A 42,884-nucleotide genomic window follows, 5' to 3' on the forward strand; every position below is an offset into this window, starting at 1 on the left:
CTGCTCACCCGCCGAGATCAAATAGCCCAGCAAGGTTCAGTGACACGCCACTAGCCGCGGACTTTCATGACGGAATTCGTCGAGCTTGATCGCCTGTGCGAGAAAAGCGCTTGTGAGCCGGAAGGCTCACTCGGGACGGGAGTCCGCGGCCAGCGCGGTGACCAGATCGTCGAGCCCGCCGAAGACCCGGGCCAGGCCCCGATGGTCACCGTAGTCGCGGGACTCGACGATGACGCCGTCGCGCACCCGTGACACGAAGACGCATGGCAGCTCGAAAAGACGACCGGCCATCGAGCCGACGTAGCTGAACTCGAAGACGACCACCTCGGGGTCGGCCGTCTCGTGGACATGGCCCACGGGCTCGAACCGGTCGGGCCGCCGTGCCCGGGCCGGCGCCTCGGCGAAGTGCCGGCGCAGTTCGGCGCGGGTGCGCAGCGGCGTGTCGCCCAGCGGCGCGAACGGGTGCCGGACGTCGGTCCGCTCGGCGTACAGGCCGGCCAGATGGTCGAGCTCGATCTCCCGCTCGTGCTCGGTGAGCCCGCCGGCGATCAGGCGGCTGACTCCCGCGGCGACGGCCTGGACGACCTCTGTTGGTGTGTACGGCTGCGGCATGGGATCCTCCGAAGGTAACCGTAGTCTGGACTTCGGAAAACGTACCGTAGTCCAGACTACGATTAAAGCCCCGAGATGAGATCAACGATCACGAGGAGGCCGGATGCGGCAGGACGCGCGGGAGAACCGGGAACGGATCCTGGCCGCGGCGGAGGCGGTGTTCGGGGAACACGGCGCCGCCGGATCGACCGAGGAGGTGGCCCGGCGGGCCGCCGTCAGCATCGCCACGGTCTTCCGCCACTTCCCGACCAAGGAGGAGCTGGTCGAGGCGGCGCTGCTGCGGCATTTCGAGCTGCTCACCGGCCAGGCCCACGCGCTCATCGCCGACGCCGACCCGGCCGTGGCATGGCGCGACCTCATACGGACGATGATCAAGACTGGTGCCACCAAACTCACCCTCGTCTCCCTGGTGGCCGACCGCGACGAGTTCCCCGCCGGCGCCGTCGCCGCGTCGGACCGGTTGAAGTCCGTGGTCGGCGAGATCCTGCGCCGGGGGCAGGACGCCGGGGCCGTGCGGCCCTCGGTCACGGTCGAGGAGGTCTATCTGCTCATCCGTGGCCTGGCCCAGGCATCGGCGACGACGCGGACCCCGCCCGACACCCTGGACCGCGCCGTCGACGTCGTGCTCGCCGGCCTGGCGGGGCCCGGCCGGCCGGCACCCGCTCCCGCCTGACCCGCCGTACGCGGGACCGGGAAGAACCCCGCCGCGATCGGGCGGCCCGGGCCCGACCGGCTCCCGGGCGCCTCTCCGCCACACCCCGTGCCGCTCCTGGTCCTCTCCCGGCGGATGCCCCGGGGTGTTCCGGGGCTCCTCCCCGTGGTGACCCGGACCGTAGAGTCGGGGGTGCGCGCCGTACCCATCCTCTGCCCCCCGCGCCGCCCCGAAGGAGACCCGCGTGAGCCTGCCGGAAAAAGGCCGTGACATCGAGGACGTGCTCGCCGAGATCGGCCGGCTCAGGGAGGGCGACCTGCCGGTGCGCGGGGGCCGGGTGACCGCCTACGTCTACGACACCGGCCGGCCGGAGGTGCACGAGGCCGCGGCCCGCGCCTACTTCGAGATGCTGGAGGTCAACACCCTCGACCCGACGGCGTTCCCGAGCGTGGTGGAGATGGAGCGGCAGGTGGTCGGCGCGGTCGCCGGCCTGCTCGGCGGCGGTCACGGCGTCTTCACCAGCGGCGGCACCGAATCGATCATGCTGGCGGTCAAGGCGGCCCGCGACTCCCGGCCGGTCGCGGGCCGGCCCCGGATGGCGGTGCCGGTCACCGCGCACCCGGCGTTCCACAAGGCCGCGCACTACCTCGGGGTGGCGGTGGACGCCGTGCCGGTGGACCCGGTGACGTTCCGGGCGTCCCCGGCGGCGGTGGAGGCGGCGATCACCCCCGACACGGTGCTGGTGGTCGCCTCGGCGCCTTCCTACCCGCAGGGCGTGGTGGACCCGGTCGCCGAGATCGCCGCGACGGCCGCCGCGCGCGGCGTGCTCTGCCACGTGGACGCCTGCGTCGGCGGATGGCTGCTGCCGTGGCTGCGCGAGGCCGGGGCGCACGTCCCGCCGTTCGACATGTCGGTGCCGGGGGTCACCTCACTCTCCTGCGACCTGCACAAGTTCGGTTACGCCCCCAAGGGCGCCTCGGTGGTGCTGTTCGCCGACCCGGCGCTGCGGCGCGCGGCGTACTTCGCGTCGGCGTCCTGGCCCGGTTACACGATCATCAACGCGACCGTGCAGAGCTCGAAGTCAGCGGGTCCGCTGGGCGGGGCCTGGGCGACCATGCAGGCCCTCGGCCGCGACGGCTACCTGGAGCTGGGCCGGGCGACGCTGGCGGCGGCCCGCAGGCTGCGCGAGGGCGTCGCGGCGATCGACGGCCTGCGGGTGCTCGGCGACCCGGACTCGGCCCTGGTCGCCTTCGGCCCCGAGGACCCGGACGGCCCGGACGTGTTCGTGATGGCCGACGAGGCGAGGAGGCGCGGCTGGTTCCTGCAGCCGCAGCTGTCCTACGCGGGCATCCCGGCCAACCTGCACATCACGGTGACGGGGGTGACCCTGCGCGGGGTGGACGCGATGCTGGAGGTGATCGCCGAGTGCGCGGCGGCGGCGCGGCGGCGCGGGCCCGTCGAGCTGCCGGAGGGCCTGGTGGAGCTGGTCGCCGGGCTCGACCTGGACGCGCTGGACGACGCGGCCTTCGCCGAGCTCGCCGCCGCCGTCGGGGCGGACCTCCGCGGCGGGTCGGGGCAGCCGGAGATGGCCGTGGTCAACGCCGTGCTGGACGCCCTGCCCGCCGACCGGCGCGAGGCGGTGCTCGTGCGGTTCCTGTCGGTCCTCTACTCGTGACGGACTCCTGACGGGCCGGCCCGCCGTACGGCGCGGCCACGCGAGCCCCGGCGGCCGGGCGAACGTGCGGGCGGTGGCGGACGGCGGGGCGCGTGAACACGCGCCACGCGGGCCGGGCCTTGCGGGAGCGTCATGGAGTGGCGTGGCCGCCCCGGCCGAGGTCCTCGAGGAACCGTCGTTGACCGTCCAGGAAATGGAACCCGACCCGCTGCTGCCGCCTCAGCTCCTGCCCCGCCCCTGGCCCGGCGCCCGGGCCAGGGAGCTCGTCGCCCGGTGCTGGGCGGCCCTGCACGAACGCGCCCGGGGCGAGGCCCGCCCGGCCCTCTTCCGCCTCTACGCCGACATCACCCGGGAGACGGCGGACCGGGCCACGCGCTGAGGACGGTACGGACGGCGCGGACCCACCGACCGGCGCGAGGCGGTTCCCGTGCGGTTCCTGCCGGCCCTCTACTCGCCGGCCGCTCCGGTCTGAAGACCGGGACCACCGGCGGCGGTGGCGCCGAGGAGGGACAGGCAGTTCGTCCACAGAGCGTCGAGGCGTCGCGTGTCGTTGTAGAGCTTGGCGAAGAGCACCTGGCCTTCGAGCTGGGCGACGACGGACCTGGCGGCGTCAAGGGGGTCCGCGACGGTGGCCTCTCCGCGCTCCTGCGCCTCGGCGATGACCTTCTCGACCATGCCGACCTGCGCCTCGAAGATCTCCTGCAGTCGTCCGCGGAGGACTTCCGCCTGGTTGCTCATCTCCAGTGCGAGGTTCCCGAACAGGCAGCCCGAAACGGTGCCGCAGCTTCGCTGCCCGGCGCGCTGCCCGGCTTCGGTGGCCTCGAACAGACGCCGCAGCCGCTGGAGGGGCGGGTCGTCGCCGCACAGGATGCGGTCCCAGTCGCCGCGCTGGACGGCCCAGTGCTCGTCGATCACGGCCAGGGCGAGCTGCTCCTTGGAGTCGAAGAAGTAGTAGAAGCTGCCCTTCGGCACGCCCGCCGCCTTGCAGATCTCGGCCACGCCGAGCGCGGAGTAGCCGTGCAGCTCGATGAGTGTCTGCGCGGCGGCGAGAATCCTCTCCCTGGCGTCACTGGTTCGTCCCATACGTACATTCTACGGCCGCCCATCCATTTTTACTAGACCGGTCGACTACTGAACGGCCGCCACCACGCGGACGTGATGGCGGCCATTCGATCCCGGCGTCCCCTCCGGGGGCGTCGCCGCCGCGCCACCTTTGTTCGCGCGCGCCACGACGCGGGGCGCCCGACGGGCCCGGACCATCACCGGCCGGGGACGGCCCGGCCGGCGGGCCCGGTCATGACGGCGGCTCGGTTCCGGCCTGTTCGGCCACCATGTGGGCGGCGTACCAGTCCGGCCAGCCGGGATCCTCGGCGCCGGTGCGGGCCTCGTGTTCGCCGTGGGCGGCCGCGGCGCGGCGCAGCGCGGCCGCGAGGTCGGAAGCCGAGGCGAACGCGGCGACGGAGGGGTCCTGCCGTCCGGGCAGCCGGGTGGTGACCTCCTGTAGCACCCAGCCGTTGCCGTCGGGGTCGCTGAAGGACAGGAACGAGCCATAGCTGCCGCGCCGCGGGTCCGGGCCGGGCAGCCGGGCGTCGGTCCCGGCGTGGTGGAAGACGCCGCCGGCGTCGTGGAAGACCTCGCTCGGCCCGGCGCCGAGGCGTTCGAGCTCCTCGTGGGCGGCGGTGATGTCGTCGACGATCAGATGCAGCCCCTGGGCCGAGCCCGGCGCCTGGGAGGTGACCGAGGTGCCGAAGATGACCGAGGCGGGCGAGCCGGGCGGGGTGACCTGCACCACCCGGAAGTCCTCGCCGGTGGCGACATCGGCGTCCAGCCGCCATCCCAGCCCCGTGTAGAAGTCCTTGGCCCGGTCGACGTCCGCGACCGGTACCACGACCACTTCGAGTTTCATGTCCATGAGTGCGCCTCCTGCGCTTGTGACGAGATGCCGGCGCGACGGGACTCGCGCGACCGGCCGGCGGGCTCGGGAGCAAGGTCCCCGCCCGCCTTCTCCGTGCACCGCCCCCACGCCGGCGCCCGGCCCTTTCCCGGCCGATTTCCCAGCCGGGTTCTCGGCCGGGCTCCCAGCCGGGTTCTCAGTCGAGGCGGGAAACCTGGTAGTGGGCGATGAGCCAGTCCTGCGCGATCCGCCGCACCACGACGGCGAGGTGGACGTGAAGGGCAGGACGCTCCGCGAAGGCGAAGTCGACGGCCAGGTAGCCGAGAACGAGGTCGTCGGCGAGCGCCCTCGTCTCCAGGATGCGGTAGTCGGCTTTCAGGTCGGGCGGCTGGGAGTCGTAGTAGGCGGCCACGCCCTGCCGTCCGACGCTGTAGGGGCGCAGCCCCTGGAAGATCGCGTCCTCGGTGAACAGGGCCGCGACCCGCTGCGGTTCGTGGGCGTCGACCCCCGCCTTCCAGCGGTCGAGGACGTCGCGGAGAACGGTTTCCGGATGCTTGTCGTCGGTCATCGATCTTCCTCCGTCGATGAAACGGAACTCATGCGGTGGGACCCCGGTCAGCGGCCGGCGCTCATGCCGCCGTCGACGTGCAGGATCTCGCCGGTGACGAAGGGGGCGTTCTCCAGGAAGACGACCGCGTCCGCGACGTCCCTGATCTCGCCCATCCGGCCTACCGGGTGCAGCGCCGAGAGGAACTCGTGGGTCTCCTCCGGGTGCATGGGCGTCTTGATGGTGCCCGGCGAGACGGCGTTGACGCGGATGCCGCGCGTGGCGTACTCGATGGCGAGGGACTTGGTGGCCGACTGCAGTCCGCCCTTGGTCAGCGAGGCCAGCACGGAGGGGACCCGGGAGTCGGCGTTGTCGACGAGGCTGGTGGTGATGCTGACGACATGACCGCCGCCCTGGATGAGCATGCGCGCGATGGCGAGCTGGGTGATGTGGAAGAAGCCGTCGAGGTTCACCGCCCGTACGGCCGCGTAGTCGTCGAGGGTGTAGTCGGTGAACGGCTTGGCGACGAAGATGCCCGCGTTGTTGACCAGGGTGTCCAGACGGCCGAACCGCTCCACGGCCGCGGCCACCGCCCGTTCGGCGGTGGCGCGGTCGGCGACGTCGCCCTGGACGGCGATGACGCCCGGGTCGGCCGAGGGGGCGATGGTGCGGGAGACGGCGATGACGGCGTGGCCCAGCTTGCGGTAGGCCTCGACGAGACCCGCCCCGATGCCCTGGGAGGCGCCGGTGATGATCGCGACCTTCTGCCCATGATTGCTCATGACTGTCCTTCTTGACGCTTGAGGAGTGTCCGGCCGATCGCTAGCCGACCGGTCGTCTATTAACGTAGACGACCGGTCGACAATCGTCAAAGTGACATGGCACACGCTCACCGAGACGTCCCGGCGCCCTCTCGAACGCGCCCTCCGACGCGCCTCGGCGAGCGGGAAACGCTCCCCGTGAGCGGAAACCGGAGCGCCCCGCCGTACGGCGTGGGTCTCAGGCGCCGGTCCGTTCCCGCAGGGCGGTGACGGCGGACAGGGCGGCGCGGGCGGAGGCCGCGTCGTGGACCCGGAACACCCGCGCGCCCTGCCAGGCGGAGACGGCGAGGGTGGCGAGGGTTCCGGCGTGGCGCCGCTCGACCGGCAGGCCGCCGAGGGTCTCGCCGACGAAGTCCTTGTTGGAGACGGCGACCAGCACCGGCCAGCCGGTGGCGACCATCTCGTGCAGGCGGCGGCCGACCTCCAGGGAGTGCCAGGTGTTCTTGCCGAAGTCGTGGGCCGGGTCGATGAGGATCGACTCCCTGGCGACCCCGGCGGCGACCGCGCGCTCGGCGAGGCCGACGGTGTAGCCGATGACGTCGGCGACCACGTCGTCGTAGGCGACGCGGTGCGGGCGGGTACGGGGGACGGCGCGCCCGGCGTGGGCGCAGACCAGCCCGATGCCGTGTTCGGCGGCGACGCCGGCGAGATCGGGGTCCACCCCGCCCCAGGTGTCGTTGAGCAGGTCGGCGCCCGCGCGTGCGACGACCGCGCCGACCTCGGCGCGCCAGGTGTCGACGCTGATGATCAGATCGGGGTGGCGCTCGCGGACCGCGGCGACCAGGCCGGCCACCCGGCGGATCTCCTCGGCCGGGTCCACCTCGTCCCCGGGACCCGCCTTGACCCCGCCGATGTCCACGATGTCGGCGCCGCCGGCGACGGCGGCGTCCACCGCGTCCAGGGCCGCCGCGAAGCCGTACGTTCTGCCCCTGTCGAAGAACGAGTCGGGGGTGCGGTTGACCACCGCCATGATCGCGAATTCGCCGGGCCGGAACTCACGGCCGCGCAGGCGCAGGGTGTTCATCGGGGCCGAGCCTATCGCCCGGAGCCGGAGAGGCCGGCGCTCCCACCTGCGCCGCCTCTGGGGGATGTCGTACGGAAGACCTCTTCGTCAGGAGACCGGCCCACATCCGGTCACCGGGGTCTTCGTCAGGCGGCCGACCCACCTTCGGCCACCGACAGGAACTCCTGGGCGAGGGCGGGCAGCCGCCGTCGCGCGTGGATGAGGGCGATCACCCGGCGGACCGAGGGATCGAGGGAGCGGACCCGCAGCCCGGCCCGGAGGGCCTGGTCGGCCATCCCCCGGTACCACAGCAGCGAGGCCGCGCCTGAGCGGACCGTGTTCAGCCAGTTGCCGCGCTCGTCGAGCTGTACGGCGGGCACGGGGGCGACGCCGTACTTGGCGAAGAGCGCGTCGAACTCCCTGCGCCGGGCGCTGCCGGGCACCGGCAGGACCAGCCGCATGCCGTTGAGCCGGTTCATCGGCACCGGGTCGGGCAGCTCGACGCCGGGCGGGGAGATCAGCACGATCTCCTGGCGCTCCAGCGGGTGGCTGACCAGGTCGGCGGGGACGGGCAGGTCGGTCAGGCCGAGGTCGGCCCGCTGGTCCCGGACGGCGTTGACCACGCCGTCGCGCCCGTCGCAGCGGACGATGTGCACCCGTACCCCGGGATGCTCGGCGGTGTAGGCGGGCAGGAGGCGGCCGGCCAGCCCCGGCTCCAGGCTGGGGGTGGACGCGATGCGCAGTTCGGTGTCGGACGTTTGGCCATGGGCGGACAGCTCCTCGATCTCGCGGACGGCGTCGAGTGCCTCCCGGGCGAGCTTGACCACCCGGCGGCCCTGCGCCGTGACGACCACGCCCCGCCCCGAGCGGGCGAACAACGTCATTCCGAGTTCTCGTTCCAGATCCCTGATCGCCCGCGACAGGGCGGGCTGCGCGATGTACAGCGACTTGGCCGCGTCGGTCATGGTGCGATGCTCCGCTGTCGCGACCACGTAGCGGAGCTGCTGCAGATTCATGCCTTGAAGCTAGGACACGCGAACCCGCTCAGTCCGGTACATCACTGAGATCACCTTGGATGATTCCGGAATGTAATTGATTGCGGCTACATCCGTGACGGATGATAAATCAGTATGCTTACGCCCCAAATTCCAGAATTATCCCGATCTACGGGTCACAGGGGACAGATGGTTTACGGGGAGACAGCGTGACAGGCAACGGGCAATTCCCTCCGCCGCCGCCTCAGCCACAGGGACATCCGCACCCGCCGCCGCCGGCCTGGGCCTCCGCCCCTCCCCCGGGGCCGCCCCAGGCCCCGCCGCCGGGGTACCCGCCCCAGGGCCCTCCCCCGCAGGGACCGCCTCCGGGGCCTCCTCCGGGGCCTCCGCCGGGGCAGGGCGGGCCCGGGGGTTACGGCCATCCGTACGGGGGTCCGGATGCGCCCGTTTCCCCGCCGCAGCAGGGGCACCCGCCCCAGCCGTTCCCCCCGCGGCCGACCGCCCCGGGGCACTTCCCGCCGCCGCAGCACCCGGGGCCGGGCCGGCCGGGTACGACCCACCCTCCTCAGGGCCGGCCGCCGCAGGGACACCCGGCACATGGACACCCGGCGCAGGGAAATCCTCCGCGGACGCCTCCGGCGCCGGGGTACCCGCCCCGGCCGGTCCAGGGGCCTCCGCCGCAGTCGTTCCTCCCGACGGCTCCGCAGTCGTACCCTCCGGCCGCCCCGCAGTCGTTCCCCCAGCCGTTCCCGCAACCGGTTCCACCGCAGGGACCACCCCAGGGACAGCCGCAGGGGCCGCCGCCGTACGGCATGCCGCCCGCGCCGCCCGCCCCTCTCCAGGGCCCCTCGCCCTACCCCCAGTGGCAGCCGCCGCGTCGCCGTTCCAACGCCGGCGCGGTCATCGGCGGGCTCTTCGGGGCGATCGCGGTCGCGTTCGTCGGGCTCATCGTGGTCGGCGCGGTCATCCGCGGCGGCCACCGCTCCGACCCGATCTCGCCGGTCGCCCTCCCCACCTTCACCCCGTACGAGGCGCGGACGAGCGAGCCGGCCGACCCGACGCCCACGGAGACGGACTCACCCGAGCCCACCACGGGCAGCACGGGCGCCGCCGACACCTCCGGCGACTCCCAGACCTCCGAGAACACGACGGACACGACGGACGCCCAGCCCCGGAGGGTGCTGAACACCAGCCTCAAGAACAACACCCTCTACCGCGCCGGGGGCCTGCCCCGGGTCTCCTGTCCCGCCGGGTCGGCGAACCTCTATGACAACGCCCAGCTCAAGTCAGTGATCATGAAGACGTCCCGGTGTCTGGACAAGGGCTGGTCGCAGATCCTGCGGCAGCAGGGCATCGAATGGCGGAGGCCGGGCTACGCCCTGACCTCCACCAGGGGGCGCGGCGCGTGCGGGGACTTCCCCTCGGCCGGCAGCATCGTGCCGTACTACTGCCCCCGCAACGAGACGATCTACGCCTCGACCTCCGCCATGGTGCGGGGCTCGGGCCGTTCCCTGGGGTACGGCCAGCTCACGAACTGGCACGGCGGGATCGTCAGCATGATGGCCCACGAGTACGGCCACCACGTCCAGCAGCTCTCGGGCCTGTCGAACACCTGGTGGCAGCAGAGTCTGCGTTCCAGCAGCAGGAGCGGCAGGCTGGCCCTGAGCCGCAGGTTCGAGCTGCAGGCCACCTGCTTCGGCGCGATGTTCATGCGCTCGGTCTCGGCGACCTATCCGGTCACCCCGGCCCGGCGCAACACCCTCTACTACTTCTACTCCCGCGTGGGCGACTGGGCGGGCGCCCCCCGCGACCACGGCTCCCCCGCCAACAACAACCGCTGGTTCCGCCAGGGCTACGAGAAGAACAAGACCTTCCAGTGCAACACCTGGCTGGCTCCGGCGTCCACGACGTCCTGACCGTCGCCATGCCTTCAGCCTCCGTTAACCGCTACTTGATCATGTGTCTGTCATGTACCGGTATGGGAGCTAGAATCCTGGCAAATTTCGTGTAAGCAGGGAATCTTGGCTGTTTTGCCAGACGGGCCGGGATGAACCATAGGAAGCGGTGTGACGATGCACCTTGGGCAGGACTCGGGGGACGGCGCAGCCGAGGGCGGGCAACGACGCACCCGGCAGCGTGACGCGACCTCCGGAACACCCGCAGAAACCCCCGGAACATCCCCAGGCCCGCACGATCCCTCCGGCGCGCCGGGCGCGCACGGAGCATCGGCCGCGCACGGAGCACCGGGCGCCGGCGCGCCCGGCACACCCGGAACTCCGGCCGTGCCGCCGGACGGCCCCGCCGATCCGGAGAAGACCCGGGCCTTCCGGAAGGTCCGGAACAGCACGGCCCCGCAGGGCGGAGCGGTCCCGCCGGGCCCGCCGAACGGCGGACCGGGAGGACCGGGAGGCTCCGGAGCGCCGGGCGTCCCGGGGCAGCCGCCCGGCACCCAGGACAAGCTCGTCGCCGGAACGCCCCCGCCGCAGGCCGCCCCCGCCGGACCGGCCGCCGGGCAGCCCGCGGCGACGGCCTCGGCGGGAGGCCCCTCCCCCGCGTCCGGCTCGGGACCGGCCGCCCCCGAGGCTCCCGGCGGGACCTCCGGGAAACGGACCCCCGGGAAGGCGGGCTCCGGAAAGCGGATGCGGTTCGCCAGGCCGCTGACGGCCGCCTCGATCGTCGGCTGGACCGCGCTGTCGGCGATCCTCCCGGGCGCGGCGCACCTGCGCTCCGGGCGCCGCCGCATCGGGTACATCCTGCTCGGCCTCTTCGCCGCGCTGCTGGTGGCGGCGCTGGTCACCGGGCTCACCCTGACGGGAAACGTCGGTTTCTTCACCCGGGACAGCACGCTGGCGGGCCTGGTGGCCCTGACCGGGGTGGGCGCGCTCGCCTGGTTCCTGCTGGTGCTCTTCTCCTACATCACCCTCGGCCCGAACCGGCTGAAGGGCCGGGACCAGATCATCTCGGGCGTCGCGGCCGGGGTGCTGTGCGTGTCGGTGATGGCGCCGTTCGGGTACGCCGCGAGCAGCGTGCTGGCCGTCAAGGACACGGCCAACGCCATCTTCCAGAGCCAGGAGACGGCGAACCCGACGGCCGCGCCGATCAAGGCCGAGGATCCCTGGGCCGGTCACTCCCGGGTGAACTTCCTGCTCGTCGGCGGTGACGCGGCGGGCAACCGCACCGGCGTGCGGACCGACAGCATGACCGTGGCCAGCATCGACGTCGCGAGCGGCAACACGGTGCTGTTCAGCCTCCCGCGCAACCTGCAGCACGTCCGCTTCCGGCCCGGCACCCCGCTGGCCAAGCGGTTCCCCAACGGCTACATGGCCGAGCTGCCCAACGGCGGCCTGCTCAACGAGATCTGGCAGTACGCCGAGGAAAATCCCGACCTCGTGCACGGCAAGGACGGGCAGCGCGGACCCAAGGCCCTGATGGAGACCATCGGCTACACGCTCAACCTGAAGATCGACTACTACGCCCTGATCAACATGTACGGCTTCGCCCACCTCGTGGACGCCATCGGCGGCCTGAAGATCCGGGTGGACCACGACATCCGCTGGGGCGGCCACTTCGGCACGGCCGGCACGATCAAGGCGGGTCACCGGACGCTCTCCGGCGAGGAGGCCCTCTGGTACGGCCGATCCCGGGTGGACAGCGACGACTTCTCCCGGATGAGCCGGCAGCGGTGCGTCATCGGCGCCTTCGCCCAGCAGGCCACCCCGCAGGTCGTGCTGACCAACTTCATCAAGATCGCGCAGGCCGCCAAGAAGCTCGCCACCACGAACATCCCCCGCGAGCTGCTCGACCCGCTGACCGAACTGGCCCTGAAGGTGAAGGGCGCGAAGATCACCAGTCTCCAGTTCGTGCCGCCGGAGTTCTACAGCGGCGCACCCGACTGGGCGAAGATCCGCACCGCGACCGCGCGGGCGCTGCGCCAGTCGGTCCGGCCCGCCCGCGGCGCCCAGGCCGCGGGCGCCACCGCCTCTCCGGCCGACGGGACGTCCTCGGCCGGGGTGGGCGGGACCACCCCGGAGCCCGGAGTGAGCGGCACCACACCCACGCCCACGCCGACCAGGTCGGGGGTGGGTGCCAGGCCGAGCCAGACCCCCACCCGGAACGGCAGCGCCTCGGCGCAGTCCCTGTCGGAGACCTGCGGGCTCTGACGCCCGGCGGAACCCGCCGGTCCCGTCCCGTGGCCCGGTCCCCTCCCGGGGGCCGGGCCACGGCCTTTCCCACCCCTCAAGCCGCCGCCCGTCGGGGCAGCAGCGCGAAGGCGCCGAGGTAGAGCAGTCCCGCCACGATCAGCAGGCCCCGGTAGCCGACGACCAGCGCCAGGTACTCGAGGCAGCCGCCGGCCATCGCGCCCAGCAGGTTGGCGCCGAAGGCGGTCGTGCCGTCGTGCGAGCCGGCGAACCGCTTGGCGAAGACCACGTTGGCCGCGAAGATCGGCAGGAACGCCACGACCACGGCGGTCACCGCCCGCAGCGGCAGCGGCAGTCCCAGCAGCCAGGAGTCGGGCACCAGCCAGGCCAGGACCAGCCCGGCGAGGAGCACGCCGTACATGACGGGCAGCGGCGGGACCCGGAAGCGGCGCGTCACCTCCACGGCGGCGAGCACCGCGACCAGCACCCCGGCGAACACCACCGCGTTGACCACCCAGGTCGTGCCGAACAGCAGCGCGAACCCGGTGACGCTCTTGGTCTCCAGCAGCATGAACGCCACACCCAGCAGGAACAGGTCGGCGTACGGGCGCATCCTGCGGTACGGCCCGGCGACCGCCCGGACGGCGAGCAGGCTCACGAGCAGGATCAGGAGCAGGGTGACGACGTAGATCTGCGGGATCGTGCGGTCCTTGAGGTACAGGAAGGGCCGGTCGTCGTCGCTCGGCGGCGGGGTCCCGGCGGCGGCGCCCGCCCACCGGGCGCCGCAGGACTGGTCGGCAGCGGTGAGCCCGGCGGTGATCACGGCCTGCTGCCCCGCCTGGCTGACCACGTCCACGCAGGGCTTGTGGCCGAAGGCGGCCTGCGCGGTGGCGGCGAGCCGGTCGACCAGCCAGCCCTCGCGGTAGTAGTTGTACATCGAGAAGGTGCCGCCGGGCTTGAGATGGTCCCTGGCGGCCTCCATGGCCTGCCGGGTGAACAGGTAGCTCTCCAGCCGCAGCGAGCTGGCGCCGGAGACCAGGGTCAGCGAGTCGGGCAGGGCGAACAGGATCAGGTCGTACTTCTTTCCGGTGCGCTCCAGGTGGGCGCGGCCGTCGGTGATGACCGTGGTGACCCGGGGGTCGGCGTAGGGCCGGTCGGGGTGGTAGGTCGCGCCGAGCTCGCGGAGCTTGGGGTCGATCTCCACGGCGTCCACGTGTTTCGCGCCCTTGGCCAGCGCGATCGCCACGTCGGTGCCGCTGCCCGCGCCGACGATCAGCACGTCGTCGAGCCGGTGGGCGGCCGACCTCTCGTACGGCAGGGCGTACTGCCGCTCCCACGACAGTCGCTCGCGCGCCGGGATTGCCTGCTGGTGCGGGATGCCGTTGACCTGGATGTCCATCACGGGGACGCCCTGCCACTGGAAGCGGTCGTAGGTCACCTTGTAGTACGGCGACCACAGCGCCCCGGCGGTGAGCGTCTCGACGGCGAGCGCGCCGACGACGACCAGCGACGGCACGAGCACCGCGACCCTGCCGCCGAGCCCGCGCGGCCACAGCAGCGCGACGTAGGCGGCCGCGGCGATCACCCCCCACACCACCGGCGGGGCGCCGAGGAACGACAGCGCGGTGAACAGGGCGATGCCGGTGAGGCTGCCGACCAGGTCGTAGCGGTACGCCTCCAGCCGGTCCAGCTCGGGGAAGCAGCGACCGACCAGCTCGGCCGGGCCCATCAGCACGACCGCGGCCGCGACGAAGATCAGCGGCAGGATCAGCCACGGGGGCGGGCCGGTGGTGCTGAGGCTGGTCCAGTACAGGACGCCCTCGGTGTCGCGGTCCACCGTGACCGGGAACCGCAGGATCACCAGCACCAGTACGGCCAGCGCGATCGCCGAGTAGTACGGCGGGCGGGTCGTGCGCCCCACCCGCAGGAAACCCAGCCCGATTCCGAGGAAGGACCCCAGAAGGACAAAATTCGTGAAATAACTCAAATGCACAATATTCGAGCCGGTCCACCGGATCAGCGCCAGCTCCAGGAAAAGCATGAACGCGCTGGCCGCGACCAGCCTGGGCCGAGTGGCGAGCCAGTGCCGGGGAAAGGCGTCGGAATGCGGTGATGGCGTGGTCTCCGCCGCTGTGGTCATGCCGGACAACCTAGTGACCACCGTGCTCCCGCGAAAGGAATACGGCTCCGGCGATTTGCCAGTGTAAACGGGAGAAGATACCGGTCGGGGTTGTTATGAAAGGCTGGACGCGCCCTGCGGAAATGGAGGAATGTGGGATGGCCCATTCCCTTCGGCTCCCCGGTGGTGCGTCATGCGCGTCCTCATCCAGCTCCGCCCCTCCCCCGACGTCGTCGCGGCCGTGGCCGACCCCGGCGCGACCGCGACCACGGCCGACGTCGCCGACGGCCTGCCCGGCGTCGCGCTGGACCACTCCTTCACCCCGGTCGCCGTCCCGCGCCCCGTTCCGGCGACCGGCGGCGACCCGCTGTCGCTGAACCAGGCGCTGACCTTCTCGCTCGCCGCCGAGGACGCCACCGTGATGGTCCGCGGCGAGATCTCCGACGACGAGCTGTCCACCCGCATGACGCTGCTGCCCGCGCTGCACCGCGACGTCGTGGCGGTCTTCGCCGACCCGGTCATCGAGCCCAACCCCACCTGCGGCGGCGACGGCCCGGTGGGCGACTGGCACGACGTGGAGCGGCTGCTGGACGTCGCCGGGCTGGGCGCCGAGGGAATGGACGGCTCCGGCGTCGCCCTCGCCGTACTGGACACCGGCGTCAACACCGCCCACGTCACCCGCCGCCTCGGCCGCGATCTCACCCTGGACGCCGTGCGGAGCTGGACCCCCGACGGGGTGGACGGCACGCCGGGAGAGTTCCCCGTCGACCACGGCTCGATGTGCGCGTTCGACGCGCTGATCGCCGCGCCGCGCGCCACCCTGCTCGACCTGCCCGTGCTGCTGTCGCGCAGGCCGGGCGGCTCGGCCCTGGACGGCATGCTGTCGGACGCGGTGGCCGCCTTCGCCCACCTGCGCACCGTCCTCGACGCGCAGCCCGCCGAGTCGCGGGCCCTGGTGATCACCAACAGCTGGGGGTCGTTCTCGCCGCGCTGGGACTTCCCCGTCGGCCACCCCGGCAACTACTCCGACAATCCCGCCCACCCCTTCAACCTCATCGTCTCCAGCCTGGAGCAGGCCGGGGCCGACGTGCTGTTCGCCGCGGGCAACTGCGGGCGCGAGTGCCGCGACAGCCGGTGCGCCTACCCGGACCGGCCGATCACGGGCGCCAACTCCCACCCGGGCGTGCTGTCCATCGGTGGGGTGGACACCGCCGGGGAGCGGGTCGGCTACTCCTCCCAGGGCCCCGGCCGGCTCGCCTCCCGCAAGCCCGACATCTGCTCCTACACCCACTTCTCCGGCTCCGGGGCCTTCGGCGACCGCGAACCCGACTCCGGCACCTCGGCCGCCTGCCCGGTCGCCGCCGGGGTGGTCGCGGCCGTGCGCACGGTGTGGCCGGCCTCCCGGCTCGCCCCGGCGCAGCTGCGCACCCTGCTCCGCCGTACCGCGGACGACCGCAGCGACGTCGGGTTCGACTTCGACTACGGGTACGGCGTCATCGACACCGCGGGAGTGGCCGCCTCGCTGCGACGCAGGGCCGCACGCGTGGCGTGAGGACCGCGCGCATGGCGTGAGGCGTTCATGGCGTGAGCCGTGCGCGCGGCCTGAGGGCCGTGCGCGGCGCGGGGCCGCGCACGGCCGGGGACGGCTCCGGGGCTCAGACGAGCGTGCGCTTGCCGTACACGTTGGCCAGGCGCCCGCCCGTCACGCCCGAGGCGAAACCGAAGCACAGCCGGACGTCTCCCGGGCCGGGGACGTGGATCGCCATGCCCTCCGGCTCGCGGAAGTCGACGTCGGCGCCGTCGGCGACGAACCGCCGCTCGACGACGTTCCCGGTCCGCCAGTCGACGCACGTCAGATGGGTGTTGCCCGGCGCGCCGCCGGAGGTGCCCTCCAGCAGGTACAGGTATGAGCCGTAGGTGGCGAACCCCTGGAAGGAGAAGCCGAGGGCCGGCTGGGCGGCCACGGCGAGCGGTTCGTAGCGGTGGCGCCGGACGTCCGCCAGGTCGTACAGCGCGTAGCGGAACGTGCCGTCGAGGCGGTGCCGTACGACGAGACGGCGGTGAACGGGGTCGGTCCCGCAGGTCGTGCGGTCCGCCCCTGGCACGGGGACGTGCCGCGCGAGCTCGGGCGAGTCCCGGGTGAGCACCGCCCCGTCGGCGAACCGGAACCGGCAGAGCCGGGAGCCCCAGCCGCTGACCCCGTCGTCGCTGACCGCGTCGGTCTCGGTCCACAGGAAGGCGCCGCCCCCGACGGGTTCCACGCCGATCTGCACGCCGTGCCCGAAGCCGAGCAGGTACATGTGGCCGGTCTCGCGGCCGGCGCGGTCAGGCGGGTGAGGCACAGGTCGCCGTTCAGGGCGCGGGCGGAGCCGCTGACCGGTTCGGCCTCGCCGGGCAGCCGCCGGCCGCCCTGGACGAGCTGCACGACGTAGAGGTGTCCGTTGACGTCGTCGAAGGCGAACGACTGCATGACGGTCGCGTCGTGCAGGGGCACGGGACCGAGCAGCCTCTCCCCCGGCGCGGCGCAGTCGAAGCGGGGGCTCGGCGGCAGTGCGGCCGGGGCGGAACGCGGCGCGGTGGCGGCGGTGGCGGTGGCCGCCGCGGCGGCGCCGGTTCCGAGGAGGGCGGCGCCCACCGCGGCGCCGGTGGTCAGGAAGGCACGTCGGGTCTGCATGGGGGGTGATTCCTTTCGTCACTTCGTCACTGGAATCGTTTGACGACTCCGTCGGCGAGGGCGTCGGCCGCGGCGGCGAGGTGCGCCCCCGCGGTGTCGAGCCGGTTGAGCAGGAGCAGGGAGATCAGGGCGGTCTGTACGGGCTGGGCGGTCTGTACGGTTTGAGCGGGCTGGAGGGACGGGGCGGTCTGGACGGGCTCGGCCTGGACGGGCTCGGTGCTCTGAGAGGACCGGGCGGACCGGGCGGGCCGGGCGGGCTCGGGCCGGACGAGCAGGGTCGCGACGGCCCGCTGGTAGGCGGGGCGGACGCCGACCTTCTTCGCGCGCAGCGCCGCGTCGGCCGCGGCGCGCGGCCGGTCGGCGAGGAGCTCCACCGCGGCGGTGAGCCGGTCGACGCCGTCGGCGAGGGCCGCCAGCACGGGCTCGTGCAGCGGGTCGGGCGGGGCCTCGTAGAGGTCGGCCTCCCGGACGAAGTCGCGCAGGGCGTCGAGGACGTCGTCGACGCTGCGGGACAGCCGGAACAGGTCCTCGCGGTCGACGGGGGAGGTGACGCTGCGGCGCAGCCGGGTGACGAGCCTGGCCCGCCCGGCGTCGCCCTCGTGCTCGACGAGGACCATGCGGCGGCGCGCCTCGCCCGGGCGCAGCTCGCCTCCAGCGGCGGCGCGGGCGAGCGCCACCCCGCGGGCGGCGGCCTGCAACTGGGCGACCACGAGGTCGGCGAGCGTCCGGTCGGTGCGACCGGACAGGTCGCGCAGGACGCGGCGCATCCGGCCGGGCCTCACCGCAGCGCCCCGAGTACGGCGCCGCCGAGGGCGGCGAGCCCGTAGGCGAGCGGGAGGGTGAACAGCCAGGCGCGGCCCAGTGCCAGGACGCCGCGCCATCGCACGCGCCGCGTGCCTCCGGCGAGGCCCGTGCCGATGAGGGCTCCGGCGAGGGACTGGGTCATGCTCACCGGCGCGCCGAGCGCCGCGGTGCCGAGTACGACGCCCGCGCCGGTGAGCTCCGTGGCGACGAGCGCGTCGGTGCGGGCGGGGGTGAGCGTGCCGCCGAGCCCGGACGCGAGCCGCGGGATCCCGGCGAGTCCGCCGGCGAGGAAGCACACCGCGAGCAGCGGCAGCACCGGCGCGAGACCGGCCGCGTCCGGGGACGCGCCGCCGTGGACGGCGAGGTAGACGGCGAGGATCTTCTGGCCGTCGTTGGCGCCGTAGGCGAGGCAGCCCGCGCCGAAGGCCGCGGTGTGCAGCCACCGCAGCCGGGTGCCCGCCACGCCGACGTGCGGCAGGGAGCGCACCAGGCGGCAGGCGGGACCGGCGATGAGCGCCCCGGCCAGCGGGGCGGCCGCCGCGGCCGCGAGCACGGAGGCGACGACGGTCCAGGAGACGTCACCGCCTCCTCCCGTGCCGGCACCGGCGATCCCGCCGACGAGGGCGAGGGTGAGGCTGGTCGGCAGGCCGCGCCAGCCGAGCCCGGCGGTGACGGCGACCGCGGTCACGAGCCCGACGAGCAGCCCGGTGCGCCCGTCCCCGCCGGGGTAGGTGACGAGCCCGCCGTCGAGGGTGGCGGCGACGGCCGTACCGACGATCAGGGGTGAGGCGGCGACGGCCGCCGCGAGCAGTGCCAGCGCGGCGAGCGGCGGCAGTCCGCGGACCCGCGAGCCCAGCCCGACCTGGGTTCCGGCGTCGTTGAAGCCGGTGAACACGGCGAAGATCGACGCCACCACCATCTCCACCGTAGGCGCCTTCTTCCCATTCAATGATGTTCTGTGGACCGGTAGTTAACATCACTTTGAGTGTTCTTATCAAGAGAAAAGTGATAATTGATGGAGACTTCCCTGGTCATCGCGGATGCGGTGAGTGTGGAGCGGTAGGAGGTGCTTGGCCGCTCCTCTCAAACGGTGTTAAATTCACACCGATCCATGACTCTTCTCCTCAAGCCGGGAGCCGGACTCTTCATGCGCACAGACCATCCAGCAGAGGTGGGGGCGGGTGCCGATGCCGGCACCCGGGCCGGGGACCGGCGGAGGCCGGTGGTCCCGGGGGCCTCATGGGCCCCGGGGGCGACGCCGCGGATCCCACACGGAGACGATTCGGCCGCGCCGCTGGCGTACGGCGTGCCGGCTTCCGAAGGATGACCTTCATGACGACACCCAAGTCCTCCGAGCGCAACCGGCCCGCCCAGCGGCAGGCCGAGATCGCCGAGCACGTGCTGCAGCACGGCTCGGTCTCGGCCAACGACCTTTCCGAGCTGTTCGGCGTCAGCCTCATGACCATCCACCGGGATCTCGACGAGCTCGAACGGCAGGGCGTCGTCCACAAGTTCCGCGGTGGGGTGAGCGCCCAGCCCTCCAGCGTCTTCGAGAGCAACGTGACCTACCGGCTGCGCACCGCCCGGGAGGAGAAGGCGGCCCTGGCCCGCCGCGCCCGCGAGCTCATCGAGCCGGGCATGGCCGTCATGCTCGACGACTCGACGACCACGCTGGAGCTCGCGCGCCTGCTGGAGGACGCCGCCCCGCTGACCGTCGTCACCAACTTCCTGGAGACCATCAAGCTGGTCACCGGCATGCGCGGCATCCGGCTGATCGCCCTCGGCGGCGAGTACTACCCGACGCACGACTCCTTCCTCGGCGTGCCGTGCATCGAGGCGATCGAGTCGCTGCACGTCGACATGTTCTTCGCGTCGGTCTCCGCGGTGTCGAACAACTACGTCTACCACCAGGAGCAGGAGATCGTCCTGGTGAAACGGGCGATGATCCGCGCGGCCAGGAAGTCGGTGCTCGCGGTCGACCACAGCAAGCTCGGCCGGGTCGCTCTGCACCGGCTCGTCTCGCTGTCCGACTTCGACCTGGTGCTCACCGACTCGCGGGCCCCCGAGGACGCGCTGCTGGAGATGCGGGAGAACGGCATCCGCTACGAAGTCGTCTGATCCGGCCGTCCGGCCCCGCTCCCACGAGGGTGCCGTCCCCACGAAGGCATGCCCTGACGAAGGCGCGCCCTCACGAAGGCGCCGGACGGCGGAAGACGCCGGAAAACCAATGGAAAGGGAATCCCCCCGTGAAGGTCCTCATCCCCGTCGGCCGCCTCGCCGCCGACGGTCCGCTCCCCGGAGCGGCGCACGCACGGCCGGGCACCGGTCTCCGTGCCGCCGCGAAGACCCCGGAAAGCGCCCCGGCCACGCTGACCGCCCTGGCCGCCCTGGCCGCTCCGGCCGCTCCGGCCGTGGAAACCCGGTGAGCGGCTTCGCGTCGCTGCTGCCCATCGCGGAGAAGGCCGTGGCGCTGGCCGCGGACATGATCCGCGGGCGCCGGCCGGGCGTGCTCACCGCCAAGGGCGACCGGGACATGGCCTCGGAGGTCGACTTCGCGGTGGAGCGCGCCGTCCGCGACCTGCTCCGCCAGGAGACCCCCGCGATCGGCTTCCTCGGCGAGGAGGAGGGCTCCACCGGCAGCGACGAGCTGACCTGGGTGCTCGATCCGATCGACGGGACGGTCAACTTCGTGCACGGGCTGCCGCTGGTCGCGGTGTCCCTCGGGCTGGTGTACCGGAGGCGGCCGGTGCTCGGCGTGGTCGACCTGCCGCTGCTGGGCGACCGCTACACCGCCGTCCAGGGTTCCGGCGCGTACGCCGGCGGCAGGCCCATGCGGGTGAGCCGGCCGTCGCGGCTCGCCGACGCGGTCGTGGCCGTGGGCGACTACGCGGTCGGCGAGGACGCGGCGGAACGCAACGTGGAGCGCCTCGCGGCCACCGCCGAGCTCGCGGCGCGCGCCCAGCGGGTGCGGATGCTGGGCACCGCCGCGGTGGACCTCGCCTGGGTGGCGCAGGGCCGGCTGGACGGCCTCGTCATGTTCTCCAACAACCCGTGGGACACGGCCGCCGGCGTCGTGCTCGTGCGTGAGGCGGGCGGCCGGGTCGTCGACCGCGGCGGCGCCGAGCACCTGCTCGACTCGGAGGTGACCGTGGCGGGCTCCGGCCCGGTCCTCGACGAACTCGCCGCGCTCACGCGACCTCGTCCCTAACACCGGACGACGGCCTTCTTAACGTTCGTCGTAACAAAATCATCTCGTCCAGGTCGGCGCACCCTTCTCCTCGGTGCGCCGACCTGGCCGTTTATGCGATTATTTACCGCTTTTGTCCGACTGCGACAGGGGCGAACACGAGGTCCGCGCCTCTTGCCCGCCATGTGACCATCGTGTTAACTACCTCCGTGAACAAAACGCTCTCGAATGTTAAGAGCGACATGTTCCCGTGACGACTCCCGCCCCCAAGGAGAACCCGTGTTCCTCACGATCGCGCATCGTGGCGACCCCCTCGTCCACCGCGAGAACACCATCCCGTCGTTGCGCTCGGCCGTCGACAAGGGTGCCAACACCCTGGAGTTCGACCTGCGCCTCACCAGGGACGGGCGCATCGTGCTCCTCCACGACGGAGGTCTCGGACGGATGTGGGGACGTGACGCCGACATCGCCGACCTCACCTTCGAGGAGGTGCGCGCGCTGGACGGCGAGTACGAGGTCCCGGCCTTCGAGGAGGTCCTCGACGCGTTCGGCGACACGACGTTCCTCGTCGACCTCAAGACCGACGACGTGATCGCCCCGGCGGTCGCCGCGCTGCGCCGCCACGGCGACGCCTTCGAGCGCTCCATCTTCGTGGCCGCCCGCCGCGGCGGCCGCGAGGCGCTGATCGGGCTGCGCGCCGAAGCGCCCGACGCCGTCATCGGCCTGGACTGGACCGAGGAGCGCCCCCCGCCCGCGGAGCTGCTCGACGCCATGCGCCCGCAGTACTTCGGGCCGCGCTGGAAGGTCGCCGACGCGGCCGGCGTGCCCGCCATGCGCGAGCGCGGCTACCGCGTCTGGGTCGGCCCCCTCGACGACGAGACCGAGGTCGTCGCCGCGCTGGAGTACGGCGTCGACGGGATCGTCGCCGACGACATCTCCTCGCTGCTGCGCCTGCGTGCGGACGCCGGGACCTCCTGATGCCGGCCGCGCTGACCAAGGCCGGGACCGAGGACCCCGCCCCGCCCGCGGCGGCGCGCGAGCCCGCCCCCGGAGCCGGGGGGAACCGCCGGCGGCTGCGCCGCGAGTACCTGCTGTTCCTCGCGCTCATCGCGCCGAACTTCCTGTTCATCGCGGTGTTCTCGTACTGGCCGGTGATCTACAACGCCTACCTGAGCCTCACCGACTGGAACATGATCGCGCCGATCAAGAACTTCGTCGGTTTCGACAACTACGTCGACATGTTCACCAGCCTCGGGTTCGGCGACGTGATGCTGACCACCGTGTACTTCACCGTCGGCGTCGTGGGCGGCAGCATGGCGCTCGGCCTGGCCATCGCGCTGCTGCTCAACCAGAAGCTCAGGGGCCGCGACTTCGTCCGGACCATGACGTTCGCCCCGCACGTGCTCTCGGGCGCGGCGGTGGGCCTGGCGTGGACGTTCATCTTCGATCCCAACTACGGCCTGTCGCGGGCGTTCTTCTCCGCCTTCGGCGCCTCGTCCCCCTCGTGGCTCACCGACTCGGACTGGGCGCTGCCGGCGGTCATGATCGTCTACCTGTGGAAGACCACCGGCTTCGCGGCGATCGTCTACCTCGCCGGACTGCAGAACCTCCCCAAGGAGGTCTACGAGTCGGCCTCCCTCGACGGCGCCGGCGCCTGGACGACCTTCCGGAGGTTCACCCTGCCGCTGCTGTCGCCGGTGACGTTCTTCCTCGTCGTCACCTCGACCATCAGCTCGTTCCAGGCGTTCGACGTCATCGCGCTGATGACCAACGGCGGCCCCGGCAGCGCCACCACCATCCTGTCGTGGTTCGTCTACGACTCGGGGTTCCGCAGCTTCCAGGCCGGACCCGCCGGGGCGAGCGCGATCATCATGTTCGTCATCCTCCTCGCGATCACGCTCGTGCAGACGCGTTACCTGGAGCGGAAGGTGCACTACAAGTGAGACTCGCCCGCACCGCCCAGTACGGCCTGCTCGTCGTCGTCGGCGTGATCATGGTCGGCCCGCTGTACTGGCTGCTGTCGTCCTCGCTGAAGGACCCGTCGCAGATCTACACCTGGCCGCCCGCGTGGCTGCCCACCGACCTGCGGTTCGCCAACTACGTCGACGCGTGGAACAGCGCCCCGTTCGCCGACTTCTATCTCAACTCCGTCATCACCACGGTCGCCGGCACCCTGCTGGAGGTCGCCAACGCCGTGCTCACCGCGTACGCGTTCACGTTCCTGCGGTTCCCCGGCAAGCGGGTGCTGTTCATCCTGCTGCTCGGCGCGATGATGGTGCCCGGCCACGTGACGCTGCTGCCGAACTATCTGACCGTCTCCGAACTCGGCTGGATCAACACCTACCAGGGGATCATCATCCCCGGCGTCGCCTCGGCGTTCGGCGCGTTCCTGCTCCGCCAGCACATGCTCACCCTGCCCGGCGAACTCGTCGAGGCCGCCCGGATGGACGGCGCCGGGCACCTGCGCACCCTGTGGAGCGTGGTGCTGCCCATGTCCCGGCCGATGCTCGTCACCGTCGGCATCGTGTCGCTGGTCAGCAAGTGGAACGACTTCATCTGGCCGCTCATCGTCACCAACACGGCGTCGATGCGCACCCTGCCCGTCGGCCTCCTCCTGCTCAAGAACCAGGAGGGCTACACGAACTGGGGCGCCGTCATGGCCGCCGCCACGTTCGTCGTCGTCCCCGTCCTCGTCATCTTCTTCCTCGCCCAGCGTCACATCGTCGCCGGCCTCACCCAGGGCGCGGTCAAGGGCTGACCCTCCGCCCACCGGTTCCCCGCCCGGCCCCGGCCTGAAGGCCGCACCCCCCGTTCCACCCTGAAAGGACCCCGCCATGACCCCCTCGCTCAACCGGCGGCATTTCCTCGGCGCCACCGGCGCCGGCCTCCTCGCCCTCGCCACCGGCTGCGGATCCGGCTCCGGCTCCGGCATGGCGCAGCCCGAGGGCAAGGTGCCCGCGCAGTACTCCAAGCGGCAGCGCGTCGTGATCTGGTACCCCTGGGCCGCCGTCCCCGGCGAGGCGTTCCAGCGGCTGGTGACCGCGTTCAACGGCGCGCAGAACGACATCTACGTCGAGGCCCAGTACCAGGGCAGCTACGACGAGACCGCCCAGAAGCTCGCCACCGCCATGCAGGCCCGCCAGCTCCCCGACCTGTGCGTGTTCAGCGACGTTACCTGGAACAAGTTCCATCTCAACGACACCCTCGAACCGCTCGGCTCCTACTTCTCCGCCGGGAGCCTCAAGCCTGCCGAGTACGTCGACCAGCTCATCGCCGAGGGCACCGCCAAGAACGAGACGTGGTGGGTTCCCTTCGCCCGGAGCACGCCGATCTTCTACTACAACAAGGACCTGTTCGAGGCCGCCGGGCTGCCCGACCGCGGCCCGAAGACCTGGAGCGAGCTGCGCGAGTGGTCGAAGGCCATCACCGCCCAGAAGGTCGGCGGCCAGAATCCCAAGCTCACCGCCTACGCCCAGGTCGACGGTGACTGGCAGTTCCAGGGCACCGTCTGGCAGTGGAGCGGCAACTACTCCAAGGGGCTCGACGTCACCATCGACACCGGCGGCGCGGTCGAGGCCGGCGAGTGGCAGCGCAAGCTCATCCACGACGACAAGCTGGCCTACATGGCGCAGAGCCCGAAGCTCGACTTCTCCAACGGGCTCATCGCGACGCTCGTCGAGTCCACCGGCGCGCTCACCGGCATCACCAAGGACTCCCCGTTCAAGGTCGGCACGGCGTACCTCCCCGAGGAGACCGCGTTCGGCTGCCCCACGGGCGGCGGCGGCCTGTCGATCATGGCCGGGGCCTCCAAGGAGCGCAAGCAGGCGGCGTTCGAGTTCCTGAAGTTCGTCGCCAGGGCGGAGAACGCGGCCCGGTGGACGGTCGAGACCGGCTACCTCCCCGCGACCAAGGCCGCGATGGAGACCCCCGAGATGCTCAAGCTGTTCGACGAGAACCCCAACTTCAAGAAGGCCGTCGACCAGCTGCCGAGGACCAAGGCGCAGGACCCGGTGCGGCTCCTGGTCCCCAACGCCAACCGGGCGATCTACGGCGGCCTCCAGAAGATCTACGCCGACAACCAGCCGGCGGAGGCGGTGTTCAAGGCGGTGGGCGCCGAGCTGCGCAAGGGCGTCGAGTCGATCCGCAAGACCGTGGAGAAGCACATGTAGCAGGCGCGGAGGACGGAAGTCCGCCCCCTCCCGCCTCTTGGCGTCGCGCCCGGGACGCGTAGCGTTGGCCTCATGCTGCTCGTCACCGTACGGCTCGCGCCCCAGGCGACGCTCGAACAGGCCATGCGCCGCCTGAAGCTGTCGGAGAAGGACGTCGACACCGGCTACGGCCTGGTGCTCATCGATCCCGGCAAGGACCTGTACGGCCTGCGCGTCAGCGAGGCCGCCGCCCGGCGGATCGACCCGTCCGCCGGCGGCGGCCCGTACGCCGACCCCCGCATCGAACCGTACGGCCCGCCGGACTGATCCCGGCCGGGCACGCGCCTCACGCGTCCGCCCGGCCGGGATCGGGTGTGGCTCGTGTGTCCGCCCGGCCGGACCGGACGCGCCTCAGGCCTCCGCCCGGCCGGAATCAGGTGGGCCTCAGGCGTTCGCGCGGTTGAAGACGCGGGTCCCGACCGCCACGCACACCGCCGACAGGGCGAGCGCCACCGTCACCCCGACCCCGACGGTCATCGTGGCGTAGTGCCCGGCGAACAGGTCGCGGACGGCCTCGACGACGTGCCGGAACGGGGTGGCCCGCGACACGGCGTCCAGCCAGGCGGGCGCCATCGACATCGGCAGGAACGCCCCCGACAGCAGGATCAGCGGGACGACCACGGTGCTGACCACGGGTGCGAACAGGTCGGGGTTCATGGTGAGCGCGACCGCGTTGGACAGCGCGGCCAGGCTGACCCCGAGCAGCGCCATGATCGCCAGTCCGGCCAGCACGCCGGGCAGCGGGGCCCGCAGGCCGAAGGCGTAGCCCAGCGCGACCAGCACGACCGACTGGATCAGCAGGACCAGCGAGCTGCCCAGCACCCGGCCCAGCAGCAGGGCGACCCGGTGGGCGGGGGTGACGCGGAGCCGCTCCAGCACGCCGGCGCGCAGGTCGAAGACGATGCCGAACCCGGCCATGCCCGCGCTGAGCAGGCTCACCTGGACCAGCAGACCGGGGACCAGGGTCTCCCAGGTGCCGATCGTGGCGAACAGCGGGCCGAACAGCACCAGGTACAGCAGCGGCTGCATGACCCCGAACAGGATGCCGATCCTCTGCCGCAGCAGGATGCGCACGTTGTGCCGGAAGATCAGCCAGGTCTCGCGGATGACGTCCATCGGGCCTCTCACCTCTCCCCGTCCGTCGTACGACGGGCACCGGCCGCCGCCTCCGCCATGTCCACCCGGCCCGCCGGGCCGTCCGGGGCCCCGGCTTCCGGGGAGCCCGGAACGTCGTCCCGCAGCGAGCGGCCGGTGATGGACAGGAAGACGTCGTCGAGGGTGCCGGAACCGCCCTTGAGCTCGGCCGGAGTGCCCTCGGCGACGATCACGCCGTGGTCGATGATGAACAGCCGGTCGGCCAGCGTGTCGGCCTCCTCCAGGTAGTGGGTGGTCAGGAAGACCGTCAGGCCCTCCTCCTCGCGCAGGCGCCGGACGTGGTCCCAGAGGTGGGCGCGGCTCTGCGGGTCGAGGCCGGTGGTGGGCTCGTCCAGGAAGAGCAGCGCCGGGGCGTGGACCAGGCCGAACACCAGGTCGAACCGGCGGCGCTGGCCTCCGGAGAGCGCCGCCCCGGGCCTGGTCTCCAGGCCGGTCAGCTCGAACCGGTCGAGCAGCTCCCGGATCCGCCCGCGCGCCTCGGCGGGGCGCATGCCGTACAGCGCGGCGTGCAGTCCGAGCTCCTCCCCCACCGGGACGGCCGGGGAGACCCCGCCGCCCTGGGACACGTAGCCGATGCGCCGCCGTACCGACCGCGGGTCGGCGAGCAGGTCGTGCCCGGCGACGACGGCGGTGCCGCCGGAGGGGCGCAGCAGGGTGGTCAGCATGCGCATGGTGGTGGTCTTGCCCGCGCCGTTGGGGCCGAGGAAGCCCACGATCTCCCCGGCCTCCACGGCCAGGTCAACTCCCCGGACGGCTTCGACGCCGCCCGGGAAGGTCTTGCGCAGGCCCGATGTCCTGATCACTCGATCGCCTCCATCTTGAAGTCGCACCAAAAATAGAGTGACTTAAAAATTTCTGCAACCTCTAAAATGACCGGCATGAGCGAGGGACTGCGCGCGCGCAAGAAGCGGGAGACCCGCCTGCGCATCTCCGACATCGCGACGGGACTGTTCATGGCCCGGGGGTTCGACGGCGTGACGGTGGCCGACGTCGCCCGCGCCGCCGACGTCTCGGTCAACACGGTCTTCAACTACTTCGCCACCAAGGAGGACCTGCTCCTCGACCGGGCGCCCGAGGTCGAGGACCTGCTCGCCCGGGTGGTGCGGGAGCGCGAGCCCGGGGAGACCCCGGTGGCCGCCGTGCGCCGCGACTTCCTGGAGGCGCTGGAGACCGGCCACTACCGCTACGGGTTCCACGAGGCCGGCGACGACTTCATCCGGATGATCGAGACCACCCCCAGCCTGGTCGCCCGGGTGCGGGAGATGGGCGAGACCCGGGAGCGCAGGCTCGCCGAGGCGATCGCCGAGGAGGCCGGCGCCGACCCCGACGACCTGACCCCCGCCCTGGTGGCCGCGCAGATCAACGCGGCGCTGCGCACCGTGGTGGGCTACGCCGTACGGCGCCTGGTCGCCGGGGAACGGGTCGACGACATCCTCCCGGACCTGCGCGAGCGGGCCGGGCGGGCGTTCGACCTGCTGGAGACGGGGATCGGCGGGCGCTACACCCGGCGCTGACCCGGCCGCCGACGGCTTTCCGGCCGCGACCGCCCGGCGACGGTCCCCGGTCGGCGCGTGGGCGGGCGACGCGCGGACGGACGGCACGTGAAGGGGGGCACGCGGACGGGGGCACCGCCGGGCGGTGACCACGCCTGGGAGCTGATCATCCGGCGATATGATCATCCGGCATCTCGTCCCCTCACGACCCCACGGAGCCGTCAGTGCCGGTGCGCGAACGCGTCCGCACCTTCCTGGAGACCTCCCGCCTCCAGCGGATCATCATCGCGGTCATCGTGGTCAACGCGGCCACCCTGGGGCTGGAGACCTCGGCCGCCGTCACCGAGCGGTACGGCACGGCGCTGACGGTGGTGGACCACGCCGCGCTGTACGTCTTCGTGGCAGAGCTGGCGGCCAAGGTCTACGCCCACCGCCTGCGTTTCTTCCGTGACCCGTGGAACCTGTTCGACACCGTGATCGTGGCGCTGTCCCTGCTGCCCGTGGCCAACGGGCTGTCGGTGCTGCGGGCGTTGCGCATCCTGCGGGCGCTGCGGCTGATCTCGGTGGTGCCGAGCCTGCGCAGGGTGGTGACGGCCCTGCTGACCGCGGTGCCCGGCATGACGTCGATCGTGCTGCTGCTCGGCCTGGTGCTCTACGTCGCGGCGGTGATGGGCACGAAGCTCTACCACGCCACCTCGCCCGGGTACTTCGGCGACCTTCCCACCTCGCTGTTCACGCTGTTCCAGATGATGACCGGGGACGGCTGGTCCGACATCACCCGCGAGGTGATGTCGGAGCATCCATCGGCGTGGCTCTTCTTCGTGCTGTTCATGCTGGTCTGCACGTTCGTGGTGCTGAACCTCTTCATCGCGGTGGTCGTCAACGCGATGGAGGAGGACGCCTCGGGGGAGGCGGCACGGGCGACCCGCGGCCTGGAGACCGTCGTGCTGGCGGAGCTGTCGGCGCTGCGGGCGGAGGTGCGCGAACTCCGCGAGCGGACCCCGGCGGGCGCGGGGGCGGGGGCGGGACCGGAGGGGCGTTCCGCCGCGGGAGCGGTGACCGCGGAGGCCGTCGGCGCGGAACCGGCCGCCGCCGGGCCCGGCTCCGCGGGGACGGCCCCGCGGAGCCCGTCGCCGAGGAGCCGCTCGTCCCGGGGCCGGTCGTCCCGGGGAGCGCGGGGCCGGAGATAGCCGGTCAGCGGGAGTAGTACTCCACCACGAGCTGCTCGTCCACCGGGACGGCGATCTGCTCGCGCCGTGGCCGGTCGAGCAGGGTGAACGTCAGGTCCGCGTGGTCGGCCGACAGGTAGGGGGCGATCCGCTCGTCGGCGTAGGTCCCCTCGGCCGCGGCGACGAACGGCTGCATCGCGCGCGACCTGGGCCGCACCGCGATGACCTGGCCGGGCTTGACCAGGTAGCTGGGGATGTCCACCTTGCGGCCGTCCACGGTGATGTGCCCGTGCGTGACGTACTGGCGGGCGGCGTAGATCGAGGGCGCGAGACCGGCGCGCAGGACCAGCGAGGCCAGGCGGCTCTCCAGGATGGTCACCAGCTCGGCGCCGGAACGACCGCCGCCGCGGTGCGCCAGGTCCCAGTAGCGGCGCATCTGCCGTTCGGAGACGTCGTAGTACCAGCGCAGCTTCTGCTTCTCCATCAGCTGCAGGCTGTAGTTGCTCACCTGGTGCCGCCGGGTCTTGCGGCCGTGCTCGCCCGGCGGGTAGGGGCGCTCCTCGAAGTAGCGGACCGCCTTGCGGGTCAGGGGGACGCCCGCCCGGCGGGACAGGCGCACCTTGGGCCCGGTGTAACGCATGACAACTCCCTCTCATTGCGGTAAGACTTGGTTAGGCAAACCTTAGTTAGGCAAGCCTAAGCTATCTGACATCGTCAGCCGACCTCAAGGAGGGCCGGGTCATGCAGCACCCCGTCACCGCCCCGCCGATCCCGGAGCGGATCCGCACCCTGGCCGCCGCGGCGGTCCCGACCCACGTCTCCTTCGCCGGAACGGCCCGGCCCGCCGTACCCGCCCGGGGAGGTGTGGACGGCGCGGGCCGCCCGGTGCTGCTGGTCCGGGCCGGCGACCCCCTGTACGGCGCGCGCGACGAGCCCGCGGTCACCGTCGACCTGGCAGCGAGCCGCTCCCTGGGCGGGCTGGAGGCGACGCGGGGCCTGCTCAAGGTGCAGGGCTGGGTGCAGGCCGTACCCGCCGCCGAGGCGCGGGAGGCCGCGGTGGCGATCGCCGGGCACTGTCCGGACGAGGCGCTGTTCGACGCCCTGGAGGAACTCGCCGCCTCCGGCGGCGGAGGACGACCGGAGGGCGCCGGCTCGCCGCTTCTGCTCCGCGTGGACGTCGGGCAGGTGATCTACCTGACCGGCGGCGAGTCAGGGGTGGTCGACGCCGAGGACTATCTGCGCGCCGCACCCGACCCTCTGGCCGAACAGGCCGAGCGCATGCTCGCCCACGTCAACGACACCCATCGTCAACAGCTCACGGACGCCCTGTGTTCCCTGCTCGGCGCCCCGGTGCGCGAGGTGTGGCTGTGGGAGCTCGACCGGTACGGGGCGACCGTCCGCCACGGCGCCGACCGGCCCGCGCTGGTCCGCCTCCCCTGGCCCGCCCCCGCCGCCTGCGCCCGCTCCCTGGAACAGGCCGTGCACGATCTCCTCTGCCACCGCTGACCTCCGCCGCGACGTCATCGGGTGTTCCGCCCCCCCGGTGGGTGGAACACCCGATCCGCCCACTTCCGAAAGACCCGGCCGATATGATCGCGTCCGCCATGGCGCGGTGCGGTGCGACACCGTCGTGCCACCCCCCACGATGTAAGGACCCGCATGGACGTGAACCCCCCGGCGCGCCTCGCGATCCGAACCGCCGCCGGCCTCGCGGTTCTCGCCATTCTCACCCTGGGTGGATGCGGCGGATCGGAGCCGTCCGCGGCCTCGGATCCCGGGACCGCCCGGACCTCGGACGCAGGCGGCCTCGAGGACCTGCCCGAGGTGCTGAAGTCCCCGAGCCCCGAGGAGACCGCCCAGGCCGAGCCCGTCTTCGCGGTGCCGGAGTCCTGCGCGAAGCTCGGCTTCTCGAAGATCGCCGTCCGCCACCTCAAGGGCGTGCGGGCCGCGAACCACAAGGACTACGACGGCACCACCAGCGGCAGGCTGAGCTGCGCCTACACGGTCATGGACCCCACCGGCACGACGATGACGCTCACCACCCTGGTGTCGGAGTCGGACGACGTCGCGTCGTTCGGCGCCCAGCCCCGGACGCCGGCGGCCGGTAAGTACTACGACACCCCGACGGCGAAGGCGTTCGGCGGGGTCGCCGACTTCAAGGACGGCGGCACACCGGAGCTGTCCTACCGCCTTCCCGGCGTCCTGGTCACCGTCACCGGCAGCGGCGACGCCAAGCCGTTCACCCAGAAGGACCTGGAGCGGCTCGCCGACGACGTCGTCATGACCGCCTCCGGGGGCCACAAGCCCACGGGTTCCTGAGAGCCCTCTCCGGCCGGGCGGAGGGGGAACGCACCCGCCGTCCGGCCGCGGCACCCGGAAACGCCGGGTCCCGCGGCCCCTGGAAACCGGTGTGCCCCTCGGGGCACCCGTGCGTCCCCCGGGAAACCGGTACGGCCTCCGGGGAACCCGCGCGACACCCGGGGAGAACGGCGCCTCTCAGCCCCCACCCGGGAATCGGGCGGAGGGGATCATTCCGGAGAACGGGCGGTCAACCGCCGGCCACCACCTCGCTGGTGTTCCGGATCACATGGTCGACGAACCCGTACTCCTTCGCCTCGGCGGCGGTGAACCAGCGGTCGCGGTCGGAGTCGGCCTCGATCCGTTCCAGGGGCTGGCCGGTGTGGTGGGCGATCCGCTCGCGCAGCATCTGCTTGGTGTAGAGCATCTGCTCGGCCTGGATGGCGATGTCGGCGGCGGTGCCGCCGAGGCCGCCCGACGGCTGGTGCATCATGACGCGGGCGTGCGGCAGCGCGTACCGCTTGCCGGACGTGCCGGCGCACAGCAGGAACTGCCCCATCGACGCCGCCAGGCCCATGCCGACGGTGGCGACGTCGTTGGGGACGTACTGCATGATGTCGTAGATCGCCATCCCCGCCGAGACGGAACCGCCCGGCGAGTTGATGTAGAGCCAGATGTCACGCTCACCGTCGTTGGCGGACAGCAGCAGCAGCTCGCCGCAGATACGGTTGGCCACCTCGTCGTTCACCTCGGTGCCGAGCACGACGATCCGCTGGCGCAGCAGCCGCTGGTACAGCGGGTCCTCGAACACGGGCTGTGGGCTGGTCAACTCTTCTCACCTGCCTCGCATATCGGAAATCCATCGACGTACGTCTGATGAATCGCTGCCGACGATAACGCCGTCCGGCGCGGAATCCGTTCCCGTTCGCTGTGGGCGCTTTCCGCTCACAGCGCAGCGTCGCCGGAAACACGCGACGGCACCGGACACGACACGGGGAAAGCGAGTCCCCGGCCGGAAGGGCGACGCCTTCCTGTGTGATGATGGCCGCATCATGCCCGCCAGCGAGCCCGCGACCGCGCTCTTCCGCCTCACCCGCTCCGCGGCCTTCGCCGCCGTGGCGCTGGGGCTGGGCGCGGGCGCGCACGCGTTCGCCGGAAGCACGGTCACCGCCTGGGGCGCGGCCGGCGGGCTTGCACTGGCGTTCGCGGCGGCGCTGCCGGCGACCGGCTGCGAGCGCGGCCTGGGAACGATCCTGCCGCTGCTGACCGGCGTGCAGGCCGCGCTCCACCTGCTGTTCGCGGCGACGGCCTCCGCCGCCTGCCACGTCGCGCCGCCGGGGCCGTTCACGGATACGACCGGACCGGGCCCGTACGCCGGACCGGCCGCGCCGCCCGGATCGCTTCCGGATCCGGTCGCCGCAGTGGGCCAGGCAGCGGGCATGGCCGGGCACTCGGGGCTGCTCCCCGGCCTGGCGATGCTGGTCACGCACGGCTGGGCCATCGGGCTGACCGCGCTGTGGCTGACCCGCGGCGAGGCGCTGCTCTGGGCGGTGCTCCGGCGGCTCGGCGCCCGGTTCGCACCGGTCCTCACCGCCGAGCCCTCCCCGGTTCCGTGGAAGCCTCCGGGGACGCCCCGCCGCGACGACTCCGCCGTCCCGCGCCGCTCCCCGCTGCGGCACGCGGTCAGCAGGCGCGGTCCTCCGGCGCCCGCGGCGTTCTCTCTCTGACATCTCCGGGACATCTCCGGCGGTCACGCGTTCCGGTGACCCGCCACCGGCCTTCCGCGGACGCCCGCGGACGGCTCCGGGCACGGCCCGCGTGGCTTCTCCGTACGACCCGCGTGGCTTGTACGGTCCGCGCGGCCTGTAGGGCCCGTGCGGCTTCCGTACGGCCCGCCTGGCCTGTACGCCGGCGCGGCTTCCGTACGGCCGCCGCGCGACCCGGCCCACCGGCCCGTCCGCGTACGGCCCCGACGTCCCGCCGTGATCGTTCCGTTTCGTCTTCCGGGCACCCCGGGTGCCTTCCAGCGCTTCCCGCGGCGTGCAGAGCACCGCTCCGCCGCGGCGCCGTACCCTCTTCGAAAGGCATTCCCATGATCATCCGTCGTGTCGTCCCAGCCGGGCTCCTGGCCGTCCTCACCGCCGCCGCGGTGAGTGCCTGCGGCGCGCAGCCGGACGCGCCGACCTCGGGCCGGGCGGCCACGCAAGCCGCCCCGGCCACCGCCCCGGCCACCGCGCCGTCCGGGCCGGGCACCCCCGGCGCGTCCTCTCCCCTGACGGTCACCGACCCCTGGGTGAAGACCGCGAAGAAGGGCATGACCGCCGCCTTCGGCACCCTGGTCAACCACACCGCCGCCGACGTGACCGTCGTCTCCGCGTCCTCCCCGCTGTCATCGATGATCGAGCTGCACGAGGTGGCCGACGTCGGCGGCAAGCCGGTCATGCGGCCGAAGGAGGGCGGGTTCACCGTCCCCGCCAACGGCACGCACCAGCTCCAGCCCGGCGGCGACCACATCATGCTGATGGGCGTCACCGAGGAGGTGAAGCCCGGCGCGCGGATCCCCTTCACCCTGACCCTCAAAGACGGCGGGACCGTGGAGTTCACCGCGATCGGCAAGGACTTCGCCGGGGGCAACGAGAACTACGACCCCGGCACGGACAAGGGGCACAACTGATGGAACAACCCCGGCTGACCCGGCGCGGGCTGCTCGCCGGGGGCGCCGCCACGGCGGCCGGCGCCCTCGCGGCGTGCGCTTCCGCGCAGACCGGCGCCAAGGCGGCCCCGGCGGGACCGTCCGGCGGGACCGCGTCGCCCGCCGGATGGGCGGCCGAGCCCTTCCACGGGCCGCACCAGGCCGGCATCGCCACGACGCCGCAGGCCCACGCCGCCTTCGTCGGCCTGGACCTGCTGCCGGACGCCGACCGTGAAGCCGTCGTACGGCTGATGCAGCTGCTCACCGACGACGCGCGCCGCCTGAGCGAGGGCCGGGCGGCCCTGGCCGACACCGATCCGGAGCTGGCCACGCTGCCCTCCCGGCTGACCGTCACCTTCGGCTTCGGGCCCGACCTGTTCCGGGCCGCGGAGGTGGCGGACCGCTGCCCCGCCTCGGTGGCGCCCCTGCCGAGGTTCGGGATCGACAGGCTGGACAAGCGGTGGACGGGCACGGACCTGCTGCTGCAGATCTGCGCCGACGACGCCGTCACCCTCGCCCACGCCCTGCGCATGCTGGTCAAGGACGCCCGGTCCTTCGCCCGGGTGCGCTGGGTCCAGCGAGGGTTCCGGCGCGGCCCGCAGACCCAGGCGCCGGGCATGACCCAGCGCAACCTCATGGGTCAACTCGACGGCACCGTCAACCCCCGCCCCGGCACGCCCGACTTCGACCGGGCCGTGTGGGTGCACGGCGGCCCGGCGTGGCTGCGGGGCGGCACCACGCTGGTGCTGCGGCGCATCCGGATGGATCTGGAGACATGGGACGCCGCCGACCGGACCGCCAAGGAGTTCTCGGTGGGCCGCCGGCTGGACACCGGCGCCCCGCTGACCGGCCGGAACGAGCGTGACGCGCCGGACTTCGACATGGTCACGGCGGCGGGGTTCCCGGTCATCGCCGAGCAGGCGCACATCCGGCGGGCACACGTCGCCGACCCGGGCATGCGGATCTTCCGCCGGGTCTACAACTACGACGAGGGCGTCACCTACGAGGGGCGCCCTGACACGGGGTTGCTGTTCGCCTCCTACCAGGCCGACATCGCCCGGCAGTTCCTCCCCGTCCAGAGAAGGCTGGCCGAGGCGGACCTGCTGAACCAGTGGACGACGCCGATCGGCTCGGCGGTGTACGCCGTTCCGCCGGGCTGCGGACCGGACGGGTGGATCGGCGAGACCCTGCTGGCCTGACCGACCTGAGCGGTCTGACCGGCCTGACCGACCTGAGCGGTCTGACCGCCCTGAACGGCGTGAACGCCGGAGCGGTTTGAACACCGGACCGGTTTGAACGCCTGGCGGGTTCGAACGCCTGGTCGGCGGCCGTCGACGGCCTCCCGGCCCTCGCGGCGGCCGTCGCCCGCCGTTCCGGTTCCGGTTGGATGAGTCCCGCAGGAACCGGAACGGCGGCCCGGGGATCGCCTTCAGGTGACCTTGTGGAGGTATCTCGCCGAGGCCCAGCCCAGCTTGCCGTTCGAGGCGCGGACGGCCACCCACCCCTTGACGGTCGAGCATCCCCCGGCGAACCGGACGTCGGCCGGGGTCAGCCTGCCGACCCGGCGGGCGTCCGCCGCCGGCCGGGAGCGGACGTTGAGGTAACCGCCCGGCTGGAGCTTGACGACGCGGTAGTTGCATGTGAGGCCGGGCGGGGTCTTGTCATCGGAGGGGCTCTGCCCCTCGTCGACCTTCCGGAGGTATCTCGCCGAGGCCCAGCCCAGCCTGCCGTTGGACGCCTTGACCTCCACCCAGCCCCCGGCGGCCGAGCACGACCCCGCGAACGCCCCGTCGGCCACCGTCAGCCGGCCGATCCGCCTGCCCGCCAGCGACGGCCGTGACCGGACGTTGAGATAGCTGTCCGCCCGCACACCCGTGACCCGGTGGGTGCACGCGAGGACGGTGTGGCCGCTTCCGTCGGTGGAGTGGCCGTGTCCGCCATAGGGGTCGGGGGTGGCGGCGGGGACGGGGGTCGCCGAGGGGTGTCCGGGGGTCGCCGTGGCCGACGGCCCGGAGGTCGTGAGGGGGGTGGCGGAGGTCACGGGGCTGGGACTCGGGCTGGGGGCAGGGGTCGCCGAGGAGGCGAGGGCGGCGGCCGGTGGGGCGAGCATCGTGGACAGGCCCACGGCGGCGCCCACGGTGAACGAGACCGCGACCCGTTTTCCGAGCATGACATCTCCCTTCGATTCGCATCGCACCTGCGGCTCCCGGACCACCGAAGGTCATGACATGGCATGCCACCTGCGATGCTAACGCAAAGTAGATATCCAATTACCCTGTGTGCAAACCCGCAAGCGGTTCACCGGAAGTCATCCGACGCGACCCCGGCCTCCGGCTGCCCCGCCGTCCGCCCGGCGACGGAGAGCCGAAGGCCGTCAGCCAGGGCGGTCAGTAGGACTGGAGCTCGATGAGGTTGCCCTCGGGGTCGCCGACATGGGCCGTGCGCAGGCCGGGCCCCCAGTCGGGGCGCTCCGCCGGAGGGGCGACCAGCCGCGCGCCGTACCGCACATAGAGGTCGGCGGCGGCGGCGACGTCCTCCACCTGGCTGACGAGCACGACCCGGCCCTCGCCGTACGGCGGGAACCCGGAGTCCCGGCCGCCCACGGGAGGCGCGTCGTCCAGGGAGGGTCCGCCGGCGCCCACGACCCCTGCCATCGCGGTCCGGTCGAGGAGGGCGAGCACCCCCTGGCCCTCGACGTCCCAGCTCGCGTACGGCCCGGCCGCAGACCCCCGCGCCAGGACGGCGCCGCACAGCGCCGGGAGGACGGCGTCGTAGAGCCGGAAGCACTCGGCGAAGCGGCCGACGAGCAGGCGGGGGTGGAAGGCGTCCATCACACGTCCAATCCGTAGGTTCACACCAATGATTGGTGGAAACCTACAATATTTTCATGACGGACATCCCGCCCACCCTGACCGCACTCACCGCCTACCTGCTGTCGAGGGCCGGCAAGACCGCCAGGGGACGGGTCGCGGCGCGGCTCGGCGAGCGCGACCTGCGGTTCTGGCACATGTCGACGCTGGCGGCCCTGGCCGACTTCGGCCCCCACTCGCAGCGGGAGCTGGGCGCCCGTCTCGGCATCGACCCCAGCGACGTCGTCAAGACGCTGGACGACCTCACCGTCGCCGGATGGGCCGAGCGGACCAGGGACCCGGACGACCGCAGGAGGGTGCGGGTCGTCATCACACCCGAGGGCCGGACCGCGCTGGCCGGGATGGTGCGGGACACCGAGACCCTCCAGGATGAGCTGCTGGCCCCGCTGACCGCCCGGGAACGCGCCCGGCTGCACGACCTGCTGCTGAAGGTCTTCGACCGGCCCTGACCCCGGGACGCGGGCCGGGCCGCCGGCACGGGGCCCGGGGGGCGGCGAGCCGGGCTCCGGGCGGGCAGAGGCGCGGCCGGGCAGAGGTGCGATCCAGACCGAAAGGGCGGTCCAGACCGAGAGAGCGATTCAGGCGGGGGCCCGATTCAGACCGGGGGCGTACCCCGTCGGCGAGCAGATTGACAGGTACCTGTCATTCAGGCCAGGATCGTCGCGTGGAGAGTCTCACCACGTCCGGGCTGACGTTCTCCGAACTCGTCATCGAGGTGTTCCGGACCAACGGCCTGCTGCTCGCCGCCGGGGACGGACTGGCCCGGCCGGCCGGGCTGACCGGCGCCAGATGGCAGGTGCTCGGGGTGGTCGAGCACGGGCCGAGCACCATCGCCCAGGTCGCCCGGGCGATGGGCCTGACCAGGCAGAGCGTCCGGCAGAGCGCCGAATCGCTCGCGGCGGACGGGTTCATCGCCTACGAGGACGACCCCGCCGACCGGCGGGCCAGACTGATGAGACTGACCCCCAAGGGACGCGAGGCGCTCGCCCAGGTCGAGCGGCGCCAGGCCGAGTGGGCCAACCGTCTCGCGGAGCGCATGCCTCCCGGCGAGATGGAGGCGACCATCGAGGCACTGCGCCGGATCCGTGTCCTGCTCGGCACGCAGGCGCCGCCCGGCACCCCGAACCAGAAGAGGAAGATCTCATGGCCGGCGAAGTGACCGTTCCGCTCCTCCCCTGCCGGTCGATCGACGAGATCGCCGATTTCTACCGGGTCCTGGGGTTCGAGCAGACCTACCGCCAGACCCGCCCCAACCCGTACACGGTGCTCCAGCGGGAGGACATCGCCCTGCACTTCTTCGCGATGGACGGGTTCGACCCCGCCGCCTCCTACGGCTCCTGCCTGGTCTTGGTCCCGGACACCGGCGCGCTGTTCGAGTCCTTCGCCACCGGCATGCGGAGCGCGTACGGCAAACTGCTGGTGTCCGGCACCCCCCGGATGACGCGCCCCCGCAAGCGGAAGAACACCGGCGACCTGGCCGGATTCAGCGTCGTGGACCCGGGAGGCAACTGGATCCGGATCTTCCCGCTTCCCGGCTCGGCCTCCCGCGACGCCGATCAAGGCGAGCAGGCCGGCCCAGGGGCCGAGCGGAGCGGGATCGCCAAGGCGATGGAGAACGCGATCGTGCTGGGCGAGTCCAAGGGCGACCACCGGCAGGCCGCACGCATCCTTGACACCGCACTGGCCCGCGAGCAGGACTCCGCGCCCGCGACGGAACTCGTCGAAGCGCTGGTGTACCGGGCGGAACTGGCGATGCGGCTGGGCGACGGCGAGCGCGCCGACGAGGTGCTGGCGCGGGTCCGCGACACGCCGCTCGGCGACGCCGACCGCGAGACACTCGCCGAGACGCTGGCGGGCGCGCGGGACCTGGAGCAGGTCCGCCGCGCCGACCGGCCCCCGGCCTCCTGACGACCGCACTCCACCGGGTCCGCCCGTTCCGCACGCCGCCCGCCCGTTCCGCATGGCGTCGGCCCGTTCGGCACGCCGTCCGGCCGTGGCGCCGTTCCCCTACGGTCCCGCCGGGTACGGTCCCGCCGGGTGCGCGGCCCGCCGGTCCGCCGGAGCGGCGAGCCGGGCGCGGAGCGTGTGCAGCGCATCGTCCACCAGCTCGGGCGTGCGCTGCTCCAGGCCGAACAGCACGTCCAGCGCCGGGTCCGCCAGCGCCCAGAAGTCCAGCTTGCGGGCCAGCCGTACGGTGAACGGCAGGCCCCGGTGCGCCTGCACCCGCCGTACGAAATCCGGGCCCGCCTCCGCCCAGAGATAGGACAGGTCGTAGTCGGGATCACCGACCTCGGCGTCGCCGAAGTCGATGAGCCCGGTGATCTCGCCGCCGGTGACGAGCAGGTGGTCCAGGCTCACGTCGCCGTGCGTGAACGAGGGCCGGTAGGCGAAGTTGGCGTCGTCGCCGAGGTAGCCCTCCCAGGCGGCCAGCAGCGTCCGGCCCTCCCCCGGCGTGAGCCTGGGCAGCACCTCCGCCCGGACGGCGGCCAGATCGTCGGCGAAGTCCTCCCGCAGGTCCCAGGACGGGGCCCCCAGCCTCTCCGCCGTCTCCGCGGGGAAGGCGTGCAGGGCGTCGAGGATCCCGGCCACCTGCCGGGCCGGACCCGGCAGACCGGGCAGCCCCCGGGCGTGCCAGTCCTCCGGGGTCAGCACCTCGCCGGGGACGAGCGGGTAGCCGCAGAACGAACCCGGCCCGATGGGATTGGGCGCGGTGAACAGGAACCGGGGGATCTCCACGCCGAGGTCCGTCCGGAGAGCGAGTTCGGGCAGCAGCCGGGCTTCCCTGGCGACGCTCCCGGCCCCGTCGGAGTTCTTCGGCAGCCGCAGCACGACCGCGTCGTGCAGCAGCAGCGTCACGTTGTCCAGGCCGGCCCCCAGCGGCCGCAGCGGGGCGTCCCGCAGCTCGGGCAGCGCCCCGGCGAGCGCCTCCCGGACCTTCGGCTCCCAGTCGTCCGGCAGTGAGACATCCCTGATCACGGACACACCGTACCGACCGGGACCGGTGGTTTCTCCGCCCGGCCCGGACGCCGGAGGTCCCGGGGGCCGTCGAGGACGGCGTCATGGCGGCCCCCGAGCCAGGCGATGTGTCCCGGCACGGGCCGGCTATGTCCTCACCCGGCGGGCGTCTCATCTCGCTGACCGGATCGTTCCGCAGGCTGACCGGTTCACGCCTTCAGCTCCCGTCCCTCCCCCGCCACCCTTGAGGGGTGAACAGCGCACTCGTCGTCATCGACGTCCAGGAGTCCTTCCGGAAACTGCCGGACTGGGAGTTCGTCTCGCAACCGGACATCGTCAGCCAGGTCGACCGCCTGGTCGCCGCGGCCCGCGCCCAGGACGACCTCGTGATCTGGGTGCTCCACTCCCGGCCGGGGGCCGGCACCGTGTTCGATCCGGCGCGGGGGCACGTCCGCCTGATGGACGGGCTCGAACCGCTCGGGGACGAGCCGCTCATCACCAAGTCCGCGCACAACGCCTTCACCACCACGAATCTGCACCAGACCCTCACCGCCCGCGGCGTCCGGCGGCTGACCGTGTGCGGCATCCGTACCGAGCAGTGCTGCGAGACCACCGCCCGGATCGCCTGCGACCTCGGCTTCGACGTCGTCTTCGTCACCGACGCCACCGCGACCACCCCCATCCCGCACCGCGACGCGCCGCAGGACCTGCCGTTTTCGCAGCTGGTGAGCGACCCGCGGACGCTGGGCGTCGTCGATGTCGTCGCGCGCACCGAGTACGCGCTCGCGGGCCGGTTCGCCGCCATCCGCACCGTCGGCGAACTGGCCGGGGCATAGGCTCGGTGACCGTGCCCCGGGTCGTCTTCCTGCTCATCCCACGAGTGCACCTGCTCGACGTGGCCGGGCCGGCCCAGGTCTTCTCCACCGCCGCCGACCTCGGCCACGACTACGACCTGTCGTACGTCTCCGAGGACAGCCCCGTCGCCACCGTGCAGGGACTGTCCCTGTACGCCGAACACTCATGGCCCGATCTGGAGCCGTACGACCTCGTCATCGTGCCGGGCTGGCGCGGCCCGACCCGCAAGCCCGGGGCCGGCACCCTGCACCGGCTCCGCGAGCACCACGCGGCAGGCGGCACCGTGGCGGGCGTCTGCGCGGGCGCCGACGCGCTCGGCCGGGCCGGTCTGCTCGACGGCCGCCGCTGCACCACCCACCACGCCTCCCAGGACGAGCTCGCCCGCCTCTACCCGAGGGCCGAGGTCGTGCGCGACGTGCTCTACGTCGAGGACGAGCGGGTGGTGACCTCGGCGGGCGTGGCCAGCGGCATCGACGTGGCGCTCCACCTGCTGAGCACCCGGCACGGGCCGTACGCCGCCGCCCGGGTGGCCCGCGCCATGGTGGTGCACGGCCGCCGTCAGGGGACGTCGCCGCAGATCAGCGCGATGCTCCGGCACCGCGGTCACGACGACGAGACCGTGCACCGCGTCCAGAACCTGATCGACGCGCGTTTCACCCGGCGGCTCCCGCTCTCGGCGCTGGCCGACGCGGCCGGGTGCAGCGAACGGACCGTCACCCGCCTCTTCCGGCGCGCGACCGGCCTCACGCCCCTGGCCTACCAGACCGCGCTGCGTCTAGAACGGGCCGAACACCTCCTGGGCCAGGGCGCGACGGCCGAGACGGCCGCCCGCGAGGCGGGCTTCGGCGACGCCCGGATGCTGCGCCGTCTGCGTGCCCGCAGGTAAGCCGATGAGAGTGCCGCTCAGATCGCGTCCGCCCAGGAGAACCTCTCCACGGCGGCAGTGACGCGGGGCAGGACGTCGGGCCAGGGGCGGGCCGGGACCACGGGGACGCCCGTCTCGGCGGCCAGGGCCGCGAGGCGGGCGCCGTAGCGGGCGCTGGCTCGGGCTCGGGCGAGCTGGTCGCCGTTGCCGGGTTCGCGGCTCAGGTAGTTCGCCGCGATCCGCGCCTCGTCGGGCTCGTGCAGGACCACCGCCGCCACCCGCCCGTCCGCCGGGATCCCGGCGAAGGACTCCCGTACGGCGAGGTCCGGCAGCAGGTAGTCGCCTTCGATCACCACGGGGGTGCCGGTCTCCAGGTGGTTGGCCACCACCGCCTCGACGGCCGGGGCGAGCGCCTCGGCGATGGCGACCTGGAGGTCGGCGATGTCGTCGGCGGGCAGGCGGCCGTCCTCGGGGTGGGTGCGCCAGTGGTGCAGGAGCGGCTGCTGTTCGGGCGTGGTCATGGCGAGGAGCGCCTCGACGAGGTCGTCGACCTCCACGATCGGGACGCCGTGGAGCCGCGCCAGGGGGTAGCTGACCCGGGTCTTGCCGGTTCCGGAAGCGCCGCAGATCAGCAGCACGTCCCAGGGACGCCGCGCGTCCGGCGGGAGCCGGTCGTCCGAGGGCTCGTTCGACGGGTGCTCGCCACCCGGCGTTCCGACCGGCGGGCGCACGTCGTTCACCGGACCGCCCGGGAAACCCCTGTCCGCGGCCCCGTACGGCGGGCGGGTGGCCTCGGCCGAGGCCGCCGGTGCGCTGTCGTGCATGTTTACCCCCTTGATCTGCGGACACTAAGTATCTCTGAGCAGAGAGAACTTCGCGCAAGGGGAGGAATCACCCATGGGTGCTGACGAGAAGATCTCCAACAAGTCCCAGGAGCTCGGGGGCAAGGTCAAGGAGGGTGTCGGCCGCGCCACGGACGACGAGCGCCTTGAGGCCGAGGGCCGGGCCGACCAGGGGGAGAGCAAGTTCAAGCAGGCCGGGGAGAAGCTGAAGGACAGCGCCAAGGACGTCAAGGACGCCTTCAAGCGCTGATCTGCCGGCCCGGCGGGCCGGAGTCTCCTGTTCCAGGAGGTTCCGGCCGTGGGAGTTCGTGAGAGAAGGGGTGCCGGGTTGCGGGGCCCCGGGTCTAGAGCGGTTGAGCG

The 42,884-nt window shown here is 72.6% G+C and carries 46 protein-coding genes; 27 read left to right on the forward strand and 19 right to left on the reverse strand.

The annotated features are described in order from the left end of the window. Window positions 1-126: 126 nt before the first annotated feature. Window positions 127-612 carry a nuclear transport factor 2 family protein gene (locus tag AB0D67_RS33685; RefSeq protein WP_362944979.1) on the reverse strand — a complete coding sequence of 162 codons (486 nt, stop codon included), beginning with the start codon at window positions 610-612 and terminating at the stop codon, window positions 127-129. Between the two features lie 103 nt (window positions 613-715). Here AB0D67_RS33685 and AB0D67_RS33690 point away from each other — a divergent pair, with 103 nt between their 5' ends. From AB0D67_RS33690 to AB0D67_RS33700, 3 genes are all read left to right on the forward strand, one after another. Beyond that, complete coding sequence (locus AB0D67_RS33690) at window positions 716-1,285, forward strand: TetR family transcriptional regulator (RefSeq protein WP_362944981.1); 570 nt, start codon at window positions 716-718, stop codon at window positions 1,283-1,285. Window positions 1,286-1,508: 223 nt separating this feature from the next. Then, on the forward strand, window positions 1,509-2,939 hold the full coding sequence (locus tag AB0D67_RS33695; RefSeq protein WP_362944983.1) for an aspartate aminotransferase family protein: 1,431 nt from the start codon (window positions 1,509-1,511) through the stop codon (window positions 2,937-2,939). A gap of 178 nt (window positions 2,940-3,117) precedes the next feature. Next, a complete protein-coding gene (locus AB0D67_RS33700; RefSeq protein ID WP_362944985.1) occupies window positions 3,118-3,318 on the forward strand; it encodes a PaaX family transcriptional regulator C-terminal domain-containing protein in 201 nt (66 codons plus the stop codon). Between the two features lie 68 nt (window positions 3,319-3,386). On the opposite strand, the gene AB0D67_RS33705 is transcribed toward AB0D67_RS33700, so the two are convergent. The 6 genes from AB0D67_RS33705 to AB0D67_RS33730 all read right to left on the reverse strand — a co-directional run bounded on the left by AB0D67_RS33705 (window position 3,387) and on the right by AB0D67_RS33730 (window position 8,220). Continuing rightward, entirely contained in the window at window positions 3,387-4,022 is a 636-nt protein-coding gene (locus tag AB0D67_RS33705) for a TetR/AcrR family transcriptional regulator (protein WP_362944987.1), read from the reverse strand. A 211-nt stretch (window positions 4,023-4,233) separates the two neighbouring features. After that, window positions 4,234-4,851 carry a VOC family protein gene (locus AB0D67_RS33710; RefSeq protein ID WP_362944989.1) on the reverse strand — a complete coding sequence of 206 codons (618 nt, stop codon included), beginning with the start codon at window positions 4,849-4,851 and terminating at the stop codon, window positions 4,234-4,236. Between the two features lie 178 nt (window positions 4,852-5,029). Further along, a complete protein-coding gene (locus tag AB0D67_RS33715; protein ID WP_362944991.1) occupies window positions 5,030-5,401 on the reverse strand; it encodes an SgcJ/EcaC family oxidoreductase in 372 nt (123 codons plus the stop codon). Between the two features lie 47 nt (window positions 5,402-5,448). Further along, window positions 5,449-6,162, reverse strand: coding sequence for an SDR family oxidoreductase (locus tag AB0D67_RS33720; RefSeq protein WP_362944993.1), 714 nt, complete (start codon window positions 6,160-6,162; stop codon window positions 5,449-5,451). Between the two features lie 217 nt (window positions 6,163-6,379). Then, the gene (gene folP, locus AB0D67_RS33725) at window positions 6,380-7,225 is read right to left on the reverse strand and encodes a dihydropteroate synthase (protein WP_362944995.1); all 846 of its coding nucleotides are present in this window, start codon (window positions 7,223-7,225) and stop codon (window positions 6,380-6,382) included. Window positions 7,226-7,350: 125 nt separating this feature from the next. Next, window positions 7,351-8,220 (reverse strand): LysR family transcriptional regulator, encoded by an 870-nt coding sequence (locus AB0D67_RS33730; RefSeq protein WP_362944997.1) that lies wholly within the window; start codon window positions 8,218-8,220, stop codon window positions 7,351-7,353. Between the two features lie 791 nt (window positions 8,221-9,011). Between AB0D67_RS33730 and AB0D67_RS33735 the strand changes: the two genes are divergently transcribed. Then, complete coding sequence (locus AB0D67_RS33735) at window positions 9,012-10,115, forward strand: neutral zinc metallopeptidase (protein WP_362944999.1); 1,104 nt, start codon at window positions 9,012-9,014, stop codon at window positions 10,113-10,115. Window positions 10,116-10,838: 723 nt separating this feature from the next. After that, window positions 10,839-12,359, forward strand: a complete 1,521-nt coding sequence (locus tag AB0D67_RS33740) for an LCP family protein (RefSeq protein ID WP_362945001.1) — start codon at window positions 10,839-10,841, stop codon at window positions 12,357-12,359. A 76-nt stretch (window positions 12,360-12,435) separates the two neighbouring features. Here AB0D67_RS33740 and AB0D67_RS33745 read toward each other — a convergent pair whose 3' ends face one another. Further along, complete coding sequence (locus AB0D67_RS33745; protein ID WP_362945003.1) at window positions 12,436-14,478, reverse strand: spermidine synthase; 2,043 nt, start codon at window positions 14,476-14,478, stop codon at window positions 12,436-12,438. Between the two features lie 172 nt (window positions 14,479-14,650). Between AB0D67_RS33745 and AB0D67_RS33750 the strand changes: the two genes are divergently transcribed. Continuing rightward, complete coding sequence (locus AB0D67_RS33750; protein WP_362945005.1) at window positions 14,651-16,009, forward strand: S8 family serine peptidase; 1,359 nt, start codon at window positions 14,651-14,653, stop codon at window positions 16,007-16,009. A 103-nt stretch (window positions 16,010-16,112) separates the two neighbouring features. Here AB0D67_RS33750 and AB0D67_RS33755 read toward each other — a convergent pair whose 3' ends face one another. The 3 genes from AB0D67_RS33755 to AB0D67_RS33765 form a co-directional block, all read right to left on the reverse strand. Next, window positions 16,113-16,799 carry a hypothetical protein gene (locus tag AB0D67_RS33755; RefSeq protein WP_362945007.1) on the reverse strand — a complete coding sequence of 229 codons (687 nt, stop codon included), beginning with the start codon at window positions 16,797-16,799 and terminating at the stop codon, window positions 16,113-16,115. 358 nt (window positions 16,800-17,157) lie between these two features. Next, entirely contained in the window at window positions 17,158-17,898 is a 741-nt protein-coding gene (locus AB0D67_RS33760) for a DUF47 family protein (RefSeq protein WP_362945009.1), read from the reverse strand. A gap of 11 nt (window positions 17,899-17,909) precedes the next feature. Beyond that, a complete protein-coding gene (locus AB0D67_RS33765; protein WP_362945069.1) occupies window positions 17,910-18,854 on the reverse strand; it encodes an inorganic phosphate transporter in 945 nt (314 codons plus the stop codon). 413 nt (window positions 18,855-19,267) lie between these two features. Between AB0D67_RS33765 and AB0D67_RS33770 the strand changes: the two genes are divergently transcribed. From AB0D67_RS33770 to AB0D67_RS33805, 8 genes are all read left to right on the forward strand, one after another. After that, window positions 19,268-20,053, forward strand: a complete 786-nt coding sequence (locus tag AB0D67_RS33770; RefSeq protein ID WP_362945011.1) for a DeoR/GlpR family DNA-binding transcription regulator — start codon at window positions 19,268-19,270, stop codon at window positions 20,051-20,053. Between the two features lie 128 nt (window positions 20,054-20,181). After that, window positions 20,182-20,361: a hypothetical protein gene (locus AB0D67_RS33775; RefSeq protein WP_362945013.1), complete on the forward strand. Its 180-nt coding sequence runs from the start codon at window positions 20,182-20,184 to the stop codon at window positions 20,359-20,361. Beyond that, complete coding sequence (locus AB0D67_RS33780; protein WP_362945015.1) at window positions 20,358-21,143, forward strand: inositol monophosphatase family protein; 786 nt, start codon at window positions 20,358-20,360, stop codon at window positions 21,141-21,143. The genes AB0D67_RS33775 and AB0D67_RS33780 overlap by 4 nt, the downstream gene beginning before the upstream one ends. 258 nt (window positions 21,144-21,401) lie before the next feature. Beyond that, the gene (locus AB0D67_RS33785; RefSeq protein WP_362945017.1) at window positions 21,402-22,100 is read left to right on the forward strand and encodes a glycerophosphodiester phosphodiesterase; all 699 of its coding nucleotides are present in this window, start codon (window positions 21,402-21,404) and stop codon (window positions 22,098-22,100) included. Further along, on the forward strand, window positions 22,100-23,065 hold the full coding sequence (locus AB0D67_RS33790) for a sugar ABC transporter permease (RefSeq protein ID WP_362945019.1): 966 nt from the start codon (window positions 22,100-22,102) through the stop codon (window positions 23,063-23,065). Before AB0D67_RS33785 ends, AB0D67_RS33790 begins: the two co-directional genes overlap by 1 nt. After that, window positions 23,062-23,880, forward strand: coding sequence for a carbohydrate ABC transporter permease (locus AB0D67_RS33795; RefSeq protein WP_362945021.1), 819 nt, complete (start codon window positions 23,062-23,064; stop codon window positions 23,878-23,880). The genes AB0D67_RS33790 and AB0D67_RS33795 overlap by 4 nt, the downstream gene beginning before the upstream one ends. Before the next feature lie 76 nt (window positions 23,881-23,956). Next, window positions 23,957-25,291 (forward strand): ABC transporter substrate-binding protein, encoded by a 1,335-nt coding sequence (locus AB0D67_RS33800; protein ID WP_362945023.1) that lies wholly within the window; start codon window positions 23,957-23,959, stop codon window positions 25,289-25,291. A 72-nt stretch (window positions 25,292-25,363) separates the two neighbouring features. Beyond that, entirely contained in the window at window positions 25,364-25,597 is a 234-nt protein-coding gene (locus tag AB0D67_RS33805; protein WP_362945025.1) for a hypothetical protein, read from the forward strand. 117 nt (window positions 25,598-25,714) lie between these two features. Here AB0D67_RS33805 and AB0D67_RS33810 read toward each other — a convergent pair whose 3' ends face one another. Next, window positions 25,715-26,446: an ABC transporter permease gene (locus AB0D67_RS33810; RefSeq protein ID WP_362945027.1), complete on the reverse strand. Its 732-nt coding sequence runs from the start codon at window positions 26,444-26,446 to the stop codon at window positions 25,715-25,717. Between the two features lie 8 nt (window positions 26,447-26,454). Then, a complete protein-coding gene (locus AB0D67_RS33815) occupies window positions 26,455-27,288 on the reverse strand; it encodes an ATP-binding cassette domain-containing protein (RefSeq protein WP_362945029.1) in 834 nt (277 codons plus the stop codon). Window positions 27,289-27,363: 75 nt separating this feature from the next. On the opposite strand from AB0D67_RS33815, the gene AB0D67_RS33820 reads away from it, so the two are divergent. Beyond that, window positions 27,364-27,999: a TetR/AcrR family transcriptional regulator gene (locus AB0D67_RS33820; RefSeq protein ID WP_362945031.1), complete on the forward strand. Its 636-nt coding sequence runs from the start codon at window positions 27,364-27,366 to the stop codon at window positions 27,997-27,999. A 203-nt stretch (window positions 28,000-28,202) separates the two neighbouring features. Further along, on the forward strand, window positions 28,203-29,168 hold the full coding sequence (locus AB0D67_RS33825; protein ID WP_362945033.1) for an ion transporter: 966 nt from the start codon (window positions 28,203-28,205) through the stop codon (window positions 29,166-29,168). Between the two features lie 4 nt (window positions 29,169-29,172). On the opposite strand, the gene rpsD is transcribed toward AB0D67_RS33825, so the two are convergent. Then, window positions 29,173-29,787, reverse strand: a complete 615-nt coding sequence (rpsD, locus tag AB0D67_RS33830; RefSeq protein WP_362945035.1) for a 30S ribosomal protein S4 — start codon at window positions 29,785-29,787, stop codon at window positions 29,173-29,175. A gap of 101 nt (window positions 29,788-29,888) precedes the next feature. On the opposite strand from rpsD, the gene AB0D67_RS33835 reads away from it, so the two are divergent. Both AB0D67_RS33835 and AB0D67_RS33840 read left to right on the forward strand, forming a co-directional pair. Continuing rightward, on the forward strand, window positions 29,889-30,653 hold the full coding sequence (locus tag AB0D67_RS33835; protein WP_362945037.1) for a DUF2470 domain-containing protein: 765 nt from the start codon (window positions 29,889-29,891) through the stop codon (window positions 30,651-30,653). A 153-nt stretch (window positions 30,654-30,806) separates the two neighbouring features. After that, on the forward strand, window positions 30,807-31,466 hold the full coding sequence (locus tag AB0D67_RS33840) for a hypothetical protein (protein ID WP_362945039.1): 660 nt from the start codon (window positions 30,807-30,809) through the stop codon (window positions 31,464-31,466). Between the two features lie 229 nt (window positions 31,467-31,695). Here the strand turns inward: AB0D67_RS33840 and AB0D67_RS33845 are convergent, their stop codons facing one another. Beyond that, the gene (locus AB0D67_RS33845; RefSeq protein ID WP_362945041.1) at window positions 31,696-32,274 is read right to left on the reverse strand and encodes an ATP-dependent Clp protease proteolytic subunit; all 579 of its coding nucleotides are present in this window, start codon (window positions 32,272-32,274) and stop codon (window positions 31,696-31,698) included. Between the two features lie 223 nt (window positions 32,275-32,497). Here AB0D67_RS33845 and AB0D67_RS33850 point away from each other — a divergent pair, with 223 nt between their 5' ends. From AB0D67_RS33850 to AB0D67_RS33860, 3 genes are all read left to right on the forward strand, one after another. Continuing rightward, the gene (locus AB0D67_RS33850; protein WP_362945043.1) at window positions 32,498-33,172 is read left to right on the forward strand and encodes a hypothetical protein; all 675 of its coding nucleotides are present in this window, start codon (window positions 32,498-32,500) and stop codon (window positions 33,170-33,172) included. Window positions 33,173-33,537: 365 nt separating this feature from the next. Continuing rightward, a complete protein-coding gene (locus AB0D67_RS33855; protein WP_362945045.1) occupies window positions 33,538-34,119 on the forward strand; it encodes a copper chaperone PCu(A)C in 582 nt (193 codons plus the stop codon). Then, on the forward strand, window positions 34,119-35,336 hold the full coding sequence (locus AB0D67_RS33860) for a Dyp-type peroxidase (RefSeq protein WP_362945047.1): 1,218 nt from the start codon (window positions 34,119-34,121) through the stop codon (window positions 35,334-35,336). Before AB0D67_RS33855 ends, AB0D67_RS33860 begins: the two co-directional genes overlap by 1 nt. Before the next feature lie 230 nt (window positions 35,337-35,566). Here the strand turns inward: AB0D67_RS33860 and AB0D67_RS33865 are convergent, their stop codons facing one another. Both AB0D67_RS33865 and AB0D67_RS33870 read right to left on the reverse strand, forming a co-directional pair. Further along, window positions 35,567-36,307, reverse strand: coding sequence for an SH3 domain-containing protein (locus tag AB0D67_RS33865; RefSeq protein ID WP_362945049.1), 741 nt, complete (start codon window positions 36,305-36,307; stop codon window positions 35,567-35,569). Between the two features lie 217 nt (window positions 36,308-36,524). Continuing rightward, entirely contained in the window at window positions 36,525-36,968 is a 444-nt protein-coding gene (locus AB0D67_RS33870; protein ID WP_362945051.1) for a VOC family protein, read from the reverse strand. Window positions 36,969-37,024: 56 nt separating this feature from the next. On the opposite strand from AB0D67_RS33870, the gene AB0D67_RS33875 reads away from it, so the two are divergent. From AB0D67_RS33875 to AB0D67_RS33885, 3 genes are all read left to right on the forward strand, one after another. Then, a complete protein-coding gene (locus tag AB0D67_RS33875; RefSeq protein ID WP_362945053.1) occupies window positions 37,025-37,456 on the forward strand; it encodes a MarR family winged helix-turn-helix transcriptional regulator in 432 nt (143 codons plus the stop codon). A gap of 215 nt (window positions 37,457-37,671) precedes the next feature. Beyond that, a complete protein-coding gene (locus AB0D67_RS33880) occupies window positions 37,672-38,166 on the forward strand; it encodes a MarR family winged helix-turn-helix transcriptional regulator (RefSeq protein WP_362945055.1) in 495 nt (164 codons plus the stop codon). After that, window positions 38,151-38,915, forward strand: a complete 765-nt coding sequence (locus tag AB0D67_RS33885) for a VOC family protein (protein ID WP_362945057.1) — start codon at window positions 38,151-38,153, stop codon at window positions 38,913-38,915. The genes AB0D67_RS33880 and AB0D67_RS33885 overlap by 16 nt, the downstream gene beginning before the upstream one ends. Before the next feature lie 99 nt (window positions 38,916-39,014). Here the strand turns inward: AB0D67_RS33885 and AB0D67_RS33890 are convergent, their stop codons facing one another. Continuing rightward, the gene (locus AB0D67_RS33890) at window positions 39,015-39,983 is read right to left on the reverse strand and encodes a phosphotransferase (protein WP_362945059.1); all 969 of its coding nucleotides are present in this window, start codon (window positions 39,981-39,983) and stop codon (window positions 39,015-39,017) included. Window positions 39,984-40,213: 230 nt separating this feature from the next. On the opposite strand from AB0D67_RS33890, the gene AB0D67_RS33895 reads away from it, so the two are divergent. Then, a complete protein-coding gene (locus AB0D67_RS33895) occupies window positions 40,214-40,798 on the forward strand; it encodes an isochorismatase family protein (RefSeq protein ID WP_362945061.1) in 585 nt (194 codons plus the stop codon). A gap of 11 nt (window positions 40,799-40,809) precedes the next feature. Next, window positions 40,810-41,703 (forward strand): AraC family transcriptional regulator, encoded by an 894-nt coding sequence (locus AB0D67_RS33900; protein ID WP_362945063.1) that lies wholly within the window; start codon window positions 40,810-40,812, stop codon window positions 41,701-41,703. A gap of 17 nt (window positions 41,704-41,720) precedes the next feature. Here the strand turns inward: AB0D67_RS33900 and AB0D67_RS33905 are convergent, their stop codons facing one another. Beyond that, complete coding sequence (locus AB0D67_RS33905; RefSeq protein WP_362945065.1) at window positions 41,721-42,506, reverse strand: hypothetical protein; 786 nt, start codon at window positions 42,504-42,506, stop codon at window positions 41,721-41,723. Between the two features lie 73 nt (window positions 42,507-42,579). Between AB0D67_RS33905 and AB0D67_RS33910 the strand changes: the two genes are divergently transcribed. Next, window positions 42,580-42,774 (forward strand): CsbD family protein, encoded by a 195-nt coding sequence (locus tag AB0D67_RS33910; protein WP_362945067.1) that lies wholly within the window; start codon window positions 42,580-42,582, stop codon window positions 42,772-42,774. The last annotated feature ends 110 nt before the right edge of the window (window positions 42,775-42,884 follow it).

It is taken from the genome of Streptosporangium sp. NPDC048047 (assembly GCF_040653115.1).
Classification (GTDB): domain Bacteria; phylum Actinomycetota; class Actinomycetes; order Streptosporangiales; family Streptosporangiaceae; genus Streptosporangium.

What these genes read in the sequence shown, in the direction of transcription:
- AB0D67_RS33685 (WP_362944979.1), bottom strand. Translation starts at nt 612, where the DNA reads ATGCCGCAGCCGTACACACCAACAGAGGTCGTCCAGGCCGTCGCCGCG.
- AB0D67_RS33690 (WP_362944981.1), top strand. Translation starts at nt 716, where the DNA reads ATGCGGCAGGACGCGCGGGAGAACCGGGAACGGATCCTGGCCGCGGCG.
- AB0D67_RS33705 (WP_362944987.1), bottom strand. Translation starts at nt 4,022, where the DNA reads ATGGGACGAACCAGTGACGCCAGGGAGAGGATTCTCGCCGCCGCGCAG.
- AB0D67_RS33710 (WP_362944989.1), bottom strand. Translation starts at nt 4,851, where the DNA reads ATGGACATGAAACTCGAAGTGGTCGTGGTACCGGTCGCGGACGTCGAC.
- AB0D67_RS33715 (WP_362944991.1), bottom strand. Translation starts at nt 5,401, where the DNA reads ATGACCGACGACAAGCATCCGGAAACCGTTCTCCGCGACGTCCTCGAC.
- AB0D67_RS33720 (WP_362944993.1), bottom strand. Translation starts at nt 6,162, where the DNA reads ATGAGCAATCATGGGCAGAAGGTCGCGATCATCACCGGCGCCTCCCAG.
- folP (WP_362944995.1), bottom strand. Translation starts at nt 7,225, where the DNA reads ATGAACACCCTGCGCCTGCGCGGCCGTGAGTTCCGGCCCGGCGAATTC.
- AB0D67_RS33730 (WP_362944997.1), bottom strand. Translation starts at nt 8,220, where the DNA reads ATGAATCTGCAGCAGCTCCGCTACGTGGTCGCGACAGCGGAGCATCGC.
- AB0D67_RS33735 (WP_362944999.1), top strand. Translation starts at nt 9,012, where the DNA reads ATGCCGCCCGCGCCGCCCGCCCCTCTCCAGGGCCCCTCGCCCTACCCC.
- AB0D67_RS33740 (WP_362945001.1), top strand. Translation starts at nt 10,839, where the DNA reads ATGCGGTTCGCCAGGCCGCTGACGGCCGCCTCGATCGTCGGCTGGACC.
- AB0D67_RS33745 (WP_362945003.1), bottom strand. Translation starts at nt 14,478, where the DNA reads ATGACCACAGCGGCGGAGACCACGCCATCACCGCATTCCGACGCCTTT.
- AB0D67_RS33750 (WP_362945005.1), top strand. Translation starts at nt 14,651, where the DNA reads ATGCGCGTCCTCATCCAGCTCCGCCCCTCCCCCGACGTCGTCGCGGCC.
- AB0D67_RS33760 (WP_362945009.1), bottom strand. Translation starts at nt 17,898, where the DNA reads ATGCGCCGCGTCCTGCGCGACCTGTCCGGTCGCACCGACCGGACGCTC.
- AB0D67_RS33765 (WP_362945069.1), bottom strand. Translation starts at nt 18,854, where the DNA reads ATGGTGGTGGCGTCGATCTTCGCCGTGTTCACCGGCTTCAACGACGCC.
- AB0D67_RS33770 (WP_362945011.1), top strand. Translation starts at nt 19,268, where the DNA reads ATGACGACACCCAAGTCCTCCGAGCGCAACCGGCCCGCCCAGCGGCAG.
- AB0D67_RS33790 (WP_362945019.1), top strand. Translation starts at nt 22,100, where the DNA reads ATGCCGGCCGCGCTGACCAAGGCCGGGACCGAGGACCCCGCCCCGCCC.
- AB0D67_RS33800 (WP_362945023.1), top strand. Translation starts at nt 23,957, where the DNA reads ATGACCCCCTCGCTCAACCGGCGGCATTTCCTCGGCGCCACCGGCGCC.
- AB0D67_RS33805 (WP_362945025.1), top strand. Translation starts at nt 25,364, where the DNA reads ATGCTGCTCGTCACCGTACGGCTCGCGCCCCAGGCGACGCTCGAACAG.
- AB0D67_RS33810 (WP_362945027.1), bottom strand. Translation starts at nt 26,446, where the DNA reads ATGGACGTCATCCGCGAGACCTGGCTGATCTTCCGGCACAACGTGCGC.
- AB0D67_RS33820 (WP_362945031.1), top strand. Translation starts at nt 27,364, where the DNA reads ATGAGCGAGGGACTGCGCGCGCGCAAGAAGCGGGAGACCCGCCTGCGC.
- rpsD (WP_362945035.1), bottom strand. Translation starts at nt 29,787, where the DNA reads ATGCGTTACACCGGGCCCAAGGTGCGCCTGTCCCGCCGGGCGGGCGTC.
- AB0D67_RS33835 (WP_362945037.1), top strand. Translation starts at nt 29,889, where the DNA reads ATGCAGCACCCCGTCACCGCCCCGCCGATCCCGGAGCGGATCCGCACC.
- AB0D67_RS33840 (WP_362945039.1), top strand. Translation starts at nt 30,807, where the DNA reads ATGGACGTGAACCCCCCGGCGCGCCTCGCGATCCGAACCGCCGCCGGC.
- AB0D67_RS33850 (WP_362945043.1), top strand. Translation starts at nt 32,498, where the DNA reads ATGCCCGCCAGCGAGCCCGCGACCGCGCTCTTCCGCCTCACCCGCTCC.
- AB0D67_RS33855 (WP_362945045.1), top strand. Translation starts at nt 33,538, where the DNA reads ATGATCATCCGTCGTGTCGTCCCAGCCGGGCTCCTGGCCGTCCTCACC.
- AB0D67_RS33860 (WP_362945047.1), top strand. Translation starts at nt 34,119, where the DNA reads ATGGAACAACCCCGGCTGACCCGGCGCGGGCTGCTCGCCGGGGGCGCC.
- AB0D67_RS33865 (WP_362945049.1), bottom strand. Translation starts at nt 36,307, where the DNA reads ATGCTCGGAAAACGGGTCGCGGTCTCGTTCACCGTGGGCGCCGCCGTG.
- AB0D67_RS33870 (WP_362945051.1), bottom strand. Translation starts at nt 36,968, where the DNA reads ATGGACGCCTTCCACCCCCGCCTGCTCGTCGGCCGCTTCGCCGAGTGC.
- AB0D67_RS33875 (WP_362945053.1), top strand. Translation starts at nt 37,025, where the DNA reads ATGACGGACATCCCGCCCACCCTGACCGCACTCACCGCCTACCTGCTG.
- AB0D67_RS33885 (WP_362945057.1), top strand. Translation starts at nt 38,151, where the DNA reads ATGGCCGGCGAAGTGACCGTTCCGCTCCTCCCCTGCCGGTCGATCGAC.
- AB0D67_RS33905 (WP_362945065.1), bottom strand. Translation starts at nt 42,506, where the DNA reads ATGCACGACAGCGCACCGGCGGCCTCGGCCGAGGCCACCCGCCCGCCG.
- AB0D67_RS33910 (WP_362945067.1), top strand. Translation starts at nt 42,580, where the DNA reads ATGGGTGCTGACGAGAAGATCTCCAACAAGTCCCAGGAGCTCGGGGGC.